This is a genomic window from Nonomuraea sp. NPDC049486, assembly GCF_040676925.1.
In the GTDB taxonomy this organism is placed as follows: Bacteria; Actinomycetota; Actinomycetes; order Streptosporangiales; family Streptosporangiaceae; genus Nonomuraea; species Nonomuraea ferruginea.
Genome location: NZ_JBFAPV010000012.1, coordinates 1 through 54,601, shown reverse-complemented (window position 1 = coordinate 54,601; position 54,601 = coordinate 1). Strand labels below are relative to the sequence as shown.

57 protein-coding genes, 2 tRNA genes, 1 pseudogene and 1 riboswitch (1 of these 61 cut by a window edge) are annotated in these 54,601 nt (G+C 71.4%); of the genes and pseudogenes, 30 read left to right on the top strand and 30 right to left on the bottom strand.

What is annotated here, in order from left to right:
• Positions 1-1,622, bottom strand: partial view of an AAA family ATPase gene (locus tag AB0K05_RS30880; RefSeq protein WP_364233790.1) — the 5' portion only. Its footprint begins 1,759 nt before the window's first position; 1,622 of the gene's 3,381 nt are visible here — the first part of the coding sequence; the start codon lies at positions 1,620-1,622; its stop codon lies off the left edge, out of view.
• A 97-nt stretch (positions 1,623-1,719) separates the two neighbouring features.
• On the bottom strand, positions 1,720-2,226 hold the full coding sequence (locus AB0K05_RS30875) for a hypothetical protein (protein WP_148036044.1): 507 nt from the start codon (positions 2,224-2,226) through the stop codon (positions 1,720-1,722).
• 157 nt (positions 2,227-2,383) lie between these two features.
• On the opposite strand from AB0K05_RS30875, the gene AB0K05_RS30870 reads away from it, so the two are divergent.
• Both AB0K05_RS30870 and AB0K05_RS30865 read left to right on the top strand, forming a co-directional pair.
• Positions 2,384-2,920, top strand: coding sequence for a peptidylprolyl isomerase (locus tag AB0K05_RS30870; RefSeq protein WP_364233786.1), 537 nt, complete (start codon positions 2,384-2,386; stop codon positions 2,918-2,920).
• A 151-nt stretch (positions 2,921-3,071) separates the two neighbouring features.
• Positions 3,072-3,941 (top strand): rhomboid family intramembrane serine protease, encoded by an 870-nt coding sequence (locus AB0K05_RS30865; RefSeq protein ID WP_364233783.1) that lies wholly within the window; start codon positions 3,072-3,074, stop codon positions 3,939-3,941.
• 33 nt (positions 3,942-3,974) lie between these two features.
• Here AB0K05_RS30865 and AB0K05_RS30860 read toward each other — a convergent pair whose 3' ends face one another.
• Positions 3,975-4,220, bottom strand: a complete 246-nt coding sequence (locus AB0K05_RS30860) for a cell division protein CrgA (RefSeq protein WP_271276249.1) — start codon at positions 4,218-4,220, stop codon at positions 3,975-3,977.
• Between the two features lie 144 nt (positions 4,221-4,364).
• On the opposite strand from AB0K05_RS30860, the gene AB0K05_RS30855 reads away from it, so the two are divergent.
• From AB0K05_RS30855 to AB0K05_RS30845, 3 genes are read left to right on the top strand one after another with little or no spacing between them, the layout of a single operon-like run.
• Positions 4,365-4,976, top strand: a complete 612-nt coding sequence (locus tag AB0K05_RS30855) for a class E sortase (protein ID WP_148036047.1) — start codon at positions 4,365-4,367, stop codon at positions 4,974-4,976.
• The gene (locus AB0K05_RS30850; protein ID WP_271276250.1) at positions 4,973-5,137 is read left to right on the top strand and encodes a hypothetical protein; all 165 of its coding nucleotides are present in this window, start codon (positions 4,973-4,975) and stop codon (positions 5,135-5,137) included. The genes AB0K05_RS30855 and AB0K05_RS30850 overlap by 4 nt, the downstream gene beginning before the upstream one ends.
• Positions 5,134-5,706 carry a gamma-glutamyl-gamma-aminobutyrate hydrolase family protein gene (locus AB0K05_RS30845; protein WP_271276251.1) on the top strand — a complete coding sequence of 191 codons (573 nt, stop codon included), beginning with the start codon at positions 5,134-5,136 and terminating at the stop codon, positions 5,704-5,706. The genes AB0K05_RS30850 and AB0K05_RS30845 overlap by 4 nt, the downstream gene beginning before the upstream one ends.
• Before the next feature lie 292 nt (positions 5,707-5,998).
• Here the strand turns inward: AB0K05_RS30845 and pknB are convergent, their stop codons facing one another.
• From pknB to AB0K05_RS30810, 7 genes are all read right to left on the bottom strand, one after another.
• A complete protein-coding gene (gene pknB / locus AB0K05_RS30840) occupies positions 5,999-7,858 on the bottom strand; it encodes a Stk1 family PASTA domain-containing Ser/Thr kinase (RefSeq protein ID WP_148036049.1) in 1,860 nt (619 codons plus the stop codon).
• Positions 7,859-7,943: 85 nt separating this feature from the next.
• Entirely contained in the window at positions 7,944-9,302 is a 1,359-nt protein-coding gene (locus tag AB0K05_RS30835; protein WP_148036050.1) for a serine/threonine-protein kinase, read from the bottom strand.
• Positions 9,303-9,323: 21 nt separating this feature from the next.
• The gene (locus AB0K05_RS30830; RefSeq protein WP_219550781.1) at positions 9,324-10,781 is read right to left on the bottom strand and encodes a penicillin-binding protein 2; all 1,458 of its coding nucleotides are present in this window, start codon (positions 10,779-10,781) and stop codon (positions 9,324-9,326) included.
• Positions 10,778-12,172 (bottom strand): FtsW/RodA/SpoVE family cell cycle protein, encoded by a 1,395-nt coding sequence (locus tag AB0K05_RS30825; protein WP_271276252.1) that lies wholly within the window; start codon positions 12,170-12,172, stop codon positions 10,778-10,780. The genes AB0K05_RS30830 and AB0K05_RS30825 overlap by 4 nt, the downstream gene beginning before the upstream one ends.
• A complete protein-coding gene (locus AB0K05_RS30820; protein WP_219550777.1) occupies positions 12,173-13,441 on the bottom strand; it encodes a Stp1/IreP family PP2C-type Ser/Thr phosphatase in 1,269 nt (422 codons plus the stop codon).
• A complete protein-coding gene (locus AB0K05_RS30815) occupies positions 13,438-13,908 on the bottom strand; it encodes an FHA domain-containing protein (RefSeq protein WP_148036053.1) in 471 nt (156 codons plus the stop codon). Before AB0K05_RS30815 ends, AB0K05_RS30820 begins: the two co-directional genes overlap by 4 nt.
• Before the next feature lie 17 nt (positions 13,909-13,925).
• Positions 13,926-14,666: a DUF3662 and FHA domain-containing protein gene (locus AB0K05_RS30810; protein WP_219550775.1), complete on the bottom strand. Its 741-nt coding sequence runs from the start codon at positions 14,664-14,666 to the stop codon at positions 13,926-13,928.
• A 200-nt stretch (positions 14,667-14,866) separates the two neighbouring features.
• On the opposite strand from AB0K05_RS30810, the gene AB0K05_RS30805 reads away from it, so the two are divergent.
• Positions 14,867-14,949 (top strand) — tRNA-Leu (locus AB0K05_RS30805).
• 212 nt (positions 14,950-15,161) lie between these two features.
• Here the strand turns inward: AB0K05_RS30805 and AB0K05_RS30800 are convergent.
• Positions 15,162-16,178, bottom strand: coding sequence for a hemolysin family protein (locus AB0K05_RS30800; protein WP_219550773.1), 1,017 nt, complete (start codon positions 16,176-16,178; stop codon positions 15,162-15,164).
• On the bottom strand, positions 16,175-17,530 hold the full coding sequence (locus tag AB0K05_RS30795; RefSeq protein WP_271276253.1) for a hemolysin family protein: 1,356 nt from the start codon (positions 17,528-17,530) through the stop codon (positions 16,175-16,177). Before AB0K05_RS30795 ends, AB0K05_RS30800 begins: the two co-directional genes overlap by 4 nt.
• A 261-nt stretch (positions 17,531-17,791) precedes the next feature.
• Between AB0K05_RS30795 and AB0K05_RS30790 the strand changes: the two genes are divergently transcribed.
• Positions 17,792-19,012, top strand: coding sequence for an LCP family protein (locus AB0K05_RS30790; RefSeq protein ID WP_271276254.1), 1,221 nt, complete (start codon positions 17,792-17,794; stop codon positions 19,010-19,012).
• Here the strand turns inward: AB0K05_RS30790 and AB0K05_RS30785 are convergent.
• Positions 19,009-19,653: a GPP34 family phosphoprotein gene (locus tag AB0K05_RS30785; protein ID WP_271276255.1), complete on the bottom strand. Its 645-nt coding sequence runs from the start codon at positions 19,651-19,653 to the stop codon at positions 19,009-19,011. The genes AB0K05_RS30790 and AB0K05_RS30785 overlap by 4 nt on opposite strands.
• Before the next feature lie 22 nt (positions 19,654-19,675).
• Here AB0K05_RS30785 and AB0K05_RS30780 point away from each other — a divergent pair, with 22 nt between their 5' ends.
• From AB0K05_RS30780 to AB0K05_RS30765, 4 genes are all read left to right on the top strand, one after another.
• Positions 19,676-20,281: a transcriptional regulator gene (locus AB0K05_RS30780; RefSeq protein ID WP_271276256.1), complete on the top strand. Its 606-nt coding sequence runs from the start codon at positions 19,676-19,678 to the stop codon at positions 20,279-20,281.
• Between the two features lie 20 nt (positions 20,282-20,301).
• On the top strand, positions 20,302-21,180 hold the full coding sequence (locus AB0K05_RS30775) for a DNA-formamidopyrimidine glycosylase family protein (protein ID WP_364233770.1): 879 nt from the start codon (positions 20,302-20,304) through the stop codon (positions 21,178-21,180).
• 38 nt (positions 21,181-21,218) lie between these two features.
• Positions 21,219-21,542 (top strand): rhodanese-like domain-containing protein, encoded by a 324-nt coding sequence (locus tag AB0K05_RS30770; RefSeq protein ID WP_364233767.1) that lies wholly within the window; start codon positions 21,219-21,221, stop codon positions 21,540-21,542.
• Positions 21,543-21,612: 70 nt separating this feature from the next.
• Positions 21,613-21,725: riboswitch (TPP riboswitch) on the top strand.
• Positions 21,716-23,059, top strand: coding sequence for a cytosine permease (locus AB0K05_RS30765; protein ID WP_148036061.1), 1,344 nt, complete (start codon positions 21,716-21,718; stop codon positions 23,057-23,059). Its footprint overlaps the riboswitch before it by 10 nt.
• Here AB0K05_RS30765 and AB0K05_RS30760 read toward each other — a convergent pair.
• Positions 23,034-23,594, bottom strand: a complete 561-nt coding sequence (locus AB0K05_RS30760; protein ID WP_271276258.1) for a methylated-DNA--[protein]-cysteine S-methyltransferase — start codon at positions 23,592-23,594, stop codon at positions 23,034-23,036. The genes AB0K05_RS30765 and AB0K05_RS30760 overlap by 26 nt on opposite strands.
• 126 nt (positions 23,595-23,720) lie before the next feature.
• Here AB0K05_RS30760 and AB0K05_RS30755 point away from each other — a divergent pair, with 126 nt between their 5' ends.
• Both AB0K05_RS30755 and AB0K05_RS30750 read left to right on the top strand, forming a co-directional pair.
• The gene (locus AB0K05_RS30755) at positions 23,721-25,556 is read left to right on the top strand and encodes a PAS domain S-box protein (RefSeq protein ID WP_271276289.1); all 1,836 of its coding nucleotides are present in this window, start codon (positions 23,721-23,723) and stop codon (positions 25,554-25,556) included.
• Between the two features lie 142 nt (positions 25,557-25,698).
• Positions 25,699-26,130, top strand: a complete 432-nt coding sequence (locus AB0K05_RS30750; protein ID WP_261809001.1) for an ATP-binding protein — start codon at positions 25,699-25,701, stop codon at positions 26,128-26,130.
• On the opposite strand, the gene yidC is transcribed toward AB0K05_RS30750, so the two are convergent.
• Genes yidC through AB0K05_RS30735 form a run of 3 tightly spaced genes read right to left on the bottom strand, consistent with a single transcriptional unit; the run spans position 26,114 to position 27,200 of the window.
• The gene (gene yidC, locus AB0K05_RS30745; protein ID WP_271276259.1) at positions 26,114-26,761 is read right to left on the bottom strand and encodes a membrane protein insertase YidC; all 648 of its coding nucleotides are present in this window, start codon (positions 26,759-26,761) and stop codon (positions 26,114-26,116) included. The two genes, AB0K05_RS30750 and yidC, sit on opposite strands and share 17 nt — an antisense overlap.
• A 47-nt stretch (positions 26,762-26,808) precedes the next feature.
• Positions 26,809-27,030 (bottom strand): DUF6412 domain-containing protein, encoded by a 222-nt coding sequence (locus tag AB0K05_RS30740; protein WP_148036065.1) that lies wholly within the window; start codon positions 27,028-27,030, stop codon positions 26,809-26,811.
• The gene (locus tag AB0K05_RS30735; protein ID WP_187281667.1) at positions 27,027-27,200 is read right to left on the bottom strand and encodes a hypothetical protein; all 174 of its coding nucleotides are present in this window, start codon (positions 27,198-27,200) and stop codon (positions 27,027-27,029) included. Before AB0K05_RS30735 ends, AB0K05_RS30740 begins: the two co-directional genes overlap by 4 nt.
• A 94-nt stretch (positions 27,201-27,294) precedes the next feature.
• Here AB0K05_RS30735 and AB0K05_RS30730 point away from each other — a divergent pair, with 94 nt between their 5' ends.
• Complete coding sequence (locus AB0K05_RS30730; RefSeq protein ID WP_148036066.1) at positions 27,295-27,993, top strand: response regulator transcription factor; 699 nt, start codon at positions 27,295-27,297, stop codon at positions 27,991-27,993.
• Positions 27,990-29,072 (top strand): HAMP domain-containing sensor histidine kinase, encoded by a 1,083-nt coding sequence (locus AB0K05_RS30725; protein ID WP_271276260.1) that lies wholly within the window; start codon positions 27,990-27,992, stop codon positions 29,070-29,072. The genes AB0K05_RS30730 and AB0K05_RS30725 overlap by 4 nt, the downstream gene beginning before the upstream one ends.
• Before the next feature lie 9 nt (positions 29,073-29,081).
• Here AB0K05_RS30725 and AB0K05_RS30720 read toward each other — a convergent pair whose 3' ends face one another.
• Positions 29,082-29,483, bottom strand: coding sequence for a hypothetical protein (locus tag AB0K05_RS30720; protein ID WP_148036067.1), 402 nt, complete (start codon positions 29,481-29,483; stop codon positions 29,082-29,084).
• Between the two features lie 233 nt (positions 29,484-29,716).
• Here AB0K05_RS30720 and AB0K05_RS30715 point away from each other — a divergent pair, with 233 nt between their 5' ends.
• The 3 genes and pseudogenes from AB0K05_RS30715 to mptB all read left to right on the top strand — a co-directional run.
• Complete coding sequence (locus AB0K05_RS30715; protein ID WP_148036068.1) at positions 29,717-30,064, top strand: STAS domain-containing protein; 348 nt, start codon at positions 29,717-29,719, stop codon at positions 30,062-30,064.
• Positions 30,061-30,786 carry a glycosyltransferase gene (locus tag AB0K05_RS30710; RefSeq protein ID WP_148036069.1) on the top strand — a complete coding sequence of 242 codons (726 nt, stop codon included), beginning with the start codon at positions 30,061-30,063 and terminating at the stop codon, positions 30,784-30,786. Before AB0K05_RS30715 ends, AB0K05_RS30710 begins: the two co-directional genes overlap by 4 nt.
• Positions 30,787-30,897: 111 nt before the next feature.
• Positions 30,898-31,962: pseudogene (mptB, locus tag AB0K05_RS30705) on the top strand (polyprenol phosphomannose-dependent alpha 1,6 mannosyltransferase MptB); the annotation flags it as partial.
• A gap of 286 nt (positions 31,963-32,248) precedes the next feature.
• Here the strand turns inward: mptB and AB0K05_RS30700 are convergent.
• Positions 32,249-34,681 (bottom strand): hypothetical protein, encoded by a 2,433-nt coding sequence (locus AB0K05_RS30700; RefSeq protein WP_271276261.1) that lies wholly within the window; start codon positions 34,679-34,681, stop codon positions 32,249-32,251.
• Positions 34,682-34,742: 61 nt separating this feature from the next.
• Here AB0K05_RS30700 and AB0K05_RS30695 point away from each other — a divergent pair, with 61 nt between their 5' ends.
• From AB0K05_RS30695 to serS, 3 genes are read left to right on the top strand one after another with little or no spacing between them, the layout of a single operon-like run.
• Positions 34,743-35,972, top strand: coding sequence for a glycosyltransferase 87 family protein (locus tag AB0K05_RS30695; protein WP_308249208.1), 1,230 nt, complete (start codon positions 34,743-34,745; stop codon positions 35,970-35,972).
• Positions 35,972-36,895, top strand: a complete 924-nt coding sequence (gene pheA, locus AB0K05_RS30690) for a prephenate dehydratase (protein WP_271276290.1) — start codon at positions 35,972-35,974, stop codon at positions 36,893-36,895. Before AB0K05_RS30695 ends, pheA begins: the two co-directional genes overlap by 1 nt.
• Positions 36,896-36,939: 44 nt before the next feature.
• Positions 36,940-38,202 carry a serine--tRNA ligase gene (gene serS, locus AB0K05_RS30685; RefSeq protein ID WP_148036070.1) on the top strand — a complete coding sequence of 421 codons (1,263 nt, stop codon included), beginning with the start codon at positions 36,940-36,942 and terminating at the stop codon, positions 38,200-38,202.
• Here the strand turns inward: serS and AB0K05_RS30680 are convergent.
• Positions 38,166-39,560, bottom strand: a complete 1,395-nt coding sequence (locus AB0K05_RS30680; RefSeq protein WP_364233759.1) for a hypothetical protein — start codon at positions 39,558-39,560, stop codon at positions 38,166-38,168. The genes serS and AB0K05_RS30680 overlap by 37 nt on opposite strands.
• Positions 39,561-39,748: 188 nt before the next feature.
• Positions 39,749-39,952 (bottom strand): cold-shock protein, encoded by a 204-nt coding sequence (locus tag AB0K05_RS30675; protein WP_101787411.1) that lies wholly within the window; start codon positions 39,950-39,952, stop codon positions 39,749-39,751.
• A 221-nt stretch (positions 39,953-40,173) separates the two neighbouring features.
• Between AB0K05_RS30675 and AB0K05_RS30670 the strand changes: the two genes are divergently transcribed.
• The gene (locus AB0K05_RS30670) at positions 40,174-40,980 is read left to right on the top strand and encodes an HAD family hydrolase (RefSeq protein WP_271276264.1); all 807 of its coding nucleotides are present in this window, start codon (positions 40,174-40,176) and stop codon (positions 40,978-40,980) included.
• Here AB0K05_RS30670 and AB0K05_RS30665 read toward each other — a convergent pair.
• Positions 40,971-41,483, bottom strand: coding sequence for a bacterial proteasome activator family protein (locus AB0K05_RS30665; protein WP_271276265.1), 513 nt, complete (start codon positions 41,481-41,483; stop codon positions 40,971-40,973). The two genes, AB0K05_RS30670 and AB0K05_RS30665, sit on opposite strands and share 10 nt — an antisense overlap.
• Positions 41,484-41,488: 5 nt before the next feature.
• The gene (locus AB0K05_RS30660) at positions 41,489-42,445 is read right to left on the bottom strand and encodes an NAD(P)H-quinone oxidoreductase (protein WP_364233756.1); all 957 of its coding nucleotides are present in this window, start codon (positions 42,443-42,445) and stop codon (positions 41,489-41,491) included.
• 114 nt (positions 42,446-42,559) lie between these two features.
• On the opposite strand from AB0K05_RS30660, the gene AB0K05_RS30655 reads away from it, so the two are divergent.
• A complete protein-coding gene (locus AB0K05_RS30655; RefSeq protein WP_364233754.1) occupies positions 42,560-44,395 on the top strand; it encodes an AAA family ATPase in 1,836 nt (611 codons plus the stop codon).
• A 48-nt stretch (positions 44,396-44,443) separates the two neighbouring features.
• Here the strand turns inward: AB0K05_RS30655 and AB0K05_RS30650 are convergent.
• Positions 44,444-44,530, bottom strand: a tRNA-Ser gene (locus tag AB0K05_RS30650).
• Here AB0K05_RS30650 and AB0K05_RS30645 point away from each other — a divergent pair.
• Positions 44,518-44,907 (top strand): STAS domain-containing protein, encoded by a 390-nt coding sequence (locus AB0K05_RS30645; protein WP_148036075.1) that lies wholly within the window; start codon positions 44,518-44,520, stop codon positions 44,905-44,907. The two genes, AB0K05_RS30650 and AB0K05_RS30645, sit on opposite strands and share 13 nt — an antisense overlap.
• Here AB0K05_RS30645 and AB0K05_RS30640 read toward each other — a convergent pair.
• The 5 genes from AB0K05_RS30640 to AB0K05_RS30620 are packed head-to-tail and all read right to left on the bottom strand — an operon-like array spanning position 44,890 to position 48,927.
• Positions 44,890-45,735: an NUDIX domain-containing protein gene (locus AB0K05_RS30640; protein ID WP_271276268.1), complete on the bottom strand. Its 846-nt coding sequence runs from the start codon at positions 45,733-45,735 to the stop codon at positions 44,890-44,892. The two genes, AB0K05_RS30645 and AB0K05_RS30640, sit on opposite strands and share 18 nt — an antisense overlap.
• A gap of 12 nt (positions 45,736-45,747) precedes the next feature.
• Positions 45,748-46,479 carry a M15 family metallopeptidase gene (locus tag AB0K05_RS30635; protein WP_271276269.1) on the bottom strand — a complete coding sequence of 244 codons (732 nt, stop codon included), beginning with the start codon at positions 46,477-46,479 and terminating at the stop codon, positions 45,748-45,750.
• A 29-nt stretch (positions 46,480-46,508) separates the two neighbouring features.
• Positions 46,509-46,751: a hypothetical protein gene (locus AB0K05_RS30630; protein ID WP_271276270.1), complete on the bottom strand. Its 243-nt coding sequence runs from the start codon at positions 46,749-46,751 to the stop codon at positions 46,509-46,511.
• Positions 46,748-47,152: a hypothetical protein gene (locus AB0K05_RS30625; protein WP_271276271.1), complete on the bottom strand. Its 405-nt coding sequence runs from the start codon at positions 47,150-47,152 to the stop codon at positions 46,748-46,750. The genes AB0K05_RS30630 and AB0K05_RS30625 overlap by 4 nt, the downstream gene beginning before the upstream one ends.
• Complete coding sequence (locus AB0K05_RS30620; protein ID WP_333485698.1) at positions 47,149-48,927, bottom strand: MDR family MFS transporter; 1,779 nt, start codon at positions 48,925-48,927, stop codon at positions 47,149-47,151. Before AB0K05_RS30620 ends, AB0K05_RS30625 begins: the two co-directional genes overlap by 4 nt.
• 79 nt (positions 48,928-49,006) lie before the next feature.
• Between AB0K05_RS30620 and AB0K05_RS30615 the strand changes: the two genes are divergently transcribed.
• The 5 genes from AB0K05_RS30615 to AB0K05_RS30595 all read left to right on the top strand — a co-directional run bounded on the left by AB0K05_RS30615 (position 49,007) and on the right by AB0K05_RS30595 (position 52,810).
• Positions 49,007-49,576 (top strand): TetR/AcrR family transcriptional regulator, encoded by a 570-nt coding sequence (locus AB0K05_RS30615; protein ID WP_271276272.1) that lies wholly within the window; start codon positions 49,007-49,009, stop codon positions 49,574-49,576.
• Between the two features lie 82 nt (positions 49,577-49,658).
• Positions 49,659-50,783, top strand: a complete 1,125-nt coding sequence (locus AB0K05_RS30610) for a S1 family peptidase (RefSeq protein WP_364233749.1) — start codon at positions 49,659-49,661, stop codon at positions 50,781-50,783.
• A gap of 151 nt (positions 50,784-50,934) precedes the next feature.
• On the top strand, positions 50,935-51,183 hold the full coding sequence (locus AB0K05_RS30605; protein WP_148036083.1) for an SCO4226 family nickel-binding protein: 249 nt from the start codon (positions 50,935-50,937) through the stop codon (positions 51,181-51,183).
• A gap of 99 nt (positions 51,184-51,282) precedes the next feature.
• Positions 51,283-51,870, top strand: a complete 588-nt coding sequence (locus AB0K05_RS30600) for an RNA polymerase sigma factor (RefSeq protein WP_148036084.1) — start codon at positions 51,283-51,285, stop codon at positions 51,868-51,870.
• Complete coding sequence (locus tag AB0K05_RS30595) at positions 51,863-52,810, top strand: CU044_5270 family protein (RefSeq protein ID WP_364233745.1); 948 nt, start codon at positions 51,863-51,865, stop codon at positions 52,808-52,810. Before AB0K05_RS30600 ends, AB0K05_RS30595 begins: the two co-directional genes overlap by 8 nt.
• A 6-nt stretch (positions 52,811-52,816) precedes the next feature.
• On the opposite strand, the gene AB0K05_RS30590 is transcribed toward AB0K05_RS30595, so the two are convergent.
• Positions 52,817-53,233, bottom strand: coding sequence for a TIGR03668 family PPOX class F420-dependent oxidoreductase (locus AB0K05_RS30590; RefSeq protein WP_219550730.1), 417 nt, complete (start codon positions 53,231-53,233; stop codon positions 52,817-52,819).
• Between the two features lie 480 nt (positions 53,234-53,713).
• On the opposite strand from AB0K05_RS30590, the gene AB0K05_RS30585 reads away from it, so the two are divergent.
• Positions 53,714-54,565, top strand: a complete 852-nt coding sequence (locus tag AB0K05_RS30585) for an alpha/beta fold hydrolase (RefSeq protein WP_148036087.1) — start codon at positions 53,714-53,716, stop codon at positions 54,563-54,565.
• Positions 54,566-54,601: the final 36 nt, after the last annotated feature.

The following is a 54,601-nucleotide window of genomic DNA, read 5'->3' as shown; positions in this document are numbered from 1 at the left end:
GTTGGGTGGTTCGGGGGCGTGAGGGGTGAGCCTTCTTTCTGGTGTGCGGGTGTTGTCTCGTGGAGGGGTTCTGTGGGGGTGTGGGTGGGGTGGTTCTGGGTGAGGGCGTGGGCCTCGGCGAGGTAGGTCTGGGCCTGGCCTGGACGGCCGCCGAGCCAGGCTGCGGTGGCCGCGTCCGTGTAGCGGCGGGCGCGGGTCCAGGGGTCGGGGGTCAGCTCCGCCGCACGGCCCAGTGCCGTCGCCGCGTCGCCGTACCCGCCTCTGGCTCGGGCTCCGTCGGCCGCGGCGGCCAGCGCGGCGGCCACCGGCTCGTCCCGCCCCATGGCGGCGGCCGCCAGGTGCCAGGCCCGCCTGTCACCTTCCACCAGCTCGGCCAGCACCGCGTGCGCCCGCCGTACCTCCACCGGGCCCGCCGCCCCGTGCACCGCCGACCGCACCAGAGGATGCCGGAACCGGACCGCCGCCCCGTCCACCACCACGAGCCCTGCCTTCTCCGCCTCATAGAGCCCGGCCAGAGCAACCTCTTCGCGCAGGCTCACCGCCGCAGGCAGCTCCCGTGCGGGTGCCCGCACCGACGCTTCCGTCACACGCGCCCTCGCGGGTGCCTCCCTGGACGGACCATCCCCGTTCGGCCATGCCCGTACGTCGGTCTCCGCCACGGACGGCGTGGTCTCGTTCGGCCGCGCTCTCGCGGCGGTTTCCATCTCGGGTGGGGTGGTTGCGCGCGCCGGCGCATCTGCGGGGGTCTCCGTCTCGGTCGGTGGTTGCTCGTGCTGGGTCCGTACGGGTGAGTCCAGGAGGGACGCGGTGCGGAGGGTCAGGGTGAGGTCCGGTTCCAGGGATGCCGCGAGGAGGACGCGGCGGGCCGGGGCCGAGAGGCGGGTCACCTGGTCGCCGAAGAGTTGGGCGCCGCCCGGCAGGGGGTCGGGGAGGGGGAGGCGGCCGGCGAGCTGGTCGGGGCTCAGGGACGCCAGGGTCTCGCCGAGGACGAGAGGGTTGCCGCCGGTGAGCGACACCAGGCGGGCGCGGACCGGGGGCGCCGCCGGGGCCAGCGAGTCCACCAGCGTGGCCGCGCTCTCGTCGTCCAGCCCGCGCAGTCGCAGCTCGGGAACACCCTTGTGGACGCCGTCACCCCGGACCGCCAGCAGCATCCCGACCCGCTCGGTGCGGACACGCCGGGCCGCGAACAGCAGCGCGTCGGCCGACGCCCGGTCCAGCCACTGGAGGTCGTCCACCAGGCAGAGCACGCCGCCGTCCTCCGCCGCCTCCGCCAGCAGCGACAGGACCCCGGCCGCCACCAGGAACCGGTCCTCGGCCGGCGCCGCCAGCCCGAGCGCCCCGGCCACGGCCTGGCGCTGCGGCGCCGGGAGCGCGTCGAGCAGCCCGGTCACCGGCCGCAGCAGCTGGTGCAGCGCGGCGAACGCCAGGTCGGCCTCGGCCTCGACGCCCCACGCGCGCAGGACGGTCAGCCGCGGCCCGGCCAGGGTGGCGGCCAGATCGAGCAGGGCCGACTTGCCGATGCCGGCCTCGCCCCGCAGCAGCAGGGCCTCTCCCGCACCGGCCGGCGCCGCGTCGATCACACCCTGGATCGCGGCGATCTCGGTGGCTCGGCCGTACAGCATGAGAATGACCCTATAAGGCCCAATATGGTGATGAATGTCACGTACGAGCAGACGAAAAGGCGCGCCCCCGAAACCGGGGGCGCGCCTTCATCGCGGATCATGGCATCCGGTGAGATGCCTCATCCGTCGTCTCGGACACCGGCGCGCCGGCCGGGCCCGTGGACTGGACGGCCCTGTCGGACCGCTCGTGTGCCCAGCGAGACGCGTCGGACGCGGAGTCCTTCATGTGCTCGGTCCACTGCTGGGCGTTACGCCGGTAGAACATGAAGCCGGCCGCGCCGATGGCGAGACCGGTCACCAGGACGGCCGTCGGCCAGCGCCGCGACTGCTGCCGCCGGACCGGGCTGACCCGGATCGCGGCGTCGTTCAGCATCGAGCTGACTGCCGGTGCGAGTTGGTCCTCGACCCGGTGGGCGGCCTTCTTCAGCCTGGGTGCAGCCCACATCCGGGCGTCGTCGACCCGCCTGTTGGCGGCCAGCTTGGCCTGGTCGGCCATCGGCGCCATGCGCGCGCCGGTTTTCATGGCCTGGGCCTTCATCCGGCCCTGCCACGTGGTGGGCACTTCTATGACCACGCGGCGTCGTCTTCTCAGTGTCAGGGACACGACTACCTCCCCTGTCGTTGGGGCCCCGCGCGTGACCTTCCCGATACAAAGCGGCTCAATCATGGCCCGCCGTGGGAGGATGGCGGCGGAGGCCTTAGGGCCATGGTTGTCAAAACACCACAATTCCACCCTGTGCATAGAGGAAGGCAGCTGTCTCGTGGCTGAGAAGCTGATTGCGAATCTGCAGACCAATCGCGGCATGATCAAGGTCGAGCTCTTTCCCAACAGAGCCCCCAAGACGGTGCGAAACTTCGTGGAGCTGGCCGAAGGCTCCCGCGAGTGGACCCACCCGGGCTCCGGCGAGAAGAGTAACGACCGCTACTACGACGGCACGATCTTCCACCGTGTCATCCCGAACTTCATGATCCAGGGCGGCGACCCGCTCGGTGAGGGCTTCGGCGGGCCGGGCTACGAGTTCGACGACGAGATCCACCCCGAGCTCTACTTCAACCGTCCCTACCTGCTGGCCATGGCCAACGCGGGCAAGAAGATGGGGAAGGGCACCAACGGGTCGCAGTTCTTCATCACGACCGTGCCCACGCCGCACCTCAACGGCCGCCACACGATCTTCGGCGAGGTCGTCGAGGGGCAGGACGTCGTCGACGCCATCTCCAAGACCAAGACCGGGCGTAACGACAAGCCGGTCGAGGAAGTCGTCCTGGAGTCGGTCACCATCGACCGCGTCCCGGCCTGACGCGCGGCCGCCTGTCCGGCCTTCCGGGTTCCTGCGCTCTGCAGGCCCCCCTTCCCGGAAGCCGGGCCGCGCCGGCCCGGCGCGCGGGAGGCGGCGTCACCCCGTCCGAGCAGCGGACGCGGGAGTGGCCCGCAGGCTTTAGGCTGCGGGCATGACCAGCCAGCCGCCCCTCCCGCCCTCGCAGCCCGAGCAGCCCGCGGAGACGGTCCCCACGTGCTACCGGCACCCCGACAGGGAGACGTGGGTCCGCTGCCAGCGGTGCGACCGGCCCATCTGCCCCGACTGCATGCGCGACGCGGCGGTGGGGTTCCAATGTCCCGAGTGCGTGGCCGAGGGCAACCGGGGGATCCGGCAGGCGAAGTCGACGTTCGGCGGCGCGGTGGTCCGCGCTCCCTACGTGACGTGGACGATCCTGGCGGCCAACGTGCTCGTCTTCGTCGCACAGTACTTCGTGCCGGACATCCAGCGCCTCCTGGGCATGAACTCCCTCTTCGTGGCCCTGGGCGACGAGTACTACCGGCTGATCACCGCCGCGTTCGTGCACGGCGGGATGTTCCACATCCTGTTCAACAGCTGGGCCCTCTACGTGATCGGGCCGTACCTGGAGCGGGCGTTCGGACACGTCCGCTTCGTCGCGCTCTATCTGGTGAGCGCGCTCGGCGGGTCGGTCCTCGGGCTGTGGATGGACAACCCGCGCATCCTCACCGTCGGCGCCTCGGGAGCCATCTTCGGCCTGTTCGGCGCGGTGTTCGTGGTGGGGCGCAGGCTGAACCTGGACGTGCGCGGCATCGCCGTGCTGATCGCGATCAACCTGGCCATCACCTTCATCGTCCCCGGCATCAGCTGGACCGGCCACATCGGCGGCCTGGTCACCGGGGCAGCGCTGTCGGCGGCGCTGGCCTACGCGCCCCGGGAGAACCGCGCCGTGTGGCAGGGGGCGGCGGTCGCGGGGTTCGTGGCACTGCTCGCCGTGCTCGTGGTCGTCAGAATTCCCATGATCACCATGGCGATCCTGGGCTGACGTCCCCAGCTGTGGAAAAGCTGTGGAAAAGAACTAGCGCCAGCGGGTGGAAAGAACCACACCGAAGATGATGAAAACAAACCCGATCAGCAGGTTCCAGTTCTGCAGATCGCCGATGAAGGGCGCCCGCGGGGCCACGTAGTAGGTGGCGATCCACAGGATGCCGATGATCCACGCGGCGACCATCGTCGGCGCCAGCCAGCGAGGGCTGACCTTGATCTGCTGGGTCTTCTGCGGCGGGGTGTAAACCGCCTTCTTGCGCGTCTTGGGCTTGGGCACTGGATGACTCCTGCTGAGGGCCTGGGCTTCCGGATCGTCCGCAGGCTCTGCGTAAAGGGTAGTGGTAGCGAGCCCCAGGATAGTCGCCACGCGCACGGGATGGCGATCCCCGGCGCCCGGAGTCGTCCCGCTTACCCTGGTCGGGTGCGGATCGTGCTGCGGACCACGGGGGAGCTGAGCATCACCGCCGGCCTGGTTCTGGCGCTCTTCTGCGCCTATCTGCTCTGGGGCACCGGCGCCTACACGGCGAGCCAGCAGCTGTTGCTGCAGCGCGCGCTGGCCGCCGAGAACGCCGCCCGGCCGCCCGCCGTCGAGCTGGGCGACGCCGTGGCGCTGCTGCGCATCCCCAGGCTGGGCCACGACTTCCGCTACGCGGTGGTCGAGGGCGTACGGGCCGAGCACCTGAAGAAGGGCCCCGGCCACTACCCCGGCACCGCCATGCCCGGCCAGGTCGGCAACTTCGTCGTCTCCGGCCACCGCACCACGTACGCGGCCCCGTTCAACCGCGTCGACGAGCTGGAACGCGGCGACGAGCTCGTGGTCGAGGCCCGCGAGGCCCGCTACACCTACCGGGTCACCTCGCAGGACATCGTCGAGCCCGGCGAGGTGGACGTGCTCGCCCCGGTGCCCGGCATGCCGGGCCTGCGGCCCATCCGGGCGTACATCACGCTGACGACCTGCCACCCCGAGTACTCGGCGGCGCAACGGCTGATCGTGTACGGGGTGCTGAAGGACACCGAGCCCAGGAAGGCATGACGATGTACGGCTGGCTGTGGCGCAGGCTCCCCGGCGGTCCAGGACGGCGGCTGCTGTGGGCCGCCCTGCTGGTCGCCACGGCGATGGCCGTACTCTGGTTCTCGGTGTTCCCGCTCCTGGAACCCGCTGTGACGCTCGACGAGGTGACGGTGCGCCGATGACCCGCGTGCTGGTCGTGGACAACCACGACAGTTTCGTGCACACCATCGTCCAGTACCTGAAGGTGCTGGGCGCGAGCTGCGACGTGCGGCCCCGCGACGAGGTGCGGGTGGACGACGCCGACGGCTATGACGGCGTCCTGATCAGCCCCGGCCCCGGCACACCCGAAGCTGCCGGGGTCAGCGTCCCGCTCGTCCGCCACGCCGCCCGGCGCGGGCAGCCGCTGCTCGGCGTCTGCCTCGGCCACCAGGCCATCGCGCACGCCTACGGCGCCACCGTCGCCCGCGCCCCCGACCTCGTGCACGGCGGCACCAGCGCGATCAGCCACGACGGCAAGGGGGTGTTCGCGACGTTGCCCTCGCCCGTCCGCATGACGCGCTACCACTCGCTGGCCGTGCTCCCCGAGACCGTCCCCGAGGAGCTCGAAGTCACCGCCCGCACCGGCGACGGCGTCATCATGGGCCTGCGCCACCGCGCCGCGCCCGTCGAGGGCGTCCAGTTCCACCCCGAGTCGGTGCTCTCCGAGCACGGCCACCGGCTGCTCGGAAACTGGCTGGAGAAAACGCTGTAACGAACCGGAGCCTCAGAGCGACAGACAGATGAGCGTCCCCGCCGTTGCCCCCGAGCGGCGGGGGCGCGCTTCTATTTGGCGATCCTTCGGATCGCCGGCTCGTCGCTCAGATCCGGTGTCTTCCCTCGTCGTTCGGTCGCTGCGCTCCCTCTCTCCTCAGTCCAGACACCGGCGCTCCTCGCAAGACCTTCCCTGTACGGAGGTCGGGCACTGGAGTCGGTCCTTTGTTGGTGGGGCGGAGGGGTTTTTGATGTGAAGGGCCGCCAGCCCCTGTGGGGATGGCGGCCCTTTTTTAGCCTAGGCCGTCGCCTACGTCGCCTGGGGGCTCGTCCTGGCTCGGGAAGCCGTCGTCGCCGTCGTCGGTCGGGACGTCGTCCGTCGGGAAGTCGTCGGTCGGGAAGTCGTCCGACGGCTGCTCGGTCGGGGTGGGGGCCGCCGGGCCTTGCGACACGACGATGGTGACCGTCATGTTGGGCTGGAGCTTGGCGCCCTCACCCGGGTTCTGCTGGATGACCGTGCCCTGGGCCTGGTCGCTCGGCTGGGTGACGACCTTGACCTTGAAGCCCGCTTCCTCCAGGGTGCGGCGGGCCTCCTCCTCGGTCATGCCCTGGACGCTCGGTACGGCTACGGCCTCCTTCGGGATGAAGAGGGTCACCGTGTCGCCCTTGGCGACCGAGGCGCCGGCCTTGGGATCGGTGCGGAAGACCTTGCCCTCCGGCTGGCTGGACGCGCGCGTCTTGATCGTGCTGCTGAGCCCCAGCTCGGTCAGCCTGGCGTTGGCCTCTTCGGTGGTCATGCCGATGAGGTCGGCGGGGACCTTCACCTTCTCCGCGCCCTTGGAGACCACGACCTTGACCGTGGCGCCCTTCTCCACCTCGGTGCCCTCGGCCGGATCGGTCTCGATGACCGTGTCCTTGTCGTACTCGGCGCTGAACTCCTCGGTGACCTCCGCCGTGAGGCCGAGCTGCTTCAGCTGGCTCTCGGCGTATTCACGCGTCTTCGCCTCCAGCCCCGGCACCTTGACCGTGGTCGGGGCCGTCGGGCTGCCGCCGCCGCTGAACATGACGTAGCCCAAGGTGATGAAGGCACCGATGACCAGCAGCGGGATGATGATCCACAGGGCGGTCTTGACCGCGTTGCCGCCGCCGTTGTTCGCCCGGCGGCGCCCGCCCCGGCCGCCGCCCTCGTCGTACTCGTAGGGCGGGACGGCGCTGGAGTGCTGGGTGGCCGGGCCGGTGGCGGCCTGGGTGGCCGTCATCATGCGGGTGCCCTGACCGTAGCCGTTCATCGCCATCGTCTGGGCGTCGACCGGCATGCCGGACATGGCGCGCTGGATGTCGGCCCGCATCTCGGCCGCACTCTGGTAGCGGTGCGCCGGATCCTTGGCCATGGCCTTGAGCACGATCGCGTCGGCCCACTGGGGGATCTCCGGGTCGATCTGCGACGGCGGGATCGGCTCCTCGCGGACGTGCTGGTAGGCGATCGCGACGGGGGAGTCGCCGGTGAACGGCGGCTGGCCGGTGAGCAGCTCGTAGAGCACGCAACCGGTTGAGTAGATGTCGCTGCGGGCGTCGACGCGCTCACCGCGTGCCTGCTCCGGCGAGAGGTACTGGGCGGTGCCGATGACCTGGGCCGTCTGCGTCATCGTGGCGGCCGAGTCGGCCATCGCGCGGGCGATGCCGAAGTCCATCACCTTGACGTCGCCGGCCGTGGTGATCATCACGTTGGCCGGCTTGATGTCGCGGTGCACGATGCCGCCGCGGTGGCTGTAGTCGAGCGCGCGCAGGATGCCGTCGACCAGCTCGGTCGCGCGTTCCGGGATCAGCCGCCGGTCGGCGCGGAGCAGGTCGCGCAGCGTCCTGCCGTCGACGTACTCCATCACGATGTAGGGCACGGGGGCGCCGTCGGTGACGTCCTCGCCGGTGTCGTAGACCGCGACCACGGCCGGGTGGTTCAGCGACGCCGCAGACTGGGCCTCACGGCGGAAACGGGCCTGGAAGGTGTGATCACGGGCCAGGTCCGACCGAAGGGTCTTGATCGCGACGATCCGGTCCAGCCGGATGTCTCTGGCGCGATACACCTCGGCCATGCCGCCGCGCCCGACGACACCGTCGAGCTCGTAGCGACCTCCGAGAAGCCGAGGCTGAGTCATTTCCTGCACTGTCCCTTACCGTTCATCTTGGTGCCGGCCTGCTCGGGGGGCGGCCGCCGGTGTCCATCATCGACCCGTTGGCGCGTCACGTCTCCTCCTTCGGCGGGTTCGAGTCACCCGGGTCCGGCGAGGCGGAAGGTGTCGGGGTCGTCGGCGTCGTGGTGGGGGTCGGGGTCGGCGTGGGGGTCGGGGTACGGGTCCTGGTCGGGGTCGGGCTCGGCGTCGGCTGCGTCGTCGGCGTAGCCGACTTGCTTACCGTAGCCGACGGCGAGGCTACCGGCCTCGACGACTTGACCGTAACCACAGGAGGCCGACGGGTCTCGGTTTTGGTCCGTGAGGGCTTCTGCCGGGGCTTGTCGGAAGCAGGCAGCGGAGGCGTCGTCGTCTCCGGAACGACGAGCGGCGGAGTCTGAGGGGCGGGGGTGAGCGCCCACGCGCTGAAACCCACGGCCACGACGGTCCCGGCCGCCGCCGCCGTCGTCAGCACCCGCCCGAACCGGCGCCGCGGCGGCGTCTCCTGCAGCTCCGTGACCGGCTCGGCGCCCATGGCCGCGGGCCCGTCCGCCGTCCGGTCTTCCTGGCGGGGACGGATCGGGAAGCCCGAGGGGTCGGTCAGCGAGCCGAGGTCGGCGCCGCCGGCCGACAGCGACTCGCGCAGCACGTACGCGCGATCGGCCAGCTCCCGCGCGGAGCCGGGCCGATGCGCGGGATCTTTGGCCAGCAGCGCCGCCACGAGCTCGCGCACCGGGGCGGGCACGTCGACGCCCAGCGCCGGCGGCTGCTCGCCGAGGTGGCGCAGCGCGATCGCCACCGCGCTGTCGCCGTGGAACGGGGCCCGGCCCGACAGGCATTCGTAGGCCACCACGCCCAGGGAGTAGAGGTCTGTCGATGGCGTGAGCGGCAGACCCTGGGCCTGCTCCGGGCTGACGTACTGGGCGGTGCCGAGCACGGTGCCGGTCTGCGTCACCGGAGCCGCCTCCATGGCCCTGGCGATGCCGAAGTCGGTCACCTTGATCGTGCCCTCGTGCGTCACCAGCAGGTTGCCCGGCTTGATGTCGCGGTGGATCACGCCGGAGGAGTGGGCGGCGTGCAGCGCCTTGGCCGTCTGGTGGAGCACGTCGAGGGTGACCTCGGCGCCGAGCGGGCCGTTGCGGACCAGGATGGTCGACAGCGGCTCGCCGTGCACCAGCTCCATGACCAGATAGGCCCGGTCGGCCTGCTCTCCGTAGTCGAAGATCTGCGCGATGCCGGGGTCGGCGAGGCCGGCGGTGATGCGGGCCTCGTTGCGGAACCGGCCGCGGAACGCGGGGTCGGCGTGGATGTGGCTGTGGAGCACCTTGACGGCCACCTCGCGCCCGAGCAGCTCGTCGCGGGCACGCCAAACCTCCCCCATGCCGCCGGCGGCGATGCGGGAGATCAGGAGATAGCGGTTACCGAGCCGCATGATTCAGCACGTTACCGTCCATTACTTCAGCACCGCCTCCATCACCGCTTTCGCGATGGGCGCGGCCGTTCCGCCACCCGTCGCCTCCCCGCCGCCGCGCACGGCGCCGGACTCGACCATCACCGCGATCGCGATCTTCGGGTCGTTCGCGGGGGCGAACGAGATGAACCAGGCGTGCGGCTGCTGGCCCTGAGCGGTCTCGGCGGTTCCGGTCTTCCCAGCTACTTGGACGCCGGGAATCTGCGCGCGGTTCGCGGTGCCGTTGGCCACGACGCTGATCATCATGTCGGTGAGCTCGCCCGCCGTCTCGGAGCTGACCGCCTCGCTGAACTCCTCGGGGTCGGCCTCGTCGATCGTGTCGCCGTTGGGGTCGGTGATCTTGTTGACGAGGTACGGCTTCATGACCACGCCCTCGTTGGCGATGCCGGCCGCGATCATCGCCATCTGGAGCGGCGTCATCTGGTTGCTGCGCTGGCCGATGGAGGCCTGGGCGACGGCCGCCGCGTCCTCCTTGGGGCCGAAGTCGCTCTTGGCCACCGACATCGGGACGGCCAGCGGCTTGCCCGCGCCGAACTTCTCCAGCTGCTCGCCCATCGCCTCGTGGCCGAGGTCGATGCCGATCTTGCCGAACGGCGTGTTGCAGGACCTCTCCAGCGCGAAGCGGAGCGTGACCTGGCCGGAGCCGCACGCCGCGCCGCCGTAGTTGGGCAGGTCGGCGGTCGTGTTGGGCAGGTCGAGCACCTGCGGGGCGTCCACGGTGGTGTCGGCGCCGCGGCTGGAGTCGTCCTCCAGGAAGGCGGCGGCGGTCACCACCTTGAACGTCGAGCCCGGCGGGTAGGTGTTCTCGATGGTGCGGTTGAGCAGCGGCTGGCTCTTGTCCTTGGCCAGCTCGTCGTAGCGGCCGAACACCTCGGACTTGTTGGTGCCCGACAGCTCGGCCGGGTCGTACGTGGGGAGCGAGACCATGGCGAGGATGCCGCCGGTCTTCGGCTCGATCGCCACCACGGCGCCGCGCTTGCCGCTCTCGCGCAGCGCGTCGTAGGCGGCCTTCTGCGCCTCGGGGTTGATCGTCAGGTCGACGTTGGCGCCCCTGGTCGGCTCGCCGGTGAACAGGTCGATGCCGCGCTGCAGCAGCAGGTCGGCGCTGGAGCCGTCGAGCAGGTCGTTCTCGCTGCGCTCGATGGCCGACTCGCTCTCGGGCGAGAAGAAGCCGGTCACGTGCGCGTACAGGCGGCCCTCGGGATACTCCCTGAGGAAGCGGAAGTCGCCCTTGGTCTCCTTCGACTGGGCCACGATGACCTTGCCGCCCGCGGTGATGCGCCCGCGCTGCACGGCGTACCGCTCGTAGAAGTTGCGGGTGTTGCGGGCGTCGTCGCTCAGACTCTGCGCGCGGACGCCCTGGAGGACGTTCACGTTGATCATCAGGAGGCCGAACATGGCCAGGCAGGCCACGGCGGCGCGCTTGATAGTCCGGTTCATCGCTGGAACACCTGCGTCATTCCTTCGTTCTGGATCGCCTGGGGCGGCGGCCTGCGCGCCGCGTCGGACATGCGCACGAGCAGCGCGATGAGGATCCAGTTGGACAGCAGCGCCGAGCCACCCTGGGACATGAAGGGGGTGACCAGGCCGGTCAGGGGGATGAGATTGGTGACACCGCCGACGATGATGAAGATCTGCCAGGCCAGCAGGAACGACAGGCCGGCGGACAGCAGCTTGGTGAACGGGTCGCGGGCGGCGAGCGAGGTGCGCAGACCGCGCTGCACGATCAGCGCGTAGATCACGAGGATCGCCATCAGGCCCGTCAGGCCCAGCTCCTCGCCGGTGGCGGGGAAGATGAAGTCGGAGAAGGCCAGCGGGATCAGCTCGGGGTGGCCCTGGCCGAGCCCGGTGCCGAGGATGCCGCCGGATCCCATGGCGAACAGGCCTTGCATGAGCTGCTCGCTGCCGCCGACCGCCCTGTAGAGCTCCTCGTTGGCGGGGTCGAGGTAGACCTCGAAGCGCTGCTGGACGTGGTCGAAGACCATGCCGGCCAGGATCGCGCCGCCCAGGAAGAGCAGGATGCCGATGATCACCCAGGAGATGCGCTGGGTGGCGATGTAGAGCATCGCGATGAACGTGCCGAACAGCAGCAGCGAGGAGCCCAGGTCCTTCTGCAGGACCAGGATGCCCAGGCTGACGCCCCAGGTGATGAGCACCGGGCCGAGGTCGCGGGCGCGCGGCAGGTCGATGAAGAGCAGCCGCCGCCCGGCCAGGGCGAGCACGTCGCGCTTGGCCACGAGGTAGCCGGCGAAGAAGACGACCAGCGCCAGCTTGGCGAACTCGGCGGGCTGGATCTGACCCAGTCCGGCGATGCCGATCCAGATGCGGGCGCCGTTGATCTCCTGGCCGAGGAACGGGATCAGCGGCGAGACCAGCAGCAGCAGCCCCAGCGCGCCGGCGGTGTAGGTGAGCCGCTGCAGGGCGCGCTGGTCACGCAGGAAGATCAGGGTGACGCTGAACAGCACGATGCCGATGAGCGTCCACAGCAGCTGGGTGTTGGGCGAGGCGAGCGTGGCCGACGGCAGCGTGGAGTCGGTCTCCGACAGCCTGAAGATCATCACCAGGCCGAGGCCGTTGACCAGCGTGACCAGCGGCAGGATCAGCGGGTCGGCCCACGGCGCGAACTTGGCGAGCACGAGGTAGGCGGCCAGCATCAGGCCGCCCAGGCTCAAGCCGTACGTCAGCATGCCCGAGGGGATCGCCCCGTCCATCGCCAGCCCGACGTTGGCGTAGGCGCCCATCGTGATCACGACCGCGAACGCGAGCATGACGAGCTGGGCCATGCGTCGCTTGGCGGGCATGGGCACGGGGGCTGCGGCCACTTCGCTCATCTATTGAGGTTTCGTCCTTGTGGGAGTGGGAGATGGCGACGCGCTCGCGGTGGGGGTGGGTTCCGCGAACTTCATCGTGTTGATCTTGGTGAGGCCCTCGGCCACGTCGCCGACCTCGATGCCGTCCTTGACCAGAGCCTGGTCGGGCGGCGAGAGCCGGGACAGGGCCTTGCCGGTGTGCTGGGCCACCTTGAAGAACTGAACGGGGCCCACCTCCTGCTGGATGCCCTGGAAGACGACCACTTCGTCGGCCCAGGCCCCGACGAAGAACTGGTCCTGCGTCCATTTCCAACCGAAATAGCCGCCGACGCCCGTGACGACGGCGGCCACGGACAGCACGGTGACCAGCACGGGCCACACCCGGCGACGCTTGCCCGACTTGCGGGACGCTCGCGCGACCGGCTCGTCGTAGTCGTCATCGGTGATGGCCGGCTGGGGAGCGGTCACCGCGCTCGCTCGCCCCGGCGCCGGCTCCTCGCCGCCGTGCAGCCGGGTCATGCCCGCGGCGCCGACGACGGAGGCCTCGACGGGCACCTGCTGGCCGTCGGTGATCTCCAGCACGTCGGCGATCACGCACGTGATGTTGTCGGGCCCGCCGCCGCGGTTGGCCAGGTCGATGAGCTGGCGTACGGCCTCTTCAGGATCATCGAGGTTGGTCAGCGTGGCGTGCAGCGTCTCCGCGCTCACCACCCCGGACAGCCCGTCGGAGCAGAGGAGGTAGCGGTCGCCCACCTGCGCCTCGCGCAGCGTCAGGTCGGGGTCGACCTCGCCGCTGCCGTCGAGCGCCCGCAGCAGGATCGAGCGCTGCGGATGCGTCGCGGCCTCCTCGGGCGTGATGCGCCCGTCGTCGACCAGCTGCTGGACCAGCGTGTGGTCATGGGTGATCTGGTAGAGCTCCCCGCGTCTGAGCAGGTAGGCGCGCGAGTCGCCGACGTGCACCAGCGCGACCTGGGTGCCGTTCCAGAGCATGGCGGTGAGCGTGGTGCCCATGCCTTTGAGGCTGGGATCCCGTCCCACCATCTCGTGCAGCTTGCGATTGGCGTCGCGTACGGCTGCCTCGATGGCGTTGAGCAGGTCACCCCCCTGCTGGGCCTCTTCGAGAGAGGCCATCGCGGCGATGGCGACGGAGCTCGCCACCTCGCCGTGTGCGTGCCCGCCCATGCCGTCGGCGACGGCGAGCAGGCGGCCGCTGGCGTACGCCGAGTCCTCGTTTCCTTCGCGGAGGAGGCCGACGTCCGAGCGGGCGGCGTAGCGGAGTGCGATGGTCATTTGCGCAATTCAATGACTGTCTTGCCGACACGGATCGGAACACCGAGCGGCACCGGGGTCGGGCGGGTGACTTTCGAGCGGTCGAGATACGTGCCGTTGGTAGAGCCGAGATCTTCCACGATCCACTGACCGTCCTGGGGAAAGAGCCGGGCGTGCCGGCTGGATGCGTAGTCGTCGCTGACTACCAGCGTGGCGTCGTTCGCCCGGCCAATGGTGATGGGCGTCTCCGTGAGATTAATGGTGGTGCCTTGCAGCGGGCCACCTGTCACGATGAGCTGGCGGGGTTCCCCCTTCCTGCTCTTGGGCTTGGGCGCGGGCTTGGCCGGTTTGGCCCCTTTGCCCGGGCCGGCGGGAGCCGTACGTGACCCGAACAAGTCAGTCCGGATCACGCCGACTGCGGCAATGACGAAAAACCACAGCACCGCCAGGAACGCGAGCCGGATCAGCAGCAGCGTGAGCTCGGACATGGACCGTCTGTCTACCTCTAATCGCGCCGGAACACCAGAGTCGTGCGCCCCAGCGTCACTCGCGTGCCGTTCTGGAGCTCGATTCTGCGTACCGGCTGGCCGTTGACGAAAGTGCCGTTGGTCGACCCGAGGTCGACCAGCACGACTTGCTGACCCTCGACGCGCAGCTCCGCGTGGTGGCGGGAGACGCCGGGGTCGACGAGACGAAGATCGCAGTCGGTGCCGCGCCCCAGCAAGGTCACCGGCGTGGTGAGCTCGTAGGAGCGGTCGCCCTGCGGATCGTCCTGGGTGCTGACGAGCAGCCGGGGCCGCCCGCCGAACGCGTTGGGACGTGACGGGGGCAGGTCGCTCGCCGGCTGGCGGATCTCGTCCTGCTCAACCGTCGCGCCCCGGATGACGCCGGACCTGATGCGGAACAAGCCCACCGCCAGGTCGCCCGCCGTCTCGAATCGGACCCGGACCGGTCCCACGAAGGAGTAGCCCTGTTCCTTGGCGTACTCCCTGGCGAGGTTGGCCAGCTCGTGGCTGATGCTGTCGGCGTAGACCTCTAGCCGCTCGGCGTCGGTCGTGGACAGCTCCACCACGAAGTCGTTCGGGACGAGGGTACGGCCCTGGGCGACGATCGCCGCCCGCTCGTCCATCTCCCGCTGCACCGCGCTGGCGACCTCGACCGGCTGAAGGTCAGATTTGAACGCCCGCGCAAAGGCCCCCTCAACCAAGCCTTCGAGCCGTCGCTCGAAGCGCTGAAGGACTCCCACCGGGTACCTCCCTTCCTCCGTGCATATGATCGCGGCCCCCCGGCGCGCGTGGCGCCCGGTCTCCGCTCGAACCACGAGGCGGCGGCCCCCGGCGCTCCTGAGGCACTCGCGCCCAGCTCCTCCGCTCCCGTGTCTTATGCGATCGTATCCGGGTTCAGTACCAGTGGCTGTTACGTGCTAGTGTTTCTCCGCACCCACAAGGGCGGGTGGCGGAACGGCAGACGCGCACGGTTCAGGTCCGTGTGTCCGAAAGGACGTGAGGGTTCAAATCCCTCCTCGCCCACCTCGGTAGGGTCGATGAAAATCGGCAGATCCACCCTGGCGAAGAACAGCCCCGGTTCGCAAGAGCCGGGGCTTCATCTTTTCCTCGACATCCTGTCCGCTTGCGGCCTCCCGGCCGTACCCGCCGGGCGAAAGGTACGCCCGGCCGGTTGCAGCTCGCTTTCAAACCGCTTCCGGCCGGGGCCCATTGTTTCGCTCAGAGCGAAGCTGAGGTCAGGCCGCCAGCTTGCGCGTGTCCAGCAACTGCCCCAGCAGGTCGGTGAGGCTCACCATGCCGATGACCGCGCCGTCGCCTCCGGTGACCAGCGCCAGGTGCGCACGGGCCTCCTGAAGGGCCGCCACGGCCTCGGGGACCTGCGTGAGGCTCGGCAGCTTCGGCACCGGCCTGGCGAGCTCGCTCGCCGTACGTCCGGGCTCCAGCAGGGCGTCACGGGCGTGCAGGACCCCCGCCACCTCGCCGCCGTCGCTCACGAGCAGCCTGAGGTGGCCGCTGCCGGCCGCCACGCGCCGGATCTCGGCCGTGCCGGCCCGCGGGGGTACGGTGACCGCCCGGCCGATCGGCACCATGAGGCGCTCGATGCCCTCGGCCTCGAACCGCAGCGCCCGGGTCAGCAGGTCGTGCTCCTCCCGGTCGAGCAGCCCCATCCGGCCGGACTCGCCGACCAGCATGGCGAGCTGGCGCGGCGTCCTGGTGGTGGCCAGCTCGTTGCGCGGCTGCACCCCGAAGAGCCGCAGGCCGAGGTTGGTCAGGCCGTTGAGCGACGACAGCAGCGGCCGCATCACCGAGGTGAAGGCCCTGAACGGCAGGGTGAGCAGCAGCGCCGCCTGCTCGGGGTGGGTCAGCGCCCACGACTTGGGCGCCATCTCGCCCACCACCATGTGCAGGAACGTCACCAGGGCCAGCGAGAGCGTCAGCGCGATCGGCATGCGCAGCGGCTCTGCCACGCCGATGGCCGCGAACACCGGTTCGAGGTAGTGCTCGATGGCCGGCTCGGTCACGTACCCGAGGCCCAGCGTGCACAGCGTGATGCCGAGCTGGGCGCCGGCCAGCATCAGGGAGAGCTGGCGGCTGCCGCCCGCGGCCGACCTGGCCGCGATCCTGACGAGCCGGTTGCCGCCCGCCGCGATCTCCTCCAGGCGGTGCCGCCGGGAGGACACGAAGGCGAACTCGGCGGCGACGAACAGCGCGTTGAACGCCAGCAGCGCGACGCTGATCATGATCATCGTCATCGGGTCGCCTCCGCGGGCTGCTGGGCGGGCGCCAGCCGCACCCATTCGGGCACGCGCCGGTTGAGCGAGATCACGGTCAGCTCGGCCACGTGGCGGTCGCCGCCGTCGTCGTACTCGAACGGGTCGGCCTCGACGACGGTCGGCACCGTCACCGTGTCGCCAGGCTCGGGCATCCGGCCCAGCTCGGCCAGGATCAGCCCGCCGAGCGTGTCGTAGTCGTCGCTTTCCGGCAGCGCGATGCCGGTGGCCCGCTCGACCTCGTCGAGCCGCAGCCTGCCGGGCACCTCCCAGACGCCGCCGGGCTGCCGCACGGCGCCCACCGGGTCCGGGTCGTTCTCGTCGACGAGCTCGCCGACGAGCTCCTCGGCCAGGTCCTCGACGGTGATCACACCCGCCAGGCCGCCGTACTCGTCGATGACGCAGGCGATGTCGTCCTTGGCGACGCGCATGCGGTCGAGCACCGCGGGAAGCGGCAGCGAGTCGGGCACGAGCAGCGCCGGGCGGGTGATGTCGCGCACGGCGCCCTCCTCGATCCCGGAGGCGAGCAGCTCGCGCACGCCGGTCACGCCGGCCACGTCGCCGTCGTCGCCGAGCACGGGGTAGCGGGAGTGGCCGCACTGGCGCATGGTCTCCAGCAGCTCGGAGATCGGCTGGGCGGCGCGCAGCGCCACCACCCGGGGCCGCGGCACCATGATCTCCTCGGCCGTGTGGTCGCCGAACTCCAGGGCGCGCTCCAGCAGCTCCGACAGGCGAGGCGGCAGCTCACCGGCCTCCGTGGACTCCTCGATGATCCGGGAGAGCTCCTCGGGGGTGGCGCCGTGCTCCACCTCCTCGACGGGCTCGATGCCCACCTTCCTGAGCAGCCCGGTCGCCGCCGAGTCGAACAGCCGGATCACCGGCCCGACCACGGCCAGGTAGACGAGGGTCGATCCGGCCAGGAACTTCGCCACCTGCTCCGGCCTGGCGATGCCGAGGTTCTTCGGCGCGAGCTCGCCGAGCACCATCTGCACCACGGTGGCCACGCCCACGCCGATGGCGACGGAGAGCCCGGTGATGAGGGCGTCGGAGAAGCCGGCGTCCGTCAGCCAGGGCCGCACGATCACGGCGATGGCGGGCTCGGCCAGGAAGCCGACCAGCAGGGCGGTGACGGTGATGCCGAGCTGGGCGCCCGACAGCATGAACGAGAGGCGTGAGGTCACGCGGAGTGCCTTCTCGGCGGCCTGGTCACCGGCCGCGGCCTGCTCGCGCAGGACGGCCCGGTCGACGGCGACGAAGGCGAACTCCTGGGCGACGAAGTAGCCCGTCGCGGCTGTGAGCAGGAAGAGGGCCATCAGGCCCAGATAGGCGCTCACCGCTGCGAGCTCTCAGGGGAACCCGTGCATGTGCACGGGCGGCTACTCCATGGGTCCGCAGTGGACACGATCATCCCTTCTTTAGAGCTGGTCCATAAAACTAACGATGCGGATGGCCTCTGTGTTTCCGGTGGTCTTATCTGCCTGGTTCTACGTACTTTTCCGTGGCGGAACAATGGCCGGTGGACTGCACTGAGCGAAGTGTTGGACGTAGCTTCTATGTCAGGGCGACTATGTCAAGCAAGGGGAAGAAGGAGCCACGTGGCTGAGGACGACCGGACGCGGGCCATGCGCTCGCCGGGCGAGCGTCGCCCGCTGCCTTCCAGCAAGGACGGGCCGCGTGCGGCGGGGGCCCCGGCGCACCACTTCCCGCAGCCCCCGCCGCAGCCGGTCGCCGACGACGTGCCGCGGTCCAGCTCGCGGGTGTACGGCAAGCGCCGGTCGGGCAGCAGCCCTGTCAGGCCCATGCGGAGCACCTCCGACCGGCCGCCCCCGCCGCCCGGACAACGGCCGCCGCGCCGGCGGATCAAGGGCGGCACCGTTCTCAAGATCCTCCTCGCGCTCCTGGTGGCGCTGGTGGTGACCGCCGCGGGCATGCTCTTCTGGATCGACGGGCGGCTGGGCGGGCTGCCCGCCGGGATCCTGGACGACTACGAGGGCCGCCCGGCCGACACCCCCGGCACCAACTGGCTCCTGGTCGGCTCCGACAGCCGCAAGGGCCTGTCGGCCCGCGAGCGCAGGAAGCTCGCCACCGGCAACAGCGAGGGCCAGCGCACCGACTCGATGATGCTGCTCCACCTGCCCGAAGGGAGCGACCGGCCGACGCTGGTCAGCCTGCCGCGCGACTCCGCCGTCACCGTCCCCGGCCAGGGCCGCAACAAGCTCAACGCCGCCTACGCGATCGGCGGGCCCAAGCTCCTGGTCCGCACCGTCGAGACGGTCACGGGCATCCGCGTCGACAACTACATGGAGATCGGCTTCGCCGGCTTCGTCGAGATCGTCGATGCCGTCGGCGGCGTCGAGATCAACGTGCGGGCCGCGGTCAACGACCCCAAGGCGGGCCTGAAGCTCAAGAAGGGCACCCAGACCCTCACCGGCGCCCAGGCGCTCGGCTACGTCCGCACCCGCAAGGGCGGGGCGCTGCCCGACTACGAGCGGACCAAGCGGCAGCGCCAGTTCCTCAGCGCGGTGGTGAAGAAGGCGGCCAGCCCCGGCACCCTGATCAACCCGTTCACCTCGATCCCGCTGGCGATGAGCGCCACCGACGCCGTGGCGGTCGACGAGGACACCGGCGTGTTCGACATGCTCTCGCTGGGCCTGGCCATGGGCGACAGCCCGGTGACCACGGTGGTGCCCTTCGGCGGCACCGAGAACGTCGCGGGCGGCGAGGCCGTCAAGTGGGACAGGGCCAAGGCGCTGGCCCTGTTCGAGGCGCTGGCCGCCGACCAGCCGGTGCCGAAGGAGATCCTCGACGCGGGTTAGCCCGTCGCGGTGATGGCGGCCGTGGTGACGGCGATCGAGATGCCCGCGTTGATCGCGGCGATCGTCTGCGCCACGGCCTCGGCCTCCCACGCGCCGGCCGCGATCTCCTTGACCCGGCCCTTGTCGGCGCCGGGGAACGCCTTGCGGTCGAGCTTGGCGGCGTGCATGACCGCGATGAGCACGGCGGTGCGCGGGTCGGGCTCGGCGCCGCCCAGCGCGCCCGCGACCCGCTCACGCACCCGCGACTCGACGCTGCCGTCGAGCTCGGGCCAGCGGGTGGTGCGGAAGATGCCGAACACCCGGCCGCGCTCCTCGGCCAGCACGCCCGCGGCGGCGAGCCGGGTGAGCAGGCGGGTGCGGAGCTTGCCCGACTGCAGCTGCTGCACCCACCAGGCGGGCCCGCGCTCCTTCGGGCTGCCGGCGATGCGCGCGAGCGCGGCGTCGAGCTCGTCGTCGCCCAGCGGCGCGGGGTCCAGGACGGTCACCTTCTTGTCGCGCAGCGTGATGCGCTCGCTGATCGCCAGCTCGGCCAGGAGGGCGCCGGCCACGGCGGGGTCGAGCTGGATGGTGGAGAGCAGCTGCCTGCCGTCGTCCTCGCCGAAGGCGAGAAGGAGGATCTCCTCCGCGATCGTCACGCTCATCCTCTGACACTAACGTGCGAGCATGACCATCTCGGAAAAATTGCACGCTGTCGGCCGTCCCCTGCTTGAGGCTCAGCTGGCCCATCCCACCGTTGCCGGGATCGGCCGGGGCGATCTGCCCGAGCCCGTGTTCCGGTCGTGGCTGGAGCAGGACTACCTCTACCTGCTCGACTACGTGCGGGTGTTCGCCAAGCTGGCCTGGCAGGCTCCTGACGCGCACGTCGGCGACCTGGTGGACCTGGCGCACTCGACCTACCACGAGGAGCTGGATCTGCACCGTTCGCTGTCGGCCGAGTTCGGGGCCGATCTGGAGGGGGCGGTGAAGGGTCCGGCCTGCGTCGCGTACACGGACTTCCTGCTGGAGTCCGCGGGCTCGTACGGGGAGGGGTTGGCGGCGCTGTATCCGTGCATGTGGGGATATTCGACGCTGGGGCGGATCCTGGCGGAGAACCCGCCCGCCGAGCCGCGCTACCGGGCCTGGGTCGACACGTACGCCGACCCGGGGTTCGCCTCGCTGGCCGAGCGGATCGCCCAGATGATCGACGAGACGGACGTCGATCCTGACCGGGCGGAGGCGATGTTCACGGAGGGGATGGCGCACGAGCTGGCGTTCTGGGACGTGCCGTAGCGCCGCGTAGTCTGGAGAGCATGCCTGAACTTCCCGAGGTGGAGTCGCTCACCGCGTTCCTGGGCGAGCGGGCGGTCGGCCGCACGATCGCGGGCGTCGACGTGGTGGCCTTCCAGGCGCTCAAGACGTTCGACCCGCCGGTGACCGCGCTGGGCGGGCTGACCGTCACGGGCGTGTCCCGTCACGGCAAGTTCCTCGACCTCGACTGTGACGGGCTCCACCTGGTCATCCACCTGGCCCGGGCGGGCTGGCTGCGCTGGCGTGACGACCTGTCGGGCGCCAGGCCGGTCCGTCCGGGCAAGGGCCCGCTCGCCGTACGGGTGCGGCTCGCGCCCGACGCCGACGGGCTGGCGCCGGGGTTCGAGCTGACGGAGGCGGGCACGCAGAAGCGCCTGGCCGTCTATGTCGTGAAAAATCCGGACGAGGTGCCGGGTGTCGCCGCGCTCGGCCCCGACCCCCTCGACGAGTCCTTCGACGTCGCCGCGCTCAAACGCATCGTCGGCGGCAACCGCACCCAGATCAAGGGCCTGCTGCGCGACCAGAAGGTCGTCGCCGGCATCGGCAACGCCTACTCCGACGAGGTGCTGCACGCCGCGAAGATGTCCCCGTTCAAGGTCGCGGCGACGCTGACCGACGCGCAGATCGCCGACCTGCACGACGCCATCGTGACCACGCTGCGCGAGGCGGTCGAGCGGGCGCGCGGCCTGGCGGCCAAGGACCTCAAGGCGGAGAAGAAGTCGGGGCTGCGCGTGCACAACCGCACCGGCCAGCCGTGCGACGTCTGCGGCGACACGATCCGCGAGGTGTCCTTCGCCGACTCCTCGCTGCAGTACTGTCCCACCTGCCAGACCGGCGGCAAGCCGCTGGCCGACCGCCGCATGTCCAAGCTGCTCAAGTAGCGTGCCGAGCATGACGCGCGGCAGGTAAGAATGGGCGCATGACGGTTCCCGAGGTCGAGGTCCGCGACGTGCCCGACGACGCCTACCTGCTCGACGTGCGCGAGGAGTACGAGTGGGTGGCGGGCCACGCCCCCGAGGCGGTCCACATCCCGATGACGCAGATCCAGGCGCGGGTCGACGAGGTCCCCTCCGGCCGTCCGGTCTACGTCGTGTGCCGCGTCGGCGGCCGTTCGATGCAGGTGGCGGCCTGGCTCAACCGCCTGGGCCGCGAGGCGGTCAACGTCGGCGGCGGCATGCAGGCCTGGGAGCACGACAAGCGTCCCATGGTCAGCGAGACGGGCCGGCCGCCGATGGTCGCCTGACCCCGACTGGCCGAAACAGGACTAATAGTGCATCATGGGGGCGGCAGCCGGAGTTGATCTCCGGCTGTTGACGACCCACCGCGGGAGCTCGGGGCCAACCGGGCTGAGAGGGCAGCTACGCCGCTGCCGACCGCATGAACCTGTCCGGGTAATGCCGGCGTAGGGAGTGCGCGATGTCGCATGCCATCCATGGCGAGGAAGTTCCGCTGACCCTGGAGGGCGAGCCCCCCAAGACGCTCGGAGTGCTCGACCAGGGCGCGCTCTGGGCCAACCTGGCGGTCAGCCTGCTGGGCTTCTCCGGCGCCCTGTTCCTGATCGACCCGCTCGGCGGCGCGCCGCTGACCGTGACGGCCGCCCTGGTCGCGACCGTGGTCGGCAGCCTGATCGGCACCACCATGGTGGGCCTGGCGGCCATCCCCGGCACGCAGACCGGCAAGCCCGCGATGGTGCTGCTGCGCGGGCTGTTCGGGGCCCGGCTGTCGTACTTCCCCACCGTGCTCAACATCATCCAGATGATCGGCTGGGGCGCGTTCGAGCTCTGGGTGATCGCCCAGGGCGCCCTGGCCATCTTCGGCGACACGGTCCCGTACGCGGTGTGGGTGATCGTCGCCGGGGTGATCACCACGGTGCTGACCGTCTGGCCGCTGGGCGCGGTCCGGCTGATCAGGCGCTACATCACGGTTCTGGTGATCATCGCGATGATCTGGTTCGCGGTGCAGTTCCTGGGCGACGCGCAGCCGCGGACCGGAGGGTCCTGGGAGGCGTTCGCCCCGGCCGTCGACTACGTGATCGCGCTGTCGGTGTCGTGGGTGCCGCTGGCCGCCGACTTCGCCCGGCACTCCAGGTCCAGCCGGGCGGCCTTCACCGGCGTGGTCGGCGGCTACACGCTCGCCCAGGTCGCCTGCCTGGCCCTGGGCGTGTACGCGGTCGCGATCGCCGGGGCCGAGGCGGTGGCGGCCGACAGCACGGCGGTGTTCGGGCCGTTCGTGGCGGTGCCGCTGGGCGCGCTGTTCTTCGCGATCCTGGTGCTCCGCGAGGCCGACCAGTCGTTCGCGAACGTCTACTCGACGACCGTCTCGCTGCAGAACCTCATGCCGCGCGTCGACCGGCGGATCATCAGCACCCTCATCGGCCTGCTCACGGTCGCCATCGCGCTGGTCGTGGACGTGACCTCCTACGGCGCGTTCCTGGGCGTGATCGGCGCGGTGTTCGTGCCGATGTTCGCGGTGCTGGCCGTCGACTACTTCCTGCTCGGCGGCGCGGCCCGGTGGAACACCGACGCCGACGCCCCCGCCCGCTGGTCGATGCTGGTGCCGTGGGCGCTCGGCTTCGCGGCGTACTGGCTGACCACCTCCACCCCCACCGTCGCCCCGTGGGACGGCTTCTGGGCCGGGGTGCGCGAGGTCATCGGCTTCACCAGGGAGCCGTGGATGAACGGCGCGCTGGGCGCGGCCATCGTCGCGGCTCTGGCGACGCTGCTGATCGGGCTGGTCACGCGCCGCGTCGCTCGACGGTGAGCAGATGGCGCTTGGCGGCGGGGCCGCCCGCGTAGTCGCCGGGCTCGCCGTCGTCGCGCACCACCCGGTGACACGGCACGATCACGCACACGGGGTTGGCGCCGAGCGCGTTGCCGACCGCGCGCAGCGCGCGCGGCCTGCCGATGAGCTCGCCGATCCGGCCCATCGTCGTGGTCGTGCCGTACGGGACCGCCATCGTCTTCTGCAGGACCGTACGAGCGAACGGCGTGGCGAGGGTCAGGTCGACCCGGGTGGAGAAGGCGCGGAGCCGGCCGGAGAAGTAGGCGTCGAGCTCGCGGCGGACCGGGTCGAGCCGCCGGGCGTCGGTGCCGATGAGGCTGCCCACCTGGTTGGACACCCGCTCGAAGACCACGTGCTCGTCCTCGTAGCTGCAGGCGACGAGGCCGCGCGCGGTGACCGCGAGCACCAGCCTGCCGACTGCGCCGTCGTAGGTGCCGAGCGCGACGTCGAGCGTGCCGTCACCCCGATAAGTGTCGGACGTCACCCGCAGCAGGGCCTCGAGGTCGCCCGACACGCCTTCACCTCCACCCGCCATGAAAAAGCCGTGACCGCAGCGTATCGGACGGATCGCCCGACGCGAGCGCCACGCCGCGGGCACTATGGAGTCGTGGGGGACCCAAGGGGTGCGAGTGACGACGAGATGGTCCGCGCGGTGCTCGACAGCTCGCCCAACGCCGTCGTCGCGATCGACCGGGACCAGACGGTCCTGGTCTGGAACGCGGCCGCCGAGGCGCTCTTCGGCTGGTCCGCGGCCGACGTGCTCGGGCGCAGGGCGCCGATCGTGCCGGAGGAGCTGGCGGCCGAGCACCACGCGGCCCTGGAGCGGGTCCGCACCGGCGGGCAGGTGTCGCTGCGCACCAAGCGGGCGCGCGCCGACGGCGGCGTGCTGGACGTGCGGGCCGACATCAGCGCGCTGCGCGTGGGCTGCGCGACGGCCGGATACGTCTGCGTCTACCACCTGGTGCAGGCCGACCACGCGGCCAAGAGCCGCCTGGCGCGCCGCGCCAGGCTGGTGCGCAGGCTCACCGACGTGGTCGGCGACATCAACGCCGAGCTGGAGCTGCCCGCCGTGCTCGACCGCATCTCGGCCAGCCTCACCGAGCTGACCGGGGCCGACGCGGGCGGGTTCGTGCTCATCGAGGGCGACCGGCTGCGCCTGGTCAGCACCTACCGGCTGCCGGACTCGCTGAAGGACGCCACCACCGACCTGGACACCAGCCTGGTCGGCACGCTCCTGCGCACCGGCAGGACCGTGCTGCTGGAGTCCGCCGGGCTGGACCGGCTGGTGTGGGCGCGGCTGAAGGGTCTGCACACGATCGCGCTCGGCCTCGCCGCCGTCGGGGGTCGCCCGTACGGCGCGCTCTACGCGCTGTTCGCCAAGCGCAAGCCCGGCCACCTGGAGCTGGAGCTGCTGGAGCTGCTGGCCGGGCACGCCGGGATCGCGGTCGGCAACGCGGTCGCCTACCAGGAGGCGGTGCGGCAGCGCGCGCACGAGCGGGCCGTGTTCGACGCCAGCGCCGACGGCATCGCGGTGCTCGACGGCGACGGCCGGGTGCTGCGGTGGAACCCGGCCGCGGCCGAGCTCACCGCCGTCAGCGCCGAGGAGGTCATCGGCGGCCCGCCGCCGTTCCCGCTGCCCGGACCCGGCGAGAAGGTCACCCACCAGCTGCCCAGCGGGCGCTGGCTGGACGTGGTGTGCGCGCGCATCGAGGAGACCGGCGAGCTGGTCGTCGACTTCCGCGACGTCACCGCCGCCAAGGAGCTGGAGGAGGCCAAGGACCTGTTCCTGGCGACCACCAGCCACGAGCTGCGCACCCCGATCACGGTCGTCCGCGGCTTCGCCGGCACGCTCGACGCCCGCTGGGACAAGCTGAGCGACGCCGAGCGCCGCTCCGCCGTGCACACGATCGCCGAGCGGGCCAAGTCGCTCGGCAGCCTCATGGACCACCTGCTGCTCGGCGCCAGAGCGGGGGCGGAGGAGCAGGTGGTCGGCGACGAGCCGTTCGACCTGGCCGAGCGGCTGCACGCGGCCACGCTCGGGCTGCCGGTGCTGTCCGACAGGCACCGCATCGAGGTCGGCATCGCCGTGGGCCTGCCGTGGGTGATGGGCGATCCGCTGGCCACCGACATCGTGCTCGGCCAGCTCCTGGAGAACGCCTTCAAGTACTCGCCGCAGGGCGGGCTGATCAGCGTCGGCGCCTGGCGCGAGAACGGCGGGGTGGTCGTGGTGGTCGACGACGAGGGCGTGGGGATCGCGCCGGCCGACCGGGAGCGGATCTTCGAACGGTTCGTCCAGGTGGAGACCGGCGACCGCCGGAGGTTCGGCGGCGTCGGGCTCGGCCTCTACATCGTGCGGAGCCTGGCCAGGGCGCAGGGCGGCGAGGTGAGCGCGCATCCGCGCCCCGGTGGTGGCACCCGGATGAAGCTCCAGCTCAGGTCCGCTTCTACTATCGGATCCGACACACCGGTGCGGTAACGAGGTGGTCACGGTTGCGCTGATCTATCGTCCGATGTGTACAAGCTGTGATCGAGATGCGGTTTCTGGGATCGAGTAACGGGGCATTTCGGTCGTACCGGGGGTGCTTCCGCGGGGGGCACTGGGAGACGGGGAGGTGGGTGTGTCAAGCGTGGTGCTACTGCCGTACGCGCCGTCCAGCGTCGCCGTCGCCCGCCAGCGTCTCAGCAACGATCTTCAGGACTGCGGGGTCTTCGATCCCGCGATCGACGATGCCGTACTCGTGGTGAGCGAGCTGCTCAGCAACGCGCTACGGCACGCCCACCCGTTGCCTTCGGGGATGGTGAGGGTGTCCTGGCTGCGTAACGATGGTCACATCGAGGTGGCGGTCAGCGACGGGGGAGCGGCGACCGAGCCGAGGGCGGGCCGGCCGGCCCTGTCCTCGCTGGGCGGCCGCGGGCTGGGGATCGTCGAGTATGTGGCGGAGAGCTGGGGCGTGCGGCATGACGGCGACACGACAACGGTGTGGGCGATCCTGCCCGCACCTCAGAAGCAGATGAACGGGCAGGTTCACGCGCTCAAAGAGGCCGGGTAGCGAGCACGGCGCGCTCTCCCACGGTCCACGCCGTGGAAACCAGCAGATAGAGCCCGGCGGCCAGGGGGAGCACCGCCGCGGCCAGCACCGAGCCGAACGGCAGCAACGGTGTCACCCTTCGGATGAGCTCCGGCTGGTCGTCGGTGAGCGCCGACTTCACCGTACGGGAAGACAGCCATGCCACCACGGCCATCAGCACGAGCACCAAAGCGAAGACCGAAAATGGGCCGCTGAACAGACCGTAATGTGCGAGCACGGCCGCGACCTGCTGACCGAGCGGAGCCCCGAACAGGTCGTGGCCCGCCAGCGCGGTCGGGTGGGTCGCCACCCGGAACATCAGCCACATGAACGGCAACTGGGCCAGCCCCGGCAGGATCCCCGCGAACGGCGAGCTGCCCTCCTTGGCGAACAGCGCGGACGTCTCCTTCGCCAGCCGCTGCGGGTCGCGCCCGAACCTCTTGCGCAGCTCGCGCAGCATGGGCGCGAGGCGTTCCCTGACGCGGGCGCTGCGTGCCTGGCGGATGCCCAGCGGCAGCAGCAGGAGCCGCACGGCCAGGGTGAACAGCACGATGCCGAGGGCGGCGTGGCCCCCGGAGACGCCGATGACGAACGAGACAAGCGAATCGATCATGAGCCCTTCTCCCATGGAGACTTCCAGGGCTCGGGTCCGAGCCCCGCCTAACAGGAAGCGGGGCGCGGTGAAGGAGCTCGCGGTCTCGGTCTCCCGGCCGCGTCGGGATCGCGCTGGCGCTGGAAGGCCGTGCGCCGCGCGTACACCAGGGGGAACCCGGACGGCTCACCGCCGCAGGCCGGCAGCAGCCTGGCCGCCCACGAGACCAGCAGCAGGACCGCCACCATGGTGACGGCGATGAGCCACGGATCGAACAGGAAGGCCGTCACTGCGGCGAGGACGACTTACCGACCAGCGTGACGACGACGAAGACCAGCAGAGCGATCACTCCGATGATCAGCGCGATCTTCAGCAGCCCCAGAACCATGGGGATGATGAAGGTGAACAGCACGAAGAGCGCCAGCGCGGCACCCGCCACGAGCATGATGACTCGACCCATGACGCCACCGTACGTCGTGCCGGTGCCGCGTGCGAGGCTTACGAAGCGATGACGTGATCGCCTCGCCCGTGCCGCAGCGCCGTACCGTGATGGCGTGAACACCCGCATCCTGGTGGTCGACGACGACCCGAACGTGTCCGAGGTGGTCGCACGCTATCTGGAGCGCGACGGGCACGAGGTCGAGTGCGTGGGCGACGGCGCGGAGGCGCTGCGCCGCGCGCTGGCCAGGCCGCCCGACCTGATGGTGCTCGACCTGATGCTGCCCCAGCTCGACGGGCTGCAGGTGTGCAGGAAGCTCAGGGAGCGCTGGCCGGTGCCGGTGATCATGCTGACCGCGCTGGGGGAGGAGATCGACCGGGTGGTCGGCCTGGAGACGGGCGCCGACGACTACGTGGTCAAGCCGTTCAGCCCGCGCGAGCTGGCCCTGCGCGTGCGGTCGGTGCTGCGCCGCGCCCGCGGCGCGGCCGTCACCGGCGGCACCGGCGTGCTCCGCGACGCCGACCTGACGGTGGACGTGGGCGCCCACGAGGTACGGCTGGGAGGAGCGGAGATCATGCTGACCGCCCGCGAGTTCGACCTGCTGGCCTACCTGATGCGCAACCCCAGGCAGGCGTTCAGCCGGGCGGCGCTGCTCGACCAGGTGTGGGGATGGTCGTTCGGCGACTCCTCCACGGTGACCGTGCACGTCAGACGGCTGCGGGAGAAGATCGAGCCAGATCCGACCGATCCGCGCAGGATCGTCACGGTCTGGGGGGTCGGCTACCGGTACGAACCGCTGGAGGGCCCCGCGTGAGCCTCGGCATGATCGTCGTGGTCACCGCAGGCCTGGGCCTGCTGGTGGCGGCGGCGGGCCTGGCCGTCATGTGGTGGCTGCGCACCCGCTCCATCGGCGTGATGATGGCGATCGTGGTGGTCGTCGCGGTGGCCGCCACCCTGGCCGGCGTGGTGGCGATCACCATGCGGATGATCATCGAGGGCCCCGCCAGGGACGTCGTGCTCAGCGTGATCGCCGTCGGCGGCCTCGTCGGGCTCGGTGTGGCGTTCGTGGTGGCCAGGCGGGTCGTGGCGGAGAGCAGGCGGCTGGTGGCCGCGGTCGGCGAGCCGCCGTTCACCGCGCCGCGAGGGCTGCCCGCCGAGCTCCAGGCCATCGCCGACGCGCTGCAGGAGGCGTACGCGCGCGAACGCGCACTCGAAGGCGCCCGGCGCGAGCTCGTCGCCTGGGTCAGCCACGACCTGCGCACCCCGCTGGCCGGGATGCGCGCCATGGCCGAGGCGCTGGAGGACGGCGTCGTGGCCGACCCCGAGACGGTCGGCCGCTACCACCGCCAGATCAAGCTGGAGGTGGAGCGGCTGTCGGCGATGGTGGACGACCTGTTCGAGCTGTCGAGGATCCACGCCGGGGCGCTGCGGTTGTCGCGGGCCAGGATCGGGCTCGCCGATCTGGTCGCCGACACGCTGGCCGGGGCCGAGCCGCTGGCCAGGGCCAAGGGCGTGGTGCTCACCGCTGAGGCGGCGGCGTCGGTGCCGGTCGAGGCCGACGCGGGCGCGCTCGGGCGGGCCCTGCGCAACCTCGTGGTCAACGCCGTCAAGCACACGCCCTCGGACCTGCCGGTGGTGATGCGGGCCGGGGTGGAGTCCGGGATGGCCTGCCTGTCGGTCAGCGACTGCTGCGGCGGCATCCCGGAGGAGGAGCTGTCGCGGGTGTTCGAGGTGGCCTTCCGCGGCGAGGCGGCCCGGACCCCGACGGCGGACGGCGGGGCCGGGCTGGGGCTGGCGATCGCCCGGGGCATCGTGGAGGCGCACGACGGGGTGATCGGCGTGGTGAACGAGGGGCCGGGCTGCCGGTTCGAGATCCGCCTCCCTCTCGGATGACGGGGTGGATCAGGCGGTCTCCGGGAGGATGGACTCGCAGGTGGAGCCGAACGACTCCGACATTGCACGAAATGTCGGGCAGGGCCATCTCCACATGCAGCTCCGGCACCGCAGGATGGGGTGCGCGGCGTCGCTGGTGATGCCGCCCGCGTCACGCGGCTGGTGCAGGTCGAGCAGCCGCAACCCGAGCTCGGAGAACATCAGCAGCTCGTCGCGGGCCCCGGAGAGGAAGTCGAGGTCCTCCCCGGCCAGCTTGGTGCGTACGGGGACGTAACCCTCGTGGTTGACCAGCCCGCGCAGGCGGGCCGCCTCGTCGTGCCACGAGGTCGCCTTCTCGCTGCGGATGAGAATGGCTTCCAGCTGTTCGCGGATTCTCCGACGCTGAGGATCTTCCGGTTGGTCTGTGTTCATAGGTCATCGGGCCCGTGAGCTCGCCCAGCCTCCTCCTGTGAAGTGGTGACCGGATCCGGAGCTCAGGCCCGCCCCCTCTCCGGCCGCCATGGTGGCGCACCGTCAAGTTTCGCCTACTCTCCGTCTTCGTGGAGCCCAAATGGCCACTCTCGTCGCCACCCGGAATCCATGCCGTCATTCACGTATCGGCGTGACAACGTGACCCGGAGCCCTCACGCCGCTAGCCTGCCTCTGTGGAGCTCAAGGTCTCGACTCGATCACATGCTGGCCACGCACTTGTCGTGATTGCCGGTGAAATCGACCTCTATACGGCACCCCACCTGCAGTCGGAGTTCACCCGGCTGCTCCAGGAGGGGCCCGGCCGCGTGGTCATAGACATGTCCGCCGTGGATTTCTGCGACTCCACGGGGATGAACGTGCTGCTGTCGGCACTCAAGCGCATGAAGGAGCAGGGCGGCACTCTCGAAGTGGCCTCGCCGCGCCCCGCCGTGCAGAAGATCCTGCAGGTCACCGGGCTCGACTCGGTGTTCACCGTGCATGACGAGGTGCCGCAGGAGTTCCTTCTCTCCGAGAAGTCATGACGGCGGGCGACACCGCGGTCGTCATCCCGGCCAAGAACGAAGCCGATCGCATCGGCCTCACCGTCGCCTCGGCCCTCGGCCTGCCCGGCGTCGACCTCGTCGTCGTGGTCGACGACGGCTCGACCGACCAGACGGGCCGGGTCGCCCGCGCGGCGGGGGCCAAGGTCGTCCGCCACAGCCGCAACCGCGGCAAGGCGGCCGCCATGGAGACGGGCGCCGAGGCCGTGCGCCTTCTCGACGGCGACGCCCGCCATCTGCTCTTCCTGGACGCCGACCTGGCCGGCAGCGCCCAGGCCGCGGCCGCGTTAGCGGGGCCCGTGCGCGCCGGCGAGGCCGACATGACCATCGCCGCCTTCACCAACCGGGTCAAGCTCGCCGGCCACGGCATCGTCGTCCGGCTGTCGAGAGACGGCATCCGCCGCGCCACCGGCTTCGAGGCGACCCAGCCGCTCAACGGCCAGCGCTGCCTCACCAGGGAGGCGTTCGAGGCGGCCCGCCCGCTGGCCCACGGCTTCGGCGTGGAGACCGCCCTGACCATCGACCTGATCCGCAAGGGGTTCCGCGTGGTCGAGGTCGAGGTCGACATGGCGCACCGGGCGACCGGTTCCGACTGGCGCTCCCAGCTCCACCGGGCCAGGCAGCTCCGCGACGTCGCCCTGGCCCTGGCCACCCGCGAACCCCTCGTGGCCGACAACCTCGCGAAGCTCCGCCCCAGACGCTGACCCTTCACGGGGTTGTCCACAGGCTGGGGACGGGCGGAGGGAGCCCTGTGGCGGGTGTGCTGGAATTTGCGGGTGACTTCCGAGACGCGGGCCGGCTCCCCCCACCGGCTCATGTGGCCGGCTCTGGCCTGCATCGCCGCCTCGATCCTGCTGACGGCCCTCATCGGCGTGCTCGGCCCGTCCGCCATGGTCCCGGCCCTGTCGGGGCCCGGCTGGCAACCGCCCTACTCGCTGGCCGCCGGTCCTCACCCCTATCTGGTGATCTCCCTGGCCGTGGCCGCCCTGGTGCTCGGCGGGCTCGGTCTCCTCGGCGCCCTGGCCGTGCCGCCCGCGTCCTTCCCCGCACGCCTGCCGCGCACGCTCGTGCTGCTCGGCTGCCTGGCCGCCGTGCTGCTCGCGTTCCTGCCCCCGTCGGGCTCCGGCGACCATCTCAACTACGCCGGCTACGGCCGCCTCGCCTCGCTCGGCATCGACCCCTACACCCACGGCGCCGACGACCTTCCCGGTGATCCCGTCACCGACGCCGTCGAGGCGCCGTGGCGCGAGGAGCCCTCGGTCTACGGCCCGGTGGCCACGGCCACACACGCCGCCGCGAGCTGGCTGGCCGGCGACTCCGTCCGCCTGACGATCTTCCTGCTGGCCCTGGTCAACGTCGCGGCGTTCATCGTCACCGGCCTCCTGATCGACCGCTTCGCCCGTGGCGAGCCCGCCGCGCGGCTGCGGGGCGCGCTGCTGTGGACGGCCAACCCGCTGCTGCTCTACCAGCTCGTCGCCGGCATGCACGTGGACACCCTGGCGGTCGCCTGCATGGTCGCCGCCCTCCTGGCCCGGTCGCGGCCTGTCATCGGAGGCGCCCTGCTCGGGCTCGGGGTCGCCATCAAGCTCAACGCCGGCCTGGTCGCTCTCGGCCCCGCCTGGGAGCTGCGCAGAAACCCCCGCCGCCTGGCGCTGACGGCAGGGGTCGCCCTGGCGGTGGTGGCCGCCGGTTACGCCGCCGCCGGCCTCGACGCCCTGGCCCCGGTGGCCCGCACCAGCAAGTCCATCTCCAACGCCTCGTTCTGGAAGCTCGTCCAGGGCTGGCTCCAGTCGGTCGTCGGCATGGGCCACGCCTACCGCAGCGAGATCCAGGTGGGCTCCCTGCTCCTGCTCGCCCTCATCGCCTGGGCCCTCTTCCGCGCGATCCCCCGCTCCCTTCTCACGGCCTCCCCGGCTCCTGGGCGCGGGTGGTTCGCCGTCAAGGGCGAAGGCGGCCAGGCGGCCGTGGCCGTGGCGGCGGTGATGGTGGTCGCCTACCTGTTCGCCTCGCCGTACGTGCTGCCCTGGTACGACGGGCTCGCCTTCGGGGTGCTGGCGCTGGCCGCGGCGTCCGCCCTGGACCGGTTCATGGTGGCCCACCTGCTGGTGCTGTCGCTGGCCTACCTGCCCGCGCGGGTCGCCGGGCAGCCGCCCGAGCTCGGGTGGCTCACGACCGTCGTGCGGAGTCAGGTCGTTCCGTGGCTGCTGCTGGCGCTGACGGCGGCCCTGCTGTGGTGGGCGTGGCGAGCTGCAGAGCGCGTACGCACGACGCCAGCGTCAGGGGCACCGCCACCGTGAGCGCCATGGCGGGGATGGCGATGCCCGAGTCGTTCATCAGGAAGCCGATGAAGGCGCAGGTCAGCGCGCCGATCAGGCCGGCGCGGAGTGCGGGCGCGTGCGCGTACGCCTGCCCGAGCGCCGACGCCCCCCAGCGTGACGGCCGCGCCAGCACCAGAAACAAGAACGCCAGCGCGACCAGCGAGAGCAGGGTGAGCGACCAGTTCCCCACGGTCACCCCGACCATCGCGCCGAACTTCCGGCCCACGACGGTCCACGCCTGGCCGTCGATGACCTGCTGCACGAACGTGCCGAGGTGCGTGCGCTGCCCGGCCGGGCGCGCCCAGTCGGCGACCGAGATGGCGCCGATGAGCACGGCCCCCACCAGGCCGACGACCAGGAGCTTCACGAACGACACCCGACCGCCGGAGAGGAGGATGAGGAAGACCGACAGGCCCGCGACGAACGCCGGCACGCCGCCGAAGTCCGCCCCCCACGCGGGCGACCCGTCCGCGAACACCGCCAGTCCGCCGTACAGCACGCAGACCGTCATCACCGCCGCCCGGGGCGCGCCCTTGCCGCGCAGCCACTGGGCGATGCCCGCGAGGCCGAGGACGGTGCCGGTGGCGTAGATGGCGAAGGCGATGTTGCTGAAGCCGTAGAACCGTCCGCCGGTCACGGGCTCGTACCCGGAGACGGCGTTGACCTGGAGGTGGGAGCCGGTCATGACGTCCGCCAGCATCGCCACGGAGGTCACCAGCGCGACCACGGTGAGCGGGCCGAGCACGTGCGCGCGCCACGGACCGGCGAAGGCCACGCCGGTGATCAGCCCGGCCATGGCGACGATCGTGACGATGAGCGCGGCCATCGGCGCGGGCAGGCTCCACCACGGCACGAGCTGCGCCAGGAACGTGGCGACGGCGATGCCGCCGCTCATCACGGAGACGACCTGCACGGTGACCAGCAACCGCGACGCCCCGGCCACGTCGATCCCCCCGGCTCCACCGGCCTCAGAGGAGGTGGGGCCGGTGGAGGTTCCGGGAGACACAGCGGTGTCGCCGGCTCCGGCGGGACGCGCGTCCGGCGGGGCGGCCGATCTGCGGCGGCGCAGCGCCAGGGCCGCGAAGGCGTAGAAGAGGAGCTGGACCGCGACGAAGACGGCGAAGAAGGGGCCGCGGACCTCGCGCAGCACCTGGCTGGCCAGGTCGGCGTCCGCCAGCTCGGCGACCGTCTCCTGCGTGGCGGGGCCCGTCGCGCCGCCCGGCTGCCAGGGGCGGCCCACGACCTGCCGCGGGGGTTCGAGGCCGGTCAGGTGGATGGCGGTGGCCGTCAGGTCCTGGATCGCGACCAGCGCGTCCTGCCTGGTCGAGGTGGCGGTGAGGTGTCCGGCGGGGTAGCGCCCGCCGGTGGCCATGGCCACGTGGAGGTGGGCCCCGGGAGAGACGTCGGAGATCCCGGCGACCAGGACGGTGGTGTCCTTCGGGAGGACGGCCAGGAACTCGCCGACGCGCCGGTCGGCCGCCGCCGCCGCTTCCTGCCGGACGTCCTGCGGCATGCCGGTGGGGACTCCGTACTCGTCCCGAGGCTGGGCGGCCCAGGCGGTGGCGAGGTCCGGGACGTCCATGACGATCAGCGCGTACGAGGAGAGGTCGCCGAGCCGGGCCGGGGCGTCGGCGTACGTCTCGACGCGGCCGGTCTCGTCGGCGGCGGCCAGGGCTGCGCCGGGGCCGACGGCGGCGACCTTCCCGCCGCCGTCGATGACCGTCTGGGCGAGGGTGCCGAGCCGGGCGTCGTAGCCGGTGCCGGCCTGGTGAGCCACCAGCTCCGCCCAGCCGGGCACGGTGACGGGGTGTCCGGGGGCCCCGGGATCGCCGGTGGGCGCCGGGGCCGGGGTCCCGGTCGGCCGCGGGGTCGGGCCTTGCGAGGTGTCGGTGGGAGCAGGGCTTTCCGGAGTGGCGGTTCCGGGGTCCTCGGGGGAGCCCTGGTCGTCGGCGCGTTGCGGCGCCGGGGTCTCAGGGCAGCCTTCGCCAGGGGTGCCGGCGCGCTGGCCCGCCGAGACCGTCAGCCAGCCGGCGACGGCGCAGGTGATGCCCCGGCCGGGGGGCGGGACGGCGCGGGTGGACAGGGAGGCAGTGCCGCCCTGCCCAGCGAGCTTCCACAGGTTGGGCGTACGCGTCTGGTCGATGTCGCTCCACTCGAGCCCCGGCACGCCGACGACCGCCACCCGTCCCTGGACGGCGGCGGAGGCCGGGACGGCGACCCCCATGACCGTGAGCAGCCCGACGACCACCAGCCGCAACAGGGAGCGGAACCTGTGCGGCATCGTGCTGAACCCCCTGAGTCGGCGCGCCCTTCGGTCAACCGCCACGGTAGCCTGCCACAGCGTGACGGGTGTCGAGACGCCGATGCGGCGGCGATGGTGGGCGTGGGCCCTGGCGGCGGTGGTCGTCGCCGCCGGGGTGTGGCCGCTGGTCGAGCACTGGCTGACCAACCCCGGCGACCAGCGTCTCGTCGATCTCGACGTCTACCGTACCGGCGGTCAGATGGTGCTCGACGGACGTCCGGTCTACGGGTTCTTCACGCCGGCGCCGCAGCTGCTGCCGTTCACCTACCCGCCGGTCGCGGCGCTGTTCGCGAGCGGGCTGGCGGCGATGTCGTGGGTGACCGCCCAGTGGGTGTGGACGGCGGGGATCTTCGCGGCGCTGGGTGTGGCGGTGGGGTTCGCGTTCAGGGAGTCGCTGGGGCGGCACGCGCCGTGGGTGTTCGCGTTCCTGATGGTGGCGTGCACGTTCCTGATGCCGATCCGCGACCAGGTGCGGTTCGGGCAGGTGGACATCCTGCTGGTGGCGCTCTGCCTGGCCGACTGCGTGGCGCGGCGGCCGTGGTGGCCGCGCGGGTTCCTGATCGGGTTGGCCACGGCGGTCAAGCTGACGCCCGGGGTGTTCCTCATCTACCTGCTGGTGACGCGGCAGTGGCGGACGCTGTTCATGGCCTCGCTGGTGACGGCGCTGCTGACGCTGCTGCCGTTCGCGGTGATCCCGCAGGACGCGGTGGACTTCTGGTTCGGCGCGCTGCTGGACTCCGAGCGGCTGGGCGCCAACGCCGCCACCACCAACCAGTCGATGCGCGGCATGCTCATCCGCCTCTACCTGCCCGACCTGCTGACGACCGCGATCTGGCTGGCGGCGGTCGCGGCGGTCGGCTGGTACGGGTTCCGCGGCGCGCGCGACGCGTACCGGCGCGGCGACACGCTGACGGCGGTGGCGCTGGTGGGGCTGATGGCGGTGCTGCTGTCGCCGGTGGCCTGGATCCACCATCTGGCCTGGGTGGTCGTGGTGCTGGGGGCCATCGCGGGCGACGGGCGCGACCCGGTGCGGCTGCGGGTGGCCGCCGGGGTGTGGCTGTACTACGTGGTGCCGGTTCCCTGGTGGGGCGTGGCGATCAAGGCGGCGGAGATCCCGGTGGTCAGCCCGGTGCTCGGCAAGATCGTGCAGAACGGCTTCGGCCTGGGCGCGATCTTCCTCGTCTGGCTGCTGGCGCACTGGCTGCCGGGGCGACGTGCCGAGGAGTCCCGAATGCCCCACCTAGCACGTCAACCTGCGGATACCCTGTAATCATGTCCAGAACCGCGTACCTCGGCCCTGAGGGCACCTTCACCGAAGAGGCCCTGACGCTCCTGGAGCCCGAAGCCGAGCGGCTGCCCTGCGCGACGGTCACCGCCGCGCTCAACGCCGTGCGCGCCGGCGAGGCCGACGCCGCGGTGGTCCCGCTGGAAAACTCGCTCGAGGGCGGCATCACGACGACGCTGGACGAGTTCGCCTGGGGCGAGCCGCTGCTGATCACCGCCGAGCTGCTGCTCCCGGTGCGGTTCTCGCTGCTGGCCCGGCCCGACACCGAGATCGTGCACGTCAAGCGGGTCTACACCCACCCGGCCGCGATCACGCAGTGCCGCGGTTTCCTCAACCGCGAGCTGGCCGACGCGGTCGTGGTGTCCGCCCCGTCGACGGCGGCGGCGGCGCAGGAGGTGTCGCTGCCCGGCTCGCCGTACGACGCCGCGATCGCCGCCCGCATCGCGGGCGAGCACTACGGCCTGGTCGAGCTGCGGGGCGACATCGGCGACCGGTCCGACACCGTGACGAGGTTCGTACGGGTGAGCAGGCCGGGCCCGCTGCCCGAGCCGACCGGCAGCGACCGCACCACCCTGGTCGTGTTCCTGGCAGACGACCACCCGGGCGCGCTGCTGGAGATGCTGACCGAGTTCTCGGTGCGCGGCGTCAACCTGAGCCGCATCGAGTCGCGGCCCACCGGCCAGGGCATCGGCCGCTACTTCTTCCACTTCGACTTCGAGGGCCACGTGGCCGACGCGCGGGTGGGCGAGGCCGTCGCGGGCCTCCACCGCATCTGCGGCGAGGTGCGCTTCCTGGGCAGCTATCCGCGCGCCGACGGGGTGGCTCCGCAGATCAAGCGCGGCACGGGCGACCCCGAGTTCGCCGGGGCGAAGGAGTGGCTCGCCAGGATCCGCGCCGGTCAGGTCTGATAATCGGGGAGCGGGTGCTCACCGCGCGCCGGTAGCCTTTCCTTGTGATCGACCTGCGTACCCTTCGTGAGGACCCCGACCGGCTGCGGGCGTCGCAGCGTGCCCGCGGCGAGGACGACTCGGTCGTCGACTCGCTGCTCGACCTGGACGAGCGCCGCCGCTCCGCGCTGACCTCGTTCGAGTCCTCGCGCGCCGAGCAGAAGAGCCTCGGCAAGCAGGTCTCCAGGGCGCAGGGCGAGGAGAAGGCCGCGCTGCTCCAGCGGGCCAAGGACCTCGCCGCCCAGGTGCGGTCCGCCGAGGCGGAGGCGGAGAAGCTCGCCGCCGAGCTCGACGGGCTGCTCCAGACGGTGCCCAACATCGTCGAGGCCGACGCGCCCGCCGGCGGCGAGGACGACTACGTCGTGCTCGAGTCCCACGGCGAGCCGCGCACGTTCGACTTCGAGCCGAAGGACCACCTGGAGCTGGGCGAGCGGCTCGACGCGATCGACATGGAGCGCGGCGCCAAGGTGTCCGGCTCGCGGTTCTTCTTCCTCAAGGGCCAGGGCGCCCGGTTGCAGCTCGGCCTGCTCAACATGGCCATGCAGCAGGCGATCGAGACCGGCTTCGTGCCCATGATCACCCCGGTCCTGGTCAAGCCGGAGACCATGCAGGGCACCGGATTCCACGTGGCGCACGACAAGGAGATCTACCGCCTGCCCGAGGACGACCTCTACCTGGTCGGCACCTCCGAGGTGTCGCTGGCCGGCTACCACGCGCAGGAGATCCTGCCCGCCGACCAGCTCCCGCTGCGCTACGCGGGCTGGTCGTCGTGCTTCCGCCGCGAGGCGGGCTCCTACGGCAAGGACACCCGGGGCATCATCAGGGTCCACCAGTTCGACAAGGTGGAGATGTTCTCCTTCGTCCGGCCCGAGGACGCGGCGGCCGAGCACCAGCGGCTGCTGGAGTACGAACGGCGGATGATGGCCAAGATCGAGGTGCCCTACCGCGTGATCGACACGGCGGCGGGCGACCTCGGCATGTCGGCGGCCCGCAAGTTCGACTGCGAGGCGTGGATCCCGACCCAGGGCCGCTACCGCGAGCTGACCTCGACCTCCAACTGCACCGAGTTCCAGGCCCGCCGGCTGGGCGTGCGCTTCCGCGACAAGGACGGCAGGCCGCAGTACGCCGCCACGCTCAACGGCACGCTGGCCACCACCCGGTGGATCGTCGCCATCCTGGAGAACCACCAGCAGGCCGACGGCTCCGTGGTGGTCCCCCAGGCGCTCCGCCCCTACGTGGGGCTCGACGTGCTGGAGCCGGTCAAGTAGCGGCGGGGGCGCAGCGCCAGCGCCCCGAGGAGACACACGAGCGGCGCGGCGACCACGGCGACGGCCAGCGCCGCGCCGTGGTCGATCCAGCCCGTGCTCCACGCCTTGAACGGTCCCGCCACGCAGAGCCCGACCGCCACGCCGAGCGCCAGCGCGTCCACCGCGCCCCGCGACCCGACGCCGCCGTCCGAAACCAGCGAGCAGGCCACGAAGACCACGCAGATCAGCAGGGCCGCGCCCAGCGCCGCGAGGAGCGGGGGCAGCGGGCTCCAGTCCGTCATGACGTTCTGGTGCGGGCCGAACACTCGCTCGTACGGCAACGGCGCGATCAGCAGCGCACCGAGACCGCCCAGCACGACGACGAGCCAGGGGCGGGCGCGGCGCGCCCGCACCGACTGAACGGCCAGGCCGAGCAGGGTCGCCCAGGCGGCGGCCAGCCCGGCGACCAGCATCTCCGCGTCGTCGTCGGCGGGCCGGTCGAGCGGGATCGCGGCCGACTCCAGCAGACGGCCGTCGGCGCTGAAGCCGAACCGCCGCCACGTCCCGTCGACGCCGCGCACGGCGACGCCGTCCCGTCCGTTGGCGACGACCACGACGTGCCCGCCCGGGCGGTCCTGGACCACGAGCGTCCTGGAGACGATGGGATCCTCGTCGGGCCGCCCGCCCACCAGCTCGCGTTCGAGCATGGTGACCCGGCCTGGAGGGATCTCCCACTCGGGCTCCCAGGTGCGGCCGCCGTCGCCGGAGCGCAGCACCTTCACGTGATGCCGGACGAGCCGGTAGCAGTGCTCGCGCAGGCAGGCGGCGCGCTGGCCGGGCCGATACTCGCGCTCCGGTCCCGCGTAGGCGTCGGAGGCGACGTACGTCTCCCAGGTCGCGCCGCCGTCGTGCGACGCGTACCGGGAGTCGAGCACGAGGACGCCGTCCCTGAGGTCGACGACCTCGGCGGCGGGCATGCCGGGGTGGCCCGCGGTGGCGGTCACGGCGAGGACGGCCAGGGGGACGGCGGTGAGCACCCGCCACCGCGCGGCCACCGCCCGCCGACTGCGCTGCCGCACCCACCAGGCCAGGAGGAGCGCAGGAAGGGCCAGCAGGTCCCCAGGATCGGCCAGGACGCGCGAGGAGCCCGCCAGGGTGGTCCAGATCTGGGAGGCGGCCTCAGCGCCCGTCTCCGTCGTTTTCACGACCGTGAAGAGGGCGCCGGTCAGGATGGTCGCCGCGAGATCGGCGCGGCGCAGCAGGAGGAGCGCCACCAGGGGCGGTGCGACGACGAGTCCGGCGAGGTCACTCAGCTTGCCCGTGACGAACCCGGGCCAGGCGTGCTTGAGGATGTGATCGTTGAGTAACAGGACGATCACGGAGGTCACTGTTACGGGGTGACATAACCAGGCGTACCTCATATATCGCTAGATGTGCGGAAAGGTGCGGGGGTTCGCCTGGCCTGTGAATCGAGTCACACCCGTGACAACGGCCGGTCAAGGCCATAACAAACGCGAAAGGCCGGGGTCCGCTGGAAGCGAACCCCGGCCTGTCTCGCTGCTACAGGTCAGATGGAGCGGACCTGGGAGGCCTGCGGCCCCTTCTGGCCCTGCGTGATCTCGAACTCGACCCGCTGGCCGTCTTCAAGGCTGCGGTAGCCGTTGCCGACGATCTCGGAGAAGTGCACGAACACGTCCGGCGCGCCGCCGTCCGGGGCGATGAAGCCGAAGCCCTTCTCGGCGTTGAACCACTTGACGGTTCCCTGAGCCATAAAAGCTCTCCCTCAGGATGTGAATCTATGGGACCCACACCTCGTGGATCCCGGTGTGTCGTACAGCAAGCACCCGGGGTGGCTCAGACAATGTCATGCTGGTTTTCACTACGGGATAGCTAATACAACGCCTCCACATCTAACACCATTCTGGCGCGTTGGTGTTCCCGTCGAACGAAGATTTCTGGCTGGGCGCATCAGCGGGCAAACTGGAACGTGTTATGCACAACCTACGCGCACCCCGCCTGGTGGCCACCGACCTGGACGGCACCGCCCTCCGTACGGACGGAACCGTGTCTCCCCGCACCGCCGCCGCCTTCGCCAGAGTCGAGGACGCAGGGGCCATGCTGGTGTTCGTCACCGGCCGCCCGCCTCGGTGGATGCACCCCGTGGCGGGGGCGGTGAGGCACCGCGGCCTCGCCGTCTGCGCCAACGGGGCGCTGATCTACGACATGCACACCGAGCGGGTGGTGAAGTCTCACCTCATCGACCCGGAGGTGCTCGAAGAAGTCGTCTCTCAGCTTCGAGCGAACGTCCCCGATCTCTCGTTCTCGGTCGAGTACGAGGGAGGCCACGCGCACGAGTCGGACTTCCGCTTCGGCACCTGGGACGGCGCCACCACGGGCAGGGCGCGCCTGCGCGGCGAGTCGCTCACCTCGCGGGCCTGCGTCAAGCTGCTGGCCCTGCACCCCGAGCTGGGCCCTGACGAGCTGCACGCGACCGTGCACGAGCTGGTCGGGCACCTGGTGACCGCCACCCACTCCAGCGGCCGCGGGCTCATCGAGATGAGCGCGATCGGCGTCACCAAGGCCACGGCCCTGGCCACGCTCGCCGAGCGGCACGACATCGAGCAGTCGCAGGTCGTGGCGTTCGGCGACATGCCGAACGACCTGCCCATGCTGACGTGGGCAGGCACCTCCTACGCGGTCGCCAACGCGCACCCCGGCGTGCTGGCCGCGGTCGATCACGTGACCGCGGCCAACGACGAGGACGGCGTCGCGCTGGTGCTCGAGGAGCTCTACAGGTAGGGCCCCGAGCCGCCCGGCGGGCGCGGGTGCTCCTCGGGCCGTCCGCCGGGCAGCGCCCTGCGCATCTGCTCCAGCTGGGCGCGGGCCGCCATCTGCTGGGCGAACAGCGTCGTCTGGATGCCGTGGAACAGCCCTTCGAGCCAGCCCACCAGCTGGGCGTGCGCCACCCGCAGCTCGGCGTCGCTGGGCGCGGTGCCGGTGTCCTCGGTGAAGGGCAGCGACAGCCGCTCCAGCTCCTCCACCAGCTCGGGCGCCAGGCCGTCCTCCAGCTCCTTGATCGAAGACTGGTGGATGTCCTTCAGCCGCTTGCGGCTGGCCTCGTCGAGCGGAGCGGCCCGCACCTCTTCGAGGAGTTGCCGGATCATGCTGCCGATGCGCATGACCTTGGCCGGCTGCTCGACCAGGTTGGCCACCGAGCGCTCGTCTTCGCCGTTATCGTCATGACCCTGGAAGTCGGGGCCCACCACCACGATGTGAGGCGAGTTGTTGTCCTCAGCATTCATAAGTCTCACCGTACTAGGAGGATCTTCCCAACGTGGTCGCCGGAATCCACCATACGGTGAGCCTCGGCCGCGTCGGACATCGGCAGCTCGGCGAACACCACCGGCCGCACCGCCCCGGCGTCGATCAGCGGCCACACGTTCTCCACGACGCTCCGGACGATCGCGCCCTTCTCCTCGACCGGGCGGGCGCGCAGCGTGGTGCCGTGCACCGAGGCCCGCTTGGCCAGCAGCACGCCCAGGTCGAGCTCGGCCTTGCGGCCGCCCTGCATGCCGATGACCACCAGCCGCCCGCCGGTCTTGAGCGCCCGCAGGTTGCCGGCCAGGTATTTGGCGCCCATGATGTCGAGGATCACATCGGCCTTGACCTGCTCGGCGAAGTCCTCCTCGCGGTAGTTCACGTACGCGTCGGCGCCCAGCTCCTTGACCCGCTCGCCCTTGCCGGACGAGCCGACCGTGACCACGACGTTCGCCCCGAACGCCTTGGCGAGCTGCACCGCGAACGTGCCGATGCCGCTCGCGCCGCCGTGCACCAGCAGGGTCTCGCCCTTGCGCAGCCGGCCCAGCATGAACACGTTGGACCAGACCGTGCAGGCCACCTCGGGCAGCCCGGCGGCCTCCTCCAGCCGGACGCCCCGCGGCACCGGCATCACCTGCTGCCACGGCACGGCCACCCGCTCGGCGTAGCCGCCGCCGGCCAGCAGCGCGCACACCTCGTCGCCCGCCTTGAAGTGCTCGACGTCCGCGCCGACCGCCGCGACCACGCCGGACACCTCCAGCCCCGGATAGGGCGAGGCGCCCTGCGGGGGTTGGTAGTTGCCCTGGCGCTGGAGGACGTCCGCCCGGTTGACCGCCGAGGCGGCCACGTCGATGAGCACGTCACCGCGCCCGGGCTCCGGGTCGGGGACCTCCCGCCACTCCAGCACCTCTGGCCCGCCGCTGCGGGTGATCTCGATGGCTCGCATGCGCACCACGGTAACGGGGCAGAGAAGTTGAGGGTTGCCGGCCTTCCCCGGAGCGCTTGGCGTTAATCTGCAAGATATTTACCACCCCTTTAGACCCGCCCGAGGGGGAACACGGTGGCAAGACACGATCGAGAAGAATCTCTCGAGGAACAGCTCGCCTGGCTCGACGCCATCAAGGAGTCCGAGGAGGCGCCGGTCAAGGTGAGCGCCAAGACCGGCCCGGGCGTCCCGGCCGACGAGACCGCCGTCGTCTCGCCCTACCCCCAGGACCCGTGGGCGTCGGTGCCGCAGCACGACACGCCGACCCCGCCGCTCTTCCGCGCGGCGGTCGACTCGGTGTACGGGTCGGAGGCGGTGCCCGCCACCGAGAGCGAGGCGGGGGAGTGGCTGGACAAGGCGAGCACGCGCGACAAGACCGACACAAAGGCCGACACGGGGGACGATCCGCCCGCTGATGACAGCGCCGACACCAAACCGGCGATCGACGACGCGTTCCTCGCCCCGCTCAAGCCGCTGCCCCGGCCGGACGACACCGACAGCTACGCGCTGGCGTCCTTCCCCGAGCCGGAGAAGGTGGAGGAGAAGACCGAGGAGAACCTCTCCTGGCCCGTTCCACCGGCCTGGGCCAGTGAGACGCCCGCCCCGCCCGAGCCCGCCGCCGAGCCGGCGCGCGAGGAGGCGGCCCAGCACACCCCGGACGAAACCCTCCCGTCCCTCCCGTCGCTGCCGCCCCCGTCGCTCCCCGAGCCCACGCAGCATGCCTTCCCCGAGCCTCCGCAACGCACCTTCGACCAGCCGAGCCCGCCGTTCGCCGAGCCGTCCCAGCGCGCCTTCGACGAGCCCCGCGCCGGCCGGGAGGCCCGCACGTTCGACGAGCACCTCAGGTTCCAGGAGCCGCGCCCGGCGGAGGAGGCGCCCCCGAGAGCCGAGGAGCCGCCGAGGCAGCCCGAGCCGCGCCACCGCCCGGCCCCGGTGCCCGTCTTCAACGCCCCGCCGAGGCCCCCGGCGACCGGCAGGCCCACCGCCGAGAGCCTGGACCCCGACACGCTGCTGCGCGGCCGCCGCAACGCCCCCTCCAAGGGCTGGCGCCGGATCGTCTACAAGGCGTCCGGCGGCTGGATCAAGCCCGGCGAGCCGCCGGAGGTCAGGCGCCGCCGCGCGCTGATGGCCAGGGCGCGCACACCCGTCGCCACCGGCCACCACCGCGTCGCCGTGCTCAGCCTGAAGGGCGGTGTCGGCAAGACCACGACCACGGTCGGCCTGGGCGCCACGCTGGCCCAGATCCGCGGCGACCGCGTGATCGCGGTCGACGCCAACCCCGACCGTGGAACGCTCTCCGACAAGCTGAAGCTGGAGACCTCGGCCACCGTCCGCGACCTGCTCAACGAGGCCGACCAGGTCAAGAGGTACGTCGACATCAGGGCCTTCACCTCTCAGGCGCCGTCGCGGCTGGAGGTGCTGGCCTCCGACCGCGACCCGTCGGTGTCGGAGGCGTTCAGCGGCGCCGACTACCAGGCCGTCTCGCAGGTGCTGGAGAACTTCTACTCGATCTGCATCACCGACTGCGGCACCGGCCTGCTGCACTCCGCGATGGGCGGGGTGCTCGGCCTCGCCGACCAGATCGTGCTGGTCAGCTCCGCGTCGGTCGACGGCGCGCGGGCGGCCTCGGCCACGCTCGACTGGCTGGAGGCCCACCACTACGAGAATCTCGTACGCGACGCGACCGTGGTGCTGTGCAGCGTCAGGCCGAGGTCGAAGTCGGCCGTCGACATCAACAAGCTGGAGGGCCACTTCGCCGCCCGGTGCCGGGCCGTCGTCCGCGTGCCGTACGACCCGCATCTGGAGGAGGGCGCGGAGATCGACCTGGACCGGTTGCAGGAGGCGACCAGGGACGCCTACCTGCAGCTCGCCGCCAGCATCGGAGACGGTTTCGCCGGCGCCGGCCGGTAGACGGCACGAAACCCGCTCACCGGCCGGTGAGCGGGTTTCGTCGGGAAGCGGAGGGTGTGGGATTCGAACCCACGAGGCCATCGCTGACCTGGCCGCTTTCAAGGCGGCTGCACTCGTCCACTATGCGAACCCTCCAGTGCGACACCACGATAGCGGCTGCGGTGACGCCGGTGTACGTTCAGGTGGTGGCGGATCTCAAGATCGAGGTGGCACGGGCGGAGCGTTCGGCCACCGTGCGCCTGCGGGGTGACCTGGACAAGCTGACGGCTCCCGATTTCAAGAAGCGGCTCGACGCCCTCGCCGCCGAAGGACCTCTCGACGTGGTGATCGACGCCTCCGGGTTGGAGTTCTGCGACTCCAGCGGCCTGTGGGCGCTGGTGGAGCACCAGCGCGCCGTCGGCGGGCGCGGCGGCACGCTCCGGCTCACCGGCGTGCACGGGGTCCTGCAGCGGGTGCTGGAGGTGACCGGGCTCAAGGCCGTCTTCGACGACGTGTTACCCGCGCAGCTGTGACAGCAGCCACTTGGGTCCCGCCGTCTCGGCCCCCAGCTCGGCGACCCGCTCCCTCAGCTCCCGGTCGGCGGTGACGACGAGCACCCGCTCCCACGGCTTGGCCCGGCGCACCACGTCCACGATCGCGTCGTCGCCGCTGCCGGCCGCCGCGACCACCTGCATCCCGGGAATGTCGGGCACCTCCCTGGCCGCGCCCTCGACCACCGCCACCATCCGCGGATACCACTGCGCCAGCACCGAATGCGACAGCCGCAGCCCCGACACCGCCTCCAGCAGCCGGGTGGCGGCCCCCAGCCGGTCGTTCCACCAGCCGCGCTCGGCCCGCGCGCCGACGATGTTGGCCACGTCGAGCACCAGGGTCTCCGGGCTGATCGCACCGCTGACCGTGCCCCACGTCTCGGCGAAGCCGGGGTGCAGCTCTCTGGCGGCCACCTCGCCCAGCGGCAGCCAGCGCAGCTCGTCGCTCTCGCCGTTCGCGCAGACCGCCGCCAGCCGCTCGGCCGACTCCGCGATCACCGTCTCGAACGCCCACCCGCCGTGGTCGTCGCGGTAGACCCCCTGCACCCGCAGCAGGTCGCCGGCCACCGCCGCCTCCTCGCGGGCCTCGCGCAGCGCGGAGGCCACCGCGTCCTCGTGGCTGTCGCGCGCCCCGCCGGGCAGCCCCCACGTGCCGCCGTGGTGGCTCCACGCCGAACGCTTCTGCATCAGCACGTGAGGCACCCCGAGCTCGTCGTGGTGCACGGCGAGCAGTCCCGAGGCGCCGTGCAGCCCCCAGTGGCGGTGTCCTCGCCCGCACTCGGTCCAGCCGTCGCCGTCCTTGTCAGCCATGTCTCGATTCTCTCAGCCGCCGCCCTTGCTGAAATGCTGGTAGTCCTTGGTGCCCGACCAGTTGCCGCCCCACTGCCATCCCACCTGCGCGAACGCCCGCACCACCTTGTCGCCGGGGTTGATCACGCCCTTGCCCTTCATCGGCCGCTTGGTGTACTTCCGGGCGTTGGAGTGGGCCGTCCTGCCGTCGGCGGTCACGTACGGGTTCTCGCGCGGGTTGATGTCGATCGCCTCGCCGTAGGCGTGCTTGGACCAGCTGCTCGACCCCGTGGCCTGGCGGCAGTTGAAGGCCGAGGTGTTGTCGGCGTCGATGGAGTCGTAGTCGTCGCCCTTGTAGACGTCGATCAGCTCCATCCGCCTGATCGGCCAGCGCCAGTCGTACAGCTTCTCGAAGACCTGCACGATGTCGTCGGTGACGGTCTTGCGCACGACCAGCTCACCGGTGTGCGGCTTGTCGTCGAAGCCCCAGTAGGTCATCCTGATCAGACGCAGGTCGCGGTAGTGGACCGGGCAGCCCTCACGCCACGAATACCGCAACTGGTCGCGGGTCACCTGGCTCACCTCGGCGTCGAACGAGGGCGGCTCGGTGGCGGTGGGCGTCGTCGCGGTGGGCGTCGGCTCCGAGGTCGCCGGCTCCGTTTCGGAGGTCGTCGGCGGCGCCGGTCCGGTGGACGCGACCGGGCTCTGCCCGCCGCACGCCACGGAGGCGAGCACCACGAGCGCCAGGGTGGCAGCACGCTTCATCCCGCCACGATACGACACGTTCCAGCAGGTCAGCCGCTACGACGCAGCTTGCCGCGCCGGGTCGTCAACTCGTGCAACAGGTCGGCCGCGTACCAGACGAGGCCGAGGAACGACCCGCCGGCGAGCGCGCCGCCGATCCACAGGTCGTTCACGGTCGCGGCGGTGAGCGCGGCGCCCCTGGGCTGGTAGCCGACCACGAACGGGGCGGCGACGAGCCAGAGCCCGGCCAGGAACAGCAGCGCCAGCGCGGTCACGCCCAGCTTGGCCCTCATCGCTGGTCCTCCGACGCGACCAGGGTCGTGGATCCGTTCTGCCGCCGCTCGCGGTCTGTCGCGTCGAGGTCCTCGCGCAGGGCCTCGACCAGGGGCGCCAGCAGGGCGGCCAGTTCGGCGGACGAGGTCTGGGGGGCGGCGGGCTCCGGTTCCCGCTGGCGCTCGCGTACCGTCACCAGGCCCCGCGCGGCGAGCTCGGCGTGGATGGCGGCGGCGAAGGCGGCGGCGCCCGCGAGGCCGACGGCGGCGACGCCGAGGCCGGTGAAGAACTCCGTCGTGGTGGCGGAGTTCCAGGCCGCGCCCTCGGGCTGGGTGCCGAGCGCGAACGGCGCGACCATCAGCCAGAACCCGGCCATGGCCGCCAGCGCGGCCAGCACGGCGCCGACGAACTTGCGGATCACTGCGGGATCCCTCCTGTCACCAGATCTTTCGCGGGCGCCGGCGGCGCCGCCTGCGCGATGAGCGCGCGCGAGGTGGGGCGCAGGACGTCACGCGCCACGGCCCTGGCACGTTCCTTCTCGGTACGGTCGTCCGGCGGCGCCATCTTGGCCACGGCCGTGAGCAGCGCCGACGGCCGGCCGTTCACGCGCTCGACGCGCTGGGCGACGAGTTCGAGCAGCAGGCCGGCCAGCACCAGGTCGTCCCTGCTGGGCGGCGGGGCGGCGGGCGGGGGAGCGGCGCCGCCGCGCAGCGGCAGCTCCTTCAGGAAGACCACGGCGAGGAAGCCGAGCAGGGCGATCGGGACGCCCACGAGGAAGACGGTCTCCAGGCCGCGGGTGAACGCCTCCAGCACGAGGTGCTTGACCGGCTCGGGCAGCGCCTGGATCTCGTCAGGGCTGCCGAGCGACGGCCGGGCGCTCCCCGCGGGCATCTCGGCGTAGAGCCGGTTGGTCAGGATCGCGCCGAACCCGGCCACGCCGATGGCGCCGCCGAGCGAGCGGAAGAACGAGACGCCGGAGGTCGTGGAGGCCATGTCGCGGACCTCGGCGCCGTTCTGCGCGGCCAGGATCAGCATCTGCATGGTCAGGCCGAGCCCGGTGCCGAGCACCGCCATGTCGAGGCCGATGATCCACGGGCTGGAGTCGACGTGCAGCCGCGACAGCAGGAACAGCCCGATGGTCACGAGCAGCATGCCGACGACCGGGAAGATCTTCCACCTGCCGGTCCGCGTGACGGTCTTGCCGGAGATGACGCCGGACAGGAACAGCGTGATCACCATGGGCAGCGTCATCAGGCCGGAGTCCGTCGGGCTCATGCCCTGGACGACCTGCAGGTACTGCGGCAGGTAGATCATCGCGCCGAACATCGCCACGCCGACGAACAGCGATCCGAGGCTGGTCAGGATGAACGTGCGGTTGCGGAACAGCCGGGGCGGCAGGATCGGATTGCCCGCGGTGCGCTCGGCGAGCACGGCGAGGGCCAGCGAGACGAGGCTTACGGCGGCCAGGGCGTAGGTCCACGGCGAGTTCCACGCGAACTCGGTGCCGCCCAGGGTGAGCAGCAGCATCAGCGAGGTCGCGCCGGCCGTGATGGTGGTGGCGCCCCAGATGTCGATGCGGGTGTCGCGCTTGACGTGCGGCAGCTTGAGCACCTTCTGCACGACGACCGCGGCGACCACGGCGAGCGGCACGCCCACGTAGAAGCACCAGCGCCAGCCCAGCATCTCGGCGTCGACCAGGAACCCGCCGAGCAGCGGCCCGGCGACGGTGGAGACGCCGAAGACGGCGCCCATGTAGCCGGAGTAGCGGCCGCGCTCGCGGGGGGAGACGATGTCGCCCAGGATGACCTGGGCCAGCGCGCCCAGGCCGCCCGCGCCCACGCCCTGCAGGGCGCGCCCGGCGATGAGCTGGCCCATGTTCTGCGAGAGCCCCGCGGCGAGCGACGCGCCGACGAACACCGCCAGCGCCACCTGGAAGAGCCGCTTGCGGCCGAACACGTCGGACAGCTTGCCCCACAGCGGTGTGGACACCGTCATCGTCAGGATGGTCGCCGAGGCCACCCACGAGTACTGGTCCTGGCCGCCGAGCTCCCCCACGATCGTCGGCAGCGCCGTGCCCACCACGGACGTCGACAGCATCGAGGTGAGCATGGCGAGCATGAGCCCGGCCATGACCTCGAGGACCTCGCGGTGGGTGTACTGCTTCTGGGGGCTTGCGGCCGCCGCTTGGCCCGCCAAGTCACCACATCCCCTCGTATTCCGCATGGAAGTATACGCCTGTTTACTAGTGTTTCGGCAAGCCGATATATTCCCGGGCATGAGAGCTGAGGCCCGCCCCCGGGACCGTGCGGCCACCCGTCTCCGGCTGCTCGACGCCGCCAGGGCGCTGTTCGCCGAGTATGGGTACGAGCGCGTGACCGTACGCATGATCGCCTCGGCGGCGGACGCCAACATCGCTCTGGTGGGGCGCTACTTCGGGTCGAAGGCGGGCCTGTTCGGCGAGGTCCTGCGGGACGAGCCGACGATCCGGGTCGTCCTCGAAGGCGACCGGGCGGGGCTGCCGCGCCGGCTCGCGGAGTTCGCCGCCCGCCGCATGCACGCCGACCCGAAGAGCCGCATCCTGCGCGCCCTGGCCCACTCCGCCGACGACCCGGAGATCCAGGAGCTCGTACGGGAGCGCCTGCGGACGGCCATCATCACCCCGCTCGCGGAGTTCCTGGGCGACGACCCCGACGCGATGGCCAAAGCGCGCACCGCGGCGGCGCTCCTCACCGGCATCACCAGAGTCCGCCGTGCCCTCGGCCCGGAGCCGCCCACTCCGGCGGACGTGGACCGGCTGACCGCAATGTTCACCGTGTGTCTAGATATTTCAGGACATGAACCATAAGACCGAAATACGGCCTTTTTGAGGACGTGTCGTTGCCAGCGCCAGCCGATAACTTGACAGCACCCCCCACCAAGGAGTGCGCATGTTGGGTAAACGCAGTGCGCTGGCAGGAGCCACCATCGTGGCCTGCCTGGCATTCCCCCTCGCCGTCCCCGCCATGGCCGACCCGGCCCCCATGGCGGACCCGGCAACCCCGCCGTCGGTGATCGACGCGCTCGAACGCGACCTCGGGCTCACCGAGCGGCAGGTCGTCACCCGGCTGGCCAACGAGCAGCGCGCCGCCGCCACCGAGGCCACCCTCACCGCCTCGTTAGGCGACTCCTACGGCGGCTCCTGGCTGAACGCCGACGCCTCCAAGCTCATGGTCGCCACGACCGACGCCGCCGAGGCCCCGGCCATCGAGGCCAAGGGCGCCCAGCCGGTCGTCGTCGGCCGCACCCTGGCCCAGCTGACCTCCGTGAAGGACCAGCTCGACCTGGCCGCCCAGAAGGGCAAGACCGGCGCCTCCCTCTGGTACGTCGACGTGACCACCAACAGCGTCGTCATCCTCGCCGCCACCCAGGAAGCCGGCGAGGCGCTCGCCGCCGCGGCCGGCGTCGACAAGGGCGTGGTCAAGGTCGCCGTCTCCACCGAGAGCCCGCAGCCGTTCATCGACATCATCGGCGGCTCCGCGTACTACATCGGCTCCAGCCGCTGCAGCGTCGGCTTCTCCGTCACCCGCGGCACCACCGTCGGCTTCGTCACCGCCGGACACTGCGGCCGCGCCGGCTCGCGCACCACGAACCCGACCGGCACCTTCCAGGGCTCGTCCTTCCCCGGCAACGACTACGCCTGGGTCGCCGCCCCCGGCAACAACGCCACCCCGTACGTGCGCGGCTCCGGCGGCGCGCTCGTGACCGTCCGCGGCTCCACGCAGGCGTCGGTCGGCGCGTCCATCTGCCGCTCCGGCTCCACCACCGGCTGGCGCTGCGGCACCATCCAGCAGCACAACGCCAGCGTCCGCTACGCGCAGGGCACCGTCTCCGGCCTGACCCGCACCAGCGCGTGCGCCCAGCCGGGCGACTCCGGCGGCTCGTTCATCTCCGGCAGCCAGGCCCAGGGCGTCACCTCCGGCGGCTCCGGCAACTGCAGCATCGGCGGGACCACGTACCACCAGCCCGTCAACGAGATCCTGTCGGCGTACGGCCTCACCTTGAGAACCGGCTGATCTCCCAACCGAACCCAGCGTGCCCGGCCCACGTCGCCGGGCACGCTGTTTCGTACGTTTGGCCCGATACGCCCTCTTGGGTCCCACTTGGTGTGCCGGCTGCGGGGGCGAACCTACGCTGGAGGAGACAGCTTGCCTGGGGGAGGCAGTGATGGCGAAGTTCCTCGACATGCACCGCGGCATGGCGGGCATCACCGGTGACCAGCTCAAACGGGCACACTCCGCCGACGTCGAGATCCAGGACGAGGAGGGAGTGACCTTCGAGCACGCCTGGGCGGACCCGGAGGAAGGAGTCATCTACTGCCTCTCGGAGGCGCCCACGGCGGACGCGGTCCTGCGCATCCACGAACGCGCCGGCCACCCGGCCGACGAGATCCACCACGTGCCGCTGAGCATCTGAGCCAAGTATGTGACGTAGTTCACACTCCCTTTCGCGAACTCGCGATGGTCGTACGGGCGAAAGCCGTCGAATCCACTGCGCAGCGAACGGGAGCACCGGGTGATCGCCGAAGAGTCTGGCACGGCCGACGCCGACCTCATACGGCGCTCGCGGCACGACCCGGAGGTCTTCGCCGGACTCTTCGACCGGCATGCCCCCGCACTGCGGCGCTACGTCGCCCGGCGACTCGGCCCGTCCCTGGCCGACGACATCGTCTCCGACGTCTTCCTCACCGCCTTCCGGCGCCGCCACCGCTACGACACGAGCCACCCTGACGCGCGCCCGTGGCTGTACGGCATCGCCGCCCGGCTCGTCAGCCGGCAACGCCGCGTGGAGATCCGGTTCTACCGCGCGCTGGTCCGCACCGGTGTCGACGAGATCACCGAGCCGTACGCCGACCGCGTAGACAACCGGGTCTCGGCGCAGCAGGCCGGGCTGGCGGCGGCCCTCTCCGAGCTGTCGCCCGGCGACCGGGAGGTGCTGTTACTCATGGCGTGGGCCGACATGTCCTACGAGGACGTGGCCCGCGCGCTGGGCATCCCCATCGGCACGGTCCGGTCCCGCCTGCACCGGGCCAGAGCCAGGACACGCCAGGCGCTCGGCGGAGCCGACCCCACCGTGACGCGAGAGGAGTCTTTGGATGGATGACCTGCGAACGCTGCGCGAGTGGCGGGCCGAGGTGCCCGAGCCGGACCAGGAGTGGTCCATCCCGCAGCGGCGGCGGCTCCTGAGCCGGATCCGGCGGCGCAGGTGGACGTGGGCGCACCGCCTGATCACCGTCGGGGCGGCCGGCGCGGCCGTGGCCGGGCTCGCCGTGGTCGTCCTGCCGTCCGAGCCCTCCGTCACGGAACCGGCCGTCACCCCGTCGTCGGCCGTGCGGCTGGACCCCGGCCTGGTGCTGGCCCAGGCCGCGAAGGTGGCGAGCGAGCGCGGCGACACCCCCCGGCCGGCGCCGACCCAGTGGCACTACACCAGGTCCATGGACAAGCAGCCGACCTCGGACACGGCCCAGACCTACGAGAGGTGGATCCGCTACGACGGCAAGCAGACCGCCGGCTTCGGCGAGAACGGCGACCTGGTGGTCACCGACGTCCCTCCGGACCCGGGCGACGACGACCTGGCGCCGGGGCAGTACGACGCCAAGCTCCGCGGGCTGCCGACCGACCCGAGGAAACTGCTGGCCAAGGTCACGGGCGACCGCCACTGGATCGACTTCCCGCAGGAGAAGGGCGTCCCGCGGAACGCCGAACCGCCCGACGCCCGCGCCTACCGCGTGATCACGCTCTACCTGAGCAGGTACGGCACGATGCCGCCGAGGCTGGAGGCGGCCATGTTCCAGGCCCTGGCCCTCATCCCCGGCGTCCGGATCGAACACGGCGTGACCGACGCCGCGGGCCGCGCCGGCCTCGGCATCTGGCGGGAAGGAGGCGGCGACGTCCGCCGGTACGACATCCTCGACCCGGACACCTACCGCTACCTGGGCACCGCGACGGTCTGGCTGCGCGACTCCCACCTGCCCAAGGGCGCGGTGTGGCGCACGGCCCTGCTGTCGTCGGTGATCGTCGACCGCCCGGGCGAGCGAGGCTGAGCGCTTTCACCCCCCGGAGTACCGCCATCCCGACCAGCGGGTGACCTCCACGAGGATCACGGGCCCCGCCGGCCGACGCTCGCGGTACTGGTCGTACTTGGCCACGAGCGCGTCCAGCGCGGCGGCCCGCTCCGGGCCGTCCGGCGCGACGGCGGCGCGGCCGTCCGCCCGCACCCACCACAGGCGCGTCCAGTCGTCCTCGTAATGGTCGGCCAGCAGCGCGACATTCGGGTTGTCGCCGATGTCGCGCAGCCTCCGCAGGTCGGTGGTCCGCTTCGGCTTGTGGTCGACGGCCGTCACCACCCGGTCGCCGAGGACGGCGAAGGTGACGGGGACGAGGCGCGGCCTGCCCTCGGCGCCCACCGTCGCCAGCCGGGCGACCCGCGCGCCCGCGAACATCCGCCGCGCCGTCTCGGAATCCATGCCCCCAGCATTCCCCGGCGGCCCGTGGTCCGGTGACCGTCACCGTCACGTAAGCGTCCGGGATCGTCACTGCGGGTACGAAGGCCCCATCTCTTAGGGCGAGGAGGAGCATCGCGATGACCCCCGGCTGCGGAAGCTGCGACTGCAACGACGTGATGTACGAGGGCACCCCGTCGCACTGGAAGACGTTGCGCACGGAGTGAACGAGCAGAAGCCCCGCCCCGGATCGGCGGGGCTTCCTCGTGTAGGGTCAGGATCATGCTTGAGAAGTTCATCCGTTCGCGCACTGCCTGAGACGGGTTTCCCATCGAGGCGATCTGATGGTGGCGTCGCGTTTCGCGAGCCGCCCGTCGCCCGTCCCGTCGGCTTCTCACACCCGGTGGTCGCCGCGCTCTCAGCGCCGCCACCGTGATCATCGGCGGCTCGGCGCGCCCGTACGACAGCGCGCGTCCGCCTCAGCTCAACGCGAACGGACTGAACATGTCATCGAACACCTTCGTGCTGGTCCACGGCTCCGGCTCCAACTCGTTCATGTGGACCTCCATCCAGCGCGAGCTCGCGCTGCTCGGCCACCGCAGCCTCGCCGTCGACCTGCCCGGCCACGGCCTCGACGCGCAGTACCCCGTCGCCTACCAGGCCCCGCAGGACCTCGACGCGTGGGCGGCCGAGCCTTCGACGCTGGCGGGCGTCACGCTCCAGGACAACGTCGACCTGGTCACCGACGTGGTGCGCCGCGCCGCCCAGCACGGGCCGGTGGTGCTGGTCGGCGCCAGCCTCGGCGGCGTCACCATCTCGGGGGTGGGCAACGCGATCCCCGAGCTGGTGGACCGGCTCGTCTACATCTCCGCCTGGTCGTGCGTCCGCCTGGCCAACCCCGTCGCGTACATGGGGGAGCCCGAGTTCGCGGACAACCTGATGGCGCCTCTCGCCGCGTTCAACGTCGGCGACCCGGCCGAGGTGGGCGCCGGCCGGGCCAACTACCGCACCGCCGACCCGAAGCTGCTCGCCGACCTCAAGGCCGCGACCCTGGCGGACGTCACCGACGAGCAGTTCCTGGCCTTCCTCAACATCCTGCAGCCGGACGAGTCGATCGCGGTGATGACGGCCGACGCCCGCGTCCAGGCCGGTACCTGGGGCACGATCGCCCGCTCCTACATCCGGCTCACCGGCGACCGGTCGATTCCCCTGGCCATGCAGGACAGGCTGATCGCCGAGGCGGACGCGCTGACCCCCGGCAACCCGTACGACGTGCACACCCTTGACACGTCACACGCGGGATTCGTGTTCAGGCCGGCGGACGTGGCCGCCATCCTCGGCGGCCTGGCCCGCTGACCTCGGCGCGCAGGTGAGCCGGGCCCGGCTCACCTG

Bases quoted from the DNA above. Each gene is read 5' to 3' on its own strand.
- AB0K05_RS30780 (WP_271276256.1), top strand. From the start codon at position 19,676: ATGACCATCTCGGAAAAATTGCACGCTGTCGGCCGTCCCCTGCTTGAG.
- AB0K05_RS30605 (WP_148036083.1), top strand. From the start codon at position 50,935: ATGGCGAAGTTCCTCGACATGCACCGCGGCATGGCGGGCATCACCGGT.
- AB0K05_RS30770 (WP_364233767.1), top strand. From the start codon at position 21,219: ATGACGGTTCCCGAGGTCGAGGTCCGCGACGTGCCCGACGACGCCTAC.
- AB0K05_RS30865 (WP_364233783.1), top strand. From the start codon at position 3,072: ATGACCAGCCAGCCGCCCCTCCCGCCCTCGCAGCCCGAGCAGCCCGCG.
- AB0K05_RS30820 (WP_219550777.1), bottom strand. From the start codon at position 13,441: ATGACCATCGCACTCCGCTACGCCGCCCGCTCGGACGTCGGCCTCCTC.
- AB0K05_RS30595 (WP_364233745.1), top strand. From the start codon at position 51,863: ATGGATGACCTGCGAACGCTGCGCGAGTGGCGGGCCGAGGTGCCCGAG.
- yidC (WP_271276259.1), bottom strand. From the start codon at position 26,761: ATGATCGATTCGCTTGTCTCGTTCGTCATCGGCGTCTCCGGGGGCCAC.
- AB0K05_RS30735 (WP_187281667.1), bottom strand. From the start codon at position 27,200: ATGGGTCGAGTCATCATGCTCGTGGCGGGTGCCGCGCTGGCGCTCTTC.
- AB0K05_RS30670 (WP_271276264.1), top strand. From the start codon at position 40,174: ATGCACAACCTACGCGCACCCCGCCTGGTGGCCACCGACCTGGACGGC.
- AB0K05_RS30710 (WP_148036069.1), top strand. From the start codon at position 30,061: ATGACGGCGGGCGACACCGCGGTCGTCATCCCGGCCAAGAACGAAGCC.
- AB0K05_RS30640 (WP_271276268.1), bottom strand. From the start codon at position 45,735: ATGGCTGACAAGGACGGCGACGGCTGGACCGAGTGCGGGCGAGGACAC.
- AB0K05_RS30615 (WP_271276272.1), top strand. From the start codon at position 49,007: ATGAGAGCTGAGGCCCGCCCCCGGGACCGTGCGGCCACCCGTCTCCGG.
- AB0K05_RS30815 (WP_148036053.1), bottom strand. From the start codon at position 13,908: ATGTCCGAGCTCACGCTGCTGCTGATCCGGCTCGCGTTCCTGGCGGTG.
- AB0K05_RS30785 (WP_271276255.1), bottom strand. From the start codon at position 19,653: ATGAGCGTGACGATCGCGGAGGAGATCCTCCTTCTCGCCTTCGGCGAG.
- AB0K05_RS30755 (WP_271276289.1), top strand. From the start codon at position 23,721: ATGGTCCGCGCGGTGCTCGACAGCTCGCCCAACGCCGTCGTCGCGATC.
- AB0K05_RS30630 (WP_271276270.1), bottom strand. From the start codon at position 46,751: ATGAGGGCCAAGCTGGGCGTGACCGCGCTGGCGCTGCTGTTCCTGGCC.
- AB0K05_RS30830 (WP_219550781.1), bottom strand. From the start codon at position 10,781: ATGAACCGGACTATCAAGCGCGCCGCCGTGGCCTGCCTGGCCATGTTC.
- AB0K05_RS30720 (WP_148036067.1), bottom strand. From the start codon at position 29,483: ATGAACACAGACCAACCGGAAGATCCTCAGCGTCGGAGAATCCGCGAA.
- AB0K05_RS30645 (WP_148036075.1), top strand. From the start codon at position 44,518: ATGCGAACCCTCCAGTGCGACACCACGATAGCGGCTGCGGTGACGCCG.
- AB0K05_RS30585 (WP_148036087.1), top strand. From the start codon at position 53,714: ATGTCATCGAACACCTTCGTGCTGGTCCACGGCTCCGGCTCCAACTCG.
- AB0K05_RS30765 (WP_148036061.1), top strand. From the start codon at position 21,716: ATGTCGCATGCCATCCATGGCGAGGAAGTTCCGCTGACCCTGGAGGGC.
- AB0K05_RS30775 (WP_364233770.1), top strand. From the start codon at position 20,302: ATGCCTGAACTTCCCGAGGTGGAGTCGCTCACCGCGTTCCTGGGCGAG.
- AB0K05_RS30675 (WP_101787411.1), bottom strand. From the start codon at position 39,952: ATGGCTCAGGGAACCGTCAAGTGGTTCAACGCCGAGAAGGGCTTCGGC.
- AB0K05_RS30800 (WP_219550773.1), bottom strand. From the start codon at position 16,178: ATGACGATGATCATGATCAGCGTCGCGCTGCTGGCGTTCAACGCGCTG.
- AB0K05_RS30665 (WP_271276265.1), bottom strand. From the start codon at position 41,483: ATGAATGCTGAGGACAACAACTCGCCTCACATCGTGGTGGTGGGCCCC.
- AB0K05_RS30610 (WP_364233749.1), top strand. From the start codon at position 49,659: ATGTTGGGTAAACGCAGTGCGCTGGCAGGAGCCACCATCGTGGCCTGC.
- AB0K05_RS30850 (WP_271276250.1), top strand. From the start codon at position 4,973: ATGACGATGTACGGCTGGCTGTGGCGCAGGCTCCCCGGCGGTCCAGGA.
- AB0K05_RS30635 (WP_271276269.1), bottom strand. From the start codon at position 46,479: ATGAAGCGTGCTGCCACCCTGGCGCTCGTGGTGCTCGCCTCCGTGGCG.
- AB0K05_RS30825 (WP_271276252.1), bottom strand. From the start codon at position 12,172: ATGAGCGAAGTGGCCGCAGCCCCCGTGCCCATGCCCGCCAAGCGACGC.
- pknB (WP_148036049.1), bottom strand. From the start codon at position 7,858: ATGACTCAGCCTCGGCTTCTCGGAGGTCGCTACGAGCTCGACGGTGTC.
- AB0K05_RS30700 (WP_271276261.1), bottom strand. From the start codon at position 34,681: ATGCCGCACAGGTTCCGCTCCCTGTTGCGGCTGGTGGTCGTCGGGCTG.
- AB0K05_RS30660 (WP_364233756.1), bottom strand. From the start codon at position 42,445: ATGCGAGCCATCGAGATCACCCGCAGCGGCGGGCCAGAGGTGCTGGAG.
- AB0K05_RS30845 (WP_271276251.1), top strand. From the start codon at position 5,134: ATGACCCGCGTGCTGGTCGTGGACAACCACGACAGTTTCGTGCACACC.
- AB0K05_RS30590 (WP_219550730.1), bottom strand. From the start codon at position 53,233: ATGGATTCCGAGACGGCGCGGCGGATGTTCGCGGGCGCGCGGGTCGCC.
- AB0K05_RS30835 (WP_148036050.1), bottom strand. From the start codon at position 9,302: ATGCGGCTCGGTAACCGCTATCTCCTGATCTCCCGCATCGCCGCCGGC.